Below are 56,647 nucleotides of genomic sequence, written 5' to 3'. Positions count from 1 at the left end.
GAGATCGGTGGGGTCGATGTTCGACACGAACCGGGCCTCGATGCCGGCGGTCGCGTACGGCTCGAGCGCGGCCGAGACCATGACGGGGCCGAGGTCCGAGCCGCCGATGCCGATGTTGACGATGTGCGTGACCTTCTTGCCGGTCACGCCGGTCCACTCGCCGCTGCGCACGCGGTCGGCGAAAGCGGCCATCGCGTCGAGCACCGAGTGCACGTCCGCGTCGATGTCCTGCCCGTCGACGACGAGGGCGGGGGATGCCCCGGCCGGGCGACGCAGCGCCGTATGCAGCACGGCGCGGTCCTCGGTGGTGTTGATGTGCTCGCCGGCGAGCATCGCGGCATAGCGCTCCGCCACGCCGGTCTGCTCCGCGAGGCGCACCAGCGCGGCGAGGATCTCGTCGGTCACGAGGTTCTTGGACAGATCCACATGGAGGTCGGCGAGGTCGAGCATCCAGCGCTCGGCGCGCTCCGGATCGGCGGCGAACCAGCCCCGCAGATCGGGCGAGAACGAGTCGCGGATGCTGCTGAGCTCAGCCCAGGCGGAAGTGGCGGTGGCATCGACGGGCGCAGTCACGTCCCTTACGGTACCCGGAGCAGGGCGCGCGCTGGTTTCACGATGCTCACGGCGGGGGTGCGCTCGCTGTGAGGGGGCCGGCCCGAGCCGCGGTCTCGGCCGGTGTCACAGAACCGGTGACGTCGAGCGGGCGTGCCGGCGCGTGCGGTGACACCGTCCCCGCCGGTGTCACAGAAGACGTGACCATCCGCGACCGGAGCCGCCGACTCCGTGACACGGGATCCCGCGCGGCATCGCGAGTCGTGCCGCCCAGGTCGCCTAGGGTGAGCCCATGGCCGTGAGTCAGACCCGTCGCGCGCGCGCCTCGCGCCGTCGTGCGCGCCGCGTCGCGGCGGCCGACAACGACCTCACGCTCGACGAGTGGGTGGCCATCGTCGAGGCATGGGGATCGTGCGCGTACTGCGGGCTCGCCGACGGCCCGTTCCAAAAGGACTGCGTGCTGCCGATCTCTCGTGGCGGGCGCTACACGTTCGAGAACGTCGTCCCGGCGTGCCGCTCGTGCAATGCGAGCAAGAGCAACGACGAGGTCACCGGGTGGCTGCGGCGCAAGCGCCTCGATGAGCGGGCGTTCCTGCTGCGCCACGTCGAGATCCTCGCCGCGTGGCGCGGTTCCACGCGTACGCCCGCGCCCTGATCACGGTGCGATGCCTCGGGGGCGTGCGAGCAGCGCGATGCCGTCGAGCACGGCGCGGTGGGTCGCCGGCGAAGCCAATACCCGGAAGTGGCCACGGCCGGTCACGGCGATGTTGGTCGCTCCGTCCAGTGCGCTTCCCTCCGGGATGTGCGGATCGTACGGCCCGAACACCGACACGATCCGGCCGTTGATCGACGTCTCGCGCCCGAGCATCACGATCGTCTCGTCGTCGGGCAGGAACGCGCGGATGCTCGGGTCGGCGAACAGCAGCCGGGCGCGGCGCGCGCCGCCGAAGGGCGTCGCGACGGCGACGAGTCCGAGCAGCCCGAGGGCGGCGCCTCCGGCCGGCGGCGTCGCGGTGGCCGCGGCATTCGCGGGGTCGCCGCCCGCGGCCGCTTCGGCCGCGGCGTCCATCGCCGCCCCCGACCGCACGAGCACGTGCTTGCCGATGAGTCCGCCCTTGCTGTGCGCCACGAGCACGCGTCCCGCGGCGGGCGGCGGTGATTCGGCGAGCACGCGCGTGAGCCGCTCGGCCGTCTCGGGAATGCTGCGCCGATTCACGCCGAGTCCGTGCACGACCCGTACGCGGTACCCCGCGGCGGCCAGCGCATCGCCGAGAGGTCGCAGGAAGGTCCAGTGCTCGTACACACCGGGGAGGAGGTACAGCTCGGGAAGCGCGGCGTCCCCGCGCCGCCATGCCTCGGGCGTCGGCCGCCGGCGCCCGACCGCCCATGGCAGCGACAGCACGGCGAGCTGTCGTCGCAGGGCGTAGGCGTAGTCGGCTGCCCACCACAGCGCCCGGCGCACCGGGCCGTCACGGTCGCCGGCGTCCGGCGGTGCGGGGGTCATGCGCGCAGTCTAGGAGGCGCCGGCGTCACGTGGCCGAAGAATCCGCCGCCTGCGGTGCGGTCACCGGAGCCGCTGTCGTGCCGCGCACGCCGGTGATGGCAGACTCCACGACGGCGGCGGCAAGCGCGTCGATGACAGGCGACGGCTGCCACTGCACCGGACCGTGGACGGCGATCTCGGCGAACCCGTGCACCGCCGACCAGCACGCCCACTCCGCGTATGGGCGACGGCCGGGATCGAGGGCTCCGGCATCCACCATCTCGTCGAGAGTGTCCAGCAGCAGCTGGAACGGTGCGACGACCGCATCGCCCAGCGTGACGATGCCGTCGTTGGGCTCGGTGTCCTGGGTCGCGAACGCCACCTCGAACCAGCCGCGTTCGGCGCGCGCGAAGTCGATGTAGGCCAGGCCCACGCGGCGGAGCCGTTCGACGGATGCCTCGGCCTCAGGCAGCTCGGACGGCGTGGCTGCCACGCGCTCGACGATGGCCGTGGCGAGGGCCAGCTGGGCCTCGGCCGCGACCGCGCGGACCAGATCCTCGCGGTCGGCGAAGTGGCGGTATGCGGCGTTCGGCGAGACGCCCACGGCGCGGGTCACCTCGCGCAGCGTCACAGCGCCCGGACCGCCGGTTCGGGCGAGCTGCAGCCCTTCGTCGATGAGGGCACGTCGGAGGTCCCCGTGATGATAGGTGCGCACCATAGGAGTCATTGCGCCGTCCCGCTCAAGTGTGTACGGTGTGAACATCGAATGTGCACGGTGTCCACATTCACCGTACCCCTCCCGCTTCCGGTTACCGAATCTCACACGCCCGAGGAACCTCATGAGTCAGTCCACGCCCGAGTCGCCGGCGTCTGCCGAACCCCTGCAGCCGGCACCCGGACCGGGAACCCTCCGCGCCTTCTATCAGGTGCTCGTCAACACCGCGGTGGCCAACGTCACATCGAGCTACCTCTGGTGGGCGCTGACGTTCTGGGCCTACCTCGAGACGAGGTCGGTGCTCGCGACGGCGATCATCGGCGGCTCGTACATGCTGCTGGTCGCGCTCCTGGGTGTGGTGTTCGGCGCGATCGTCGACCACATGAAGAAGAAGGCGGTCATGGTGCTCTCCAGCGTCGTGACGCTGTCGACGTACCTGCTGGCCGGAGCTCTGTACCTGTCGTTCCCCGAGAGCGTGCTCGTGAACTGGGGCGGGCCGTGGTTCTGGGTGTTCGCGGGCGTGATCCTCATCGGCGGGGTCGTCGAGAACATGCGCAACATCGCGCTGTCCACGACGGTGACGCTGCTGGTGCCCGGGGATCGCCGCGACAAGGCGAACGGCCTCGTCGGCACGGTGCACGGCATCGCCTTCATGGTGACCAGCGTCTTCTCCGGCCTGTCGGTCGGCCTGCTCGGAATGGGCTGGACCGTCGTGATCGCGATCGTCGCGACCGCCATCGCCCTCCTCCACCTGCTCTTCGTGCCGATCCCGGAGCGAGGCGTCGCCCACGTCGAGGGCGAGGCGCCCAAGGGCTTCGGCTTCCGCGAGGTGATTCCCGCAGTCATGATCGTGCCGGGGCTGCTCGCGCTGATCCTCTTCTCGACCTTCAACAATCTCGTCGGCGGCGTCTTCATGGCGCTCATGGACCCGTACGGGCTGACGCTCTTCTCGGTGGAGATGTGGGGCATCATCCTGGGCATCACCAGCTTCGGGTTCATCATCGGCGGCGGTCTGGTCGCGAAGTTCGGCCTCGGCAAGAACCCGGTGCGGACGATGCTGCTCGTGAACATCGGCATCGCGCTGCTGGGCATGACGTTCGCCATCCGCGAGGTGTGGTGGCTCTACGCGGTCGGGATCCTCGTCTTCATGTGCCTGATGCCGATCGCCGAGGCATCCGAGCAGACCATCGTGCAGCGCGTCGTGCCTTACGAGAAGCAGGGCCGTGTGTTCGGGTTCGCGGCGAGCGTCGAGTCGGCGGCGGCGCCGGTGTCGGCCTTCCTGGTCGGGCCTCTCGCGCAGTTCTGGCTCATCCCGTACATGGACTCGCAGGCCGGGCAGGACTCGCTCGGCTGGCTGCTCGGCGAGGGTGAAGCGCGGGGCATCGCCCTGGCGTTCGTCGGCGCGAGCCTGGTGCTGCTGGTGGTCGTGCTGCTCGCATTCGCCTCGAAGCCGTACCGTGAGCTCTCCGACGCGTACGCCGCCGCCCCTCCCTCGCTCCACACGGACGCGGATCCGGATGCTGTCGCCGCTGCCCCCGGCGACGGCGAGGCCGTCGACGCCGAGCCGGCGGAGGATCGCGTCACCGATGCTGTCGGCGACGCCGGAGATCACCTGCGCTCGAGCATGCGTTGAGTTGAGCTCACGGACCGCGGAGCACGCTCAGCGGCGGGGTGAGCTCCGAGAGAGATCCGGGTTCGGAGCGGACGCAGGCGTGGTGATGATCGGGACCCGAAAGCGCTTGCGGTACGCCGCCGGGCTCAGACCGGTGATGCGTCTGAACAGCCGCCGGAAGAAGGCGGAATCCTCATAGCCGACATGCCACCCGATCGCCTCGACCGAGTCCTCGGATCGTTCGAGACGACGCTTGGCTTCCTCGACGCGCAGCCTCTGTACGTACGCGAGAGGGCTCACACCGGTTGCTTCGGTGAAGCGGCGCTTGAACGTCCGCTCCGCGAGGCCCGAGCGCACCACCATCTGCTCGACAGGCGTCGCAAGAGAGAAGTGTGTGCGCAGCCACTCCTGGGAATCGGCGACGACCGCGTCACCGTGATCGCTGCGCCCCTCGAACACCATGTACGGCGCGAGCCCGTCCTGGTGCCACTGGAGCGCGAAAACGCGTGCGGTCTCCTGGGCGAGGACGGCACCGGCGAACCGCCCGGTCAGGTAGAGCACCAGGTCGTGCCACGTCGTCGAGGCCCCCGATGTCACGAGTTCGTCGCGTGACCCTGCCACCATGAGAGCTCGCTCCGGGTGCACCCGCACGCCGGGGTGGGCGGCGCGCAGCTGCGGAGCGTAGTCGTAGTGCACGGTGACGTCGCGGCCGTCGAACCGGCCGGTCTCGGCGAGGAGGAAGATCCCGGAGCACGCTGAGCACAGCAGCGCGCCCTGCTCGTGCATACGCGATGCCCAGGCGACGATGTCCGGGTAGCGGCCGGTCTCCCAGCCGTGGGGCCCGAGCACGATCGACGGAACGATCACGATGTCGGTCGCGGCCACGTCGCGGATGCTCCGCTCGACCGGCACCGGCACCCCGCTCACTCCCGGCAGCGGACCGGCTTCAGCTCCCACGATGCCGGCTCGAAACGGCGGGGCCGCGGACGGGTCGCCGATCCCCATGAGCCGGAACGAGTTCAGGACGTCGAGGACGCCGAACATCGTCGCAACCCCGGTGTCGGGGAGAGCGACGACACTCACGTCGAGGGTTCGGGTCATGGGCATGATGCTCGAGCACATCGTGGCACGAATGGACCGAACAAGGGTACGGATGCCACTGAACACGGGCCCGCGGCATCCGGAGCATGGAATCACACCGTCGATCGAATAAGAAAGGACCGACGAGATGACGACGAAAACCGTCGATGAAACCGCCCTGAATGCTTTCCTTCTCAAGGCCGTGGACGACCTCGGCGCCGGATACCTCGGCGTCATGGTGAGCCTGGGCGCACGCTTGGGGCTCTATCAGGCGCTCGCTGAAGCCGGACCCCTGACGTCGCAAGAGCTGGCGGATCGTGCCGACTGCTCAGAACGCTATGTGCGAGACTGGGCCGCTTCGCAGGCGGCAGCGGGCTACGTCGCCTACGACCCGGCCGCTCGCACGTTCTCGCTCAGTCCTGAGCAGGCGATGGTGCTGGCCGACGAGGACAGTCCCGTCTACCTCCCTGCGGCGTGGAACACGCCCGCCGCGATGTGGAGCGACGAGGCGAAGGCGCTGCATGCGTTCCGCACCGGCGCGGGGATCGCGTGGGGCGACCACGACCCCCGGCTGGCTCACGGGACGGCGGCGTTCTACCGCAACGGCTACCGGGCGAACCTCGTCTCGCAGTGGCTGCCGGCACTGGAGGGCGTGGTCGAGCGACTGGAACGGGGCACCTCCGTCGCGGATGTCGGAGTGGGGCATGGCCACACCACGGTGCTGATGGCGCAGGCGTTCCCGAACTCGCGCTTCTTCGGATACGACACTCACGCGCCGTCGATCTCGGAGTCCCGTCGCAACGCGCGGGAGGCTGGCGTGGAAGCGCGGACGATCTTCGAGCAGGTGAGCGCCACGGAGTACCAGGCGCTCGAATTCGGGTTGATCACGTTCTTCGACGCGCTGCATGACATGGGCGATCCGGTCGGCGCGCTGCGTCACGCGGAATCCGCGCTCGCGCCCGACGGGACGCTTCTGCTCGTGGAGCCGAACGCCGCCGATCGGCTCGAAGACAACCTCAACATCGTCGGGCAGACGTATTACGCAGCGTCGAGCATGATCTGCACCGCGCATGCGATCGCGGACGGCGGCGAGCTGGTCCTGGGAGCCCAGGCCGGCCCGGAGCGCCTCACGGCGGTTCTCGGTCAGGCCGGCTTCTCGCGGGTGCGCGTGGTCGCTGAGACCCCGTTCAACCTGATCATCGAGGCCCGGCGCTGAGACCTCGGCACAACCGGAACAATGCGCAGACCGACGCGGCGGCCCCACTCCCGGGGTCGCCGCGCTGCACCTTCTTGCGGGCGCGACGTCGTGCGTCGCCGCGTACGTCGGAGACTGCCGCGGGGCCGCCGGGTTCGGCGTGCGGGCTGCGGCTTGCCGGGCTCAGCCGCGCACGCCGGGCTCAGCCGAGCTCGGGGGTGCGCGGGGGAATCGCGCGACGCGGGCGCAGCGCCTCGAACGCGGCCGCCCAGCCCAGCAGGTCCGGGTCGGCGTACGCGGGTCCGGCGAAGGTCAGGCCCACCGGCATCCCGATGTCGGCCATCGCGCCCATCGGCACCGTGACCGTGGGAATGCCGAGGTGGCGGATCGCGAGGTTGCCGTTGGCGACCCAGACTCCGTTGCGCCACGCCACCGCGGCCGAGGCCTCATTCACGTCGGCATCCGCCGGTCCGACGTCGGCGACGGCGGGGAAGAGCACCGCATCGAGGCCGTGCCGCGACATCCAGTCCTCCAGATCGATCCGGCGCGTCTCCTCGAGCCCGCGGACTCCTGCCCCGAGCTCGGGGATGTCGGCGAACGACGCGTACGGGTGCTCCCGCACCTGCGCGGGATAGGTCGCGATGTCGTCCTCGAACCCCGTGTACCGGTCGGGGAGAGCGCCCTGCGGATGCGGGAAGATCGCAGCGCCGTCGACGAAATCCAGCCGATCCAGCGCGGGGTCCCCGTTGGCGCGGAGGAAGTCGTCCCACGCCCAGGCGGACAGGTCCACGATCTCGCGGCGGAGGAACTCGGGACTCACGAGTCCCCGGGTCGCGATCGTCGGCGCGCCGGGCCGGTCGCCCTCGTAGTTGGTGACGACCGGGAAGTCGACCTCCACCACCTCGGCCCCCGCAGCCTCCAGATCGCGCCGCGCGGCCCGCCACAGCTCCAGGACCGACGCGCGGGTCTCGATGCGCGTTCCGGTGGGGCCGCCGATTCCGCCGTCCGGGTTCGTGCCGGCCTCGGGGTCCGCGTTGACATACATGCGCGGCACCCCGAAACGCCGTCCCGTGAGCGCGACCCGGGCTGCGTCGGCGTCGGAAGGCACGAGCGCCGGGTACGACGCCGGGCGGGTGGCCGCGGCATCCGGAATCCGCACCCACGGCTGCGCGCGCCAGAAGTCGCCGCGCGTCTCGGGATCGTCGGCGACGAGCACGTCGAGCACCTCGAGCAGATCCGCCATGGTGCGGGTGTGCGGCACCACGACGTCCATCGTGGGGACGAGCGGCCAGTTTCCACGCACCGAGATGACGCCTCGCGACGGGGTGTAGGCGCAGAGCGCGTTGTTCGACGCGGGTGCGCGCCCGCTCGACCACGTCTCTTCTCCGAGGCCGAACGCGGCGAAGGAAGCCGCGGTCGCGGTTCCCGAGCCGTTGGAGGACCCTGACCCGAACGCGGAGGTGAGGTAGTCGGCGTTGTAGGGGCTCTCGGCGCGGCCGTAGAGCCCGCGCTGCATTCCGCCGTTGGCCATCGGCGGCATGTTCGTGAGACCGACGAGGATGCAGCCCGCCTCGCGCAGCCGCTCGATCGAGAACGCGTCCCGCTGCGCGACGAGATCGGCGAAGGCCGGCGAGCCGGCGGCGACCGTGAGCCCGCGCGCCAGGAACGAATCCTTGGCCGTGTAGGGGATGCCGTCGAGTGGGCCGAGCGTGCGCCCCTCGGCGCGACGGCGGTCGGATGCCTCGGCTTCGGCCCGCGCCTCCGGGTTGCGCACGATCACCGAGTTGAGGGCGGTGGCGGTACCGGGTTCGTCGAAGGCGGCCAAGCGCGCGAGATACGCGTCGACCAGGTCGGCGGCGGTCACGGCACCGGACTCGAGCGCTGCCCGCAGCTCGGCGATCGACTTCTCCACGACCGGGAACGGGGTGGTCATCGTGCCACCGCCGGCTGCTGCTGGGTGATGCAGTGGATGCCCCCGCCGCCCGCGAAGATCTGCCGGGCGTCGAGGGTGACGGCGCGGCGGCCGGGGTACGCCGCCTCGAGGATCTCGCGCGCCCTGGCATCGGCCCGCTCCTCGCCGAACCCGCACGCGATGATCCCACCGTTCACGAGCAGGTGGTTGACGTAGCTGTAGTCCACGAATCCCTCGCGGTCGCGGAGGGCGTCGGGTGCCGGGAGGTCGATGATCTCGAAACGACGGCCGGCGGCATCCGTCTGCTGTCCGAGGAGTCCGCGCAGTGCCCGTGACACTTCGAAGTCCGGGTGGTCGGGGTTCTGCTGCGTGTGGAGCAGGACGCGGCCGGGCGTCGCGATCGTCGCGACGATGTCGACGTGTCCGTTCGTGCCGAACTCGTCGTAGTCCCGGGTGAGGCCGCGGGGGAGCCACACTGCTCTCGTCGCGCCGATCGTGCGGGCGAGCTCCGCCTCGACGCGAGCCCGATCGGCGAAGCGGTTGCGCCGCGGGTCGAGCTGCACGGTCTCGGTGAGCAGCACCGTGCCCTCGCCGTCGACATGGATGCCGCCGCCTTCGTTGACGAGCAGAGAGCTGATCAGCTCGGCGCCGGTGAGTTCGGCGGTGAAGCGGGCATGCGCGGCCGCCTTGTCCCACTGGGCCCACTCCGGAGCGCCCCACCCGTTGAAGACCCAGTCCACCGCGCCGAGCACGCCCGGTCGTTCGTCGTCGACCACGAACGTCGGACCATGATCGCGGAACCAGAACTCGTCGACCGGCGTGTGCACGATCTCGATCGCGGAGGAGAGCAGGCGCCGCGCGTCGTCCGTCCGAGAGGGGTCGACGAGCATGGTGACGGGTTCGAACTCTGCGACGGCGTTCGCGACGGCGCTCCAGGCCTCGTAGAAGCGCTCGTGCTCGGCCGGGTCGTCGCCGAGCGTCGGGCCCTCGGCGGGGAAGGCCATCCAGGTCCGCTCGTGCGGATCGCCTTCGTGCGGCATCCTCCAGGCCATCGCGCGTCCCTTCGCATCGTGTCGTCGACATCGTACCGACTTAATTGATCTGGTGATCAATAGAGAACCTATCTACACTGGCGAGACGATGTCAACCACGCAGCCCCGCTCCCGCACCCGCAAGGCTCCCGCGGAGCGGGCGGCCGAGATCCTCGGCGCGGCCAGGGCGATCGCACGTGAGAGCGGTCTGAGCGCTCTGACGCTGCGCGCCGTCGCCGACCGCGTCGGCGTCGCGTCCGGACTGATCGCCCACTACCAGCCGTCGATGGACGACCTCGTCGCGACGGTCTACACCGACCTCGTCGACGACGAGGTGCGCGACGTCGAGCTGCTGCTCGATGCGCACGAAGATCCGGCTCGGCGACTCGCCGCATTGCTGGCGACGCTGATGGACGACGGCCGCGAGGATCTCACCGTGGTCTGGGTCGAGGGCTGGGCGATGGCGCGGCGCAATCCGTCGCTCGCCGAAGCCGTGCGTAGGCAGATGCAGCGCTGGCAGGCGCTCGTCGAGGGCATCATTGCGGACGGATGTCGTCAGGGCCGCTTCACCACCAGCGACCCGGGCGCCGTGGCGTGGCAGCTCATCGGCATGATCGACGGGCTCAACGCCCAATCGCTCGCACGAGGCACCGACACCGCGCGCTTCGCCGCCCGCACCGCGCGAGCAGCCGAAGTGCTCGTGGGCGCGGCATCGGGAAGCCTCGCAGCGGAGACCACGGCGAGGCCGCGATGACCGCGGGCGGCGCCAGGATGCGGGAGCCATGAGTTCGTCGGTGACCTCTCGCGAACTCGACGCGCCGATCGTCGTGGATTTCCCGCTCCGCGGCGAGGGCTGGATGGCGGTCACGACGCCGGCCGCGCGCATCCCGAGCCACGGCGTCGACCTGCTGGGCCAGCGGTTCGCGTACGACTTCGTGAAGGTCGACGACCGGCCCGGCGTGCATGTGCACCCCGCGTCCACGTTCATCGCGTCGACGATCGGCGGCCGTACCAACGAGTGCTACGCGTGGGGGGCCGAGGTCCACGCCCCGCTCGACGGCGTCGTCGTGGCCGCGGTCGACGGCGTGCCGGAGCGTCGCTGGATCAACCCCTTCCGCGAGGCGGCGCGCCAGATCTGGAACGGGATCACCTTCCGGCCGGAGAAGATCCCCGCGATCCTCGGCAACCACGTGATCCTCAAGGCCAGAGGCCCGCGCGACGTCTTCGCGGGATTCGCGCACCTCGTGCCCGACAGTGTGGCGGTGCGCGTCGGCGACGAGATCACCGCCGGCACGGTCATCGGCCGGGTCGGCCACACCGGCAACTCGACCTCGCCGCACCTTCACTTCCAGCTCATGGACTCGGCCGACCTCATGTCGGCAGCCGGCATCGCGTGCGCTTTCGCGGGTTACGACGTGCGCGCCGGCGACGGAGCGTGGACGCGCGTCGAGCGCGGCATCCCCGGTCGCCGGGACAGGATCCGCTCGATCGACTGACGGCTACCGCGGCGGTGCCCCGCACGCAACCCCCGTGTCCGTCACACGGTCCGGTCCTACGTTCGCATGGAGGCATCATCCGAGCGAATGGAGGACCCCATGTCCAACCAGCCGATTCCCCCTTTCGTCCCGCCGGCGGGCGACGACGACGATCTCGCAGCAGACGAGAACGTCCTCGCCGACGACGACCAGCCGCTCGACCCCGATCTCGACGACGACCGGCTCGACAGCGCCGCCGCCGACGAGCGCGCGGCCACCGAGGGCACGCTCGACGCCGACGACCGCCCGTGACGGTTCGGTCGGCGAATGGGGCCGGCCGCCCGGCGCAGGGCATCACGACGCCCCGCCGGGCGGCGAACCGGGCCAGGATGGAAGTATGAGCGCGATCCCCTCCGTGACACTGAACGACGGCACCTGGTTTCCCGCACTGGGGCTCGGAACCTACAACCTGCGCGGCGAGGAGGGCATCGAGGCGATGGTCGACGCCATCGCCTCGGGCTACCGGCTGCTGGACACCGCGGTGAACTACGAGAACGAGCGCGAAGTCGGCGAGGCCGTGCGGCGCAGTGGTGTCGACCGTGACGACCTGCTCGTGACGACCAAGATCCCCGGCCGCCATCACGGCAGGCAGGAGGCGCTCGACAGCGTCAAGGGGTCGCTCGGGATGCTGGGCCTCGACCGCGTCGACCTGCACCTGATCCACTGGCCGAACCCGAGCGTAGGCCGGTACGTCGACACCTGGCGCGGGCTCATCGAGGCGCGGGACCAGGGGCTCGTCCGCTCGATCGGGGTCTCGAACTTCACCGAGGCGATGCTCACCGAGCTGATCGAAGAGACCGGCGTCGCGCCCACGGTGAACCAGGTGGAGCTGCACCCGTACTTCCCGCAGGGGCCCCTTCGCGCGTTCCACGCCCAGCACGCCATCCGCACGGAGAGCTGGAGTCCGCTGGCGCGGCGCACCGAGCTGCTGAACGAGCAGCTCCTGCAGGAGCTTGCGGCCGTACACGACGTGACCCCGACGCAGATCGTGCTGCGGTGGCACACGCAACTCGGCAGCACGCCGATCCCGAAGTCGGCCGACGCCGACCGTCAGCGCGAGAACGCCGACGTGTTCGGCTTCGAGCTCACCGAGGATCAGGTCGCGGCGATCAGCGCCCTCGAGCGAGGCCGCCTGTGGGGCGGCGACCCGAACACGCACGAGGAGATGTAGGTCAGGGCCCCAGGGGGCCTGCGCCAGCGCGTCACGATTCGGTGTGGCCGAGGTCGGGTCGCGCCACGAACTCGACTCCGGTCCGGGCAGCCTGCAGTTCGAGCACGATGATCTCGTTGCGCCCGGCGCGCACCAGGGGCGCGGGAACGTAGAGCGTGTGCTGGGGCCCCCGTGACCAGTAGCGGCCGATGTTGACGCCGTTGATCCACACCGAGCCCTTGCCCCAGCCGCGAGTGGAGAGGAACAGGTCTGCGGGCTCGTCCCGTACGAACTCGCCCACGCCGAACGCCGGGCCGGCGAGCACTTCGGTCTCGGTCGCGGCGGCGGACGCGGCATCCCGCACCGCCGACAGGTCGCTCAGATCCAGCGCCATCGCCTGCCATTGCGCCGGCGGGCGGCCGTTCAGCCGGGCGGGCCCGATCAGACCCTTGGCTTCGCCGATGCGCGGACCGTAGTTCACGCGACCCTGGTCTTCGAGGAGGATCTCGAGCGTCCCCCGGGCGCCGGCAGGGAGGGCGAGCGAGCGATCATGGTGATCCCGGGCGAGGACGCCGACCGGCGCGCCGTTGAGGCTCACGAGCGCCCGGTCGCGCACCTCGGCGAACTCCAGCACGCTCGGCCCTGCCTCATCCACCTCGGTGCGGTACAGCGCGAAGCCCTCGAAGCGGCCGAGCTCCTCCATCGTCGGGACGGCGTCGAACGACGCCCACGTTCCGAGCGACTCGACGACGTCGGCGAGCGGGACGATCGAGGTGAGGCGGGCGTCGAAGACGGGGGCATCGGATGCCTCGGCCGGCACGTCCTCGTCGGCCAGAGCGGTATAGCGGCTGAGCACTTCGCGGAACGCCCAGTACTTGGCGGTCGGGTTGCCGGCCTCGTCGAGCGGGGCGTCGTAGTCGTAGCTGGTCACGAGCGGCTGATACACGCCCTTGTCGTTCGCCCCGTTGGTGAATCCGGCGTTCGTGCCGCCGTGGAACATGTAGATGTTGACGGACGCGCCGGCACCCAGCAGATCGTCGAGATCACGTGCGGACTCCGCGACCGACGTGGTGTGGTGATGCGCGCCCCAGTGATCGAACCAGCCGTCCCAGAACTCGGAGCACATGAGCGGGCCGTCGGGCTGGTGCTGTCGCAGCGTCGCGAGACGCTCGAGCGACCGCGAGCCGAACGAGGCGGTCTTGTGCAGTCCGGGAATGCTGCCGTTGCGGAGCATGTCGGGCGTCGGCTGGTCGACGGACGTGAACGGAACGGTGAGACCGATGTCGCGATTGAGCTCGACCAGCTTCCGGAGGTAGACGGGGTCGTCGCCGTAGGCGCCGTACTCGTTCTCGATCTGCACCAGGATGACCGGGCCGCCGCGATCGACCTGGCGGGGGACGAGCACCGGCGCCAGCTGCCTCATGTACGCATCCACCGCGGCGAGGTACTGCGGCTCGTCGCGGCGCACGCCGACCGTCCCCGAGGTGAACAGCCAGGCAGGCAGTCCGCCGTTGGTCCACTCGGCGCAGATGTACGGTCCAGGGCGCACGATCGCGTGCATGCCTTCGGCGGCGACATCGTCGAGGAACCGGCCCAGGTCGAGCCCGCCGCTGAGATCGAACTCGCCCTCGCGCGGGGCGTGCGCGTTCCAGGCGACGTACGTCTCGATGGTGTTGAGACCCATCTGGCGTGCCTTGCGGATGCGGTCGCGCCACTGGTCGGGATGGACGCGGAAGTAGTGCAGCGCCCCCGACAGGATGCGGAACGGCTGCCCGTCGAGCAGGAAGTCGTCATCGCCGATGCGGAAGTCGCTCATTCGTTCTCTGTGTCCTGTCGTGCCGGTGCCATCGTGCCGAGCTCGCGCGCGGCGGAGCGAGCCTCGCGGAGCCTAGCATCGCGCGCTGCTCGCCGACGCGCGGCTCACGCGTCGGGAAGGGCGTCGAGCCATTCAGCGAACGTCTGCCGACCCAGGGTCGCTCCGGGCGCCGGGAGCAGAGCGCCGCTGCGCAGCGCGTGCCCGTACGCGCCGGGTGGGTCGACGGCCGCGATGAGGCCCCGGAACCCGATCGCGTGCGCATAGGCCCGGACGATCTCGAGGAGGTCCTCCTCTCGCGGGCCGGCCAGGTCGGCGGCTCTGCCGGCGGGCTGCCCCTCGGCAAGATCGAGCAGGTGCTCGGCGACTTCCTGCGCCGCGATCGGCTGCACGCGACCGTGCGGCGCCACGTGGACGCCGGCGCGTCCCCGGTGGAACAGTATGGCCGCATATTCGTGGAACTGCGTCGCGCGCAGCACGGTCCAGGGCGTCGGCCCGTTCGCGATCAGTCGTTCCTGCACGAGCTTGCCCGCGTAGTAGCCATCGGGCGCAGCATCCGCTCCCACGATCGTCAGGGCGAGATGGTGCGGCACGCGCGCGCGGCGTTCGGCGGCGAGGAGGCTCTTTGTCGCCCCCGCGAAGAACGACACCGACACGTCCGGCTTCGATGTGGTGACGTTCGTCACGTCGAGCACGGCGTCGACACCGTCCAGCGCCCCGGCAAGCCCGGCACCGCTCAGCAGCTCGACTCCCGTGCGCCGTGAGAGGACGACCACCTCGTGCCCCCGTGCGCGGGCGGCCGTCGTCAGATGCGCGCCGGTGAGTCCGGTGCCGCCGGCGATCGCGAACTTCACGTCGTCCTCTCGGTCGGCGTTGCGTTGACCTCCATGGTCGCTGACGGGCGCCGCCCGCGGAAGCGTCAGCCGAGGCCCTCCAGCCATCCGGCGAACGTCTCGGTGCCGAATTCCGCGCCCGGACCCGGCAACGCGAGCCCTGCCCGCATGCCCTTCATCTGGGCGCCGGGCAGGCTGACCGATGGCACCCAGCCGCGGTGTCCGATGCGGCCGGCGTAGGCCTTGACCATGTCGTCCAGGCGTTCCTCACGAGGCCCCGCGAGATCTGCCACCCGCCCGCGAGCCGTACCGGCGGCCAGCTCCGCGAGGCGAGCGCCGACCTCGCGTGCCGCGATCGGCTGCACGCGGGCTCGCGGTGCGAGATGGAACGGTCCGACCTGGCCGCGCTGGAACAGCTGTGCCGAGAACTCGTGGAACTGGGTGGCGCGCAGGATGGACCAGGGGACAGACGACGCCTCCACCACCGCTTCCTGTGCGAGCTTGCCGGCGTAGTACTCGTGGGGCATCCGATCGATGCCGACGATCGACGGCACCACGATGTGCCGGACGCCTGCCCGCGCGGCCGCGGCGACGAGGTTGCCGGTGGCGGTCTGGAAGAAGCGCGTCGCCTTGCGCGCCGACAGCGTGGTCACGTTGGATGCATCGACGACGGCATCGACCCCGGCGAGGGCGGCGTCCAGTCCGGTGCCGGTGAGGAGGTCCACGCCGGAGCTGCGACTGAGCGCGATCGCGCGGTGGCCGGCTGCGCGCACGGCTTCGACGGTGGGACGGCCCACGACGCCGGCGCCTCCGACCACGGCGATGGTGAGCGGAAGCGGCGAGTTCGGGGAATCGGTCATGTCCCCTCGACGATGGCCGAGCGCGGCGGTGCCCGTCAACTCCGTGCCCAGGAGGTGCCGCGGATGCCGCAGGCCCTCGGTTAGCGTGGAGCCATGGCGACCCCTTCCGACTCCACTCCGTTCCACGCGCTCACCGAATACATCGCGCTTCCGCGAGTGGAGGCGCTGGCGCTGTCGCCGGATGGCCGGTCCGCCGTTCTCACCGTCGCCGCCTTGAAGAAGGACGCGACCGGCTACGAGCGGTCACTGTGGGCGGTGCCCGCCGACGGCAGCGGCGCACCGCGGCGTCTCACCCGCTCCGCGAAGGGCGAGAGCGGCGCGGCCTTCACCGCCGACGGCGACCTGCTGTTCGTCTCCGCCCGCGCCGACGGAGACGGCGACGAGGAGTCCGGGCAGCTGTGGGTGCTTCCGGCCGCCGGTGGCGAGGCGCGCCCCGCGACCCGCTTGGCCGGGGGCGTCGACGGCATCGCCGCCACCGCCGAAGCCAGCGAGCGGGTCGTGATCGCGGCATCCCTCCTTCCCGCTTCCGACTCCCTCGAGGCCGACGCCGCCCTGCGCGCACGGCGCAAGGAGAAGAAGGTGTCGGCCATCCTGCACGACGCCTACCCCGTGCGGTACTGGGACCACGACCTCGGCCCCTCCCAGCCGCACCTGCTCGCACTGGACCTCGACGACCTCGCCGACACGATCGCGGCGGTGGTCGCAGAGACTGCGGAGGAGGATGCGGCGGATGCCGATGCCGCTCCGGCATCGGAGGCTGCGGCGTCCCATCACGAGCCCTATCCCGCGACGCTGCCTCGCCCGCGCGACCTGACGCCGCAGCCGGGCCGCTCGGCCGACCATGCCGAGGCGGCGCTGACGCCGGACGGTGCGACGCTCGTGGTGTCACTCGAACGACACGAGCAGCGCAGCGGCCGGCGCGTGATCGTGCGCATCGACACCGCGACCGGCGAGCAGCAGACGCTCTTCGACGAGGGAGGCGTCGACTACGAGATGCCGGCGATCAGCCACGACGGAACGCGTCTGGCGTATCTGCGCACCGAGAAGAGCACGCCGCAGGGCCCGACCGACTACGAGCTGTGGGTCGCCGACCTCGACGGCGCGGCGGCGCGCCGGATCGCCGAGGGCTGGGACCGCTGGCCGAGCTCGTTCGTCTTCGACGCGGATGACTCGGCGCTGATCGCGACGGCGGATTCGGACGGGCGCGGGCCGGTCTTCCGCATCCCACTGGACGGATCGACGCCCGCGCAGCTCACCCACGACGACTTCGCGTACTCGCACGTCGCGGTCGACCGCACGAGCGGGGCACTCGTGGCTCTGCGTTCGTCGTGGGTCGTGCCGCCGCATCCGGTGCGCATCGCACGCGACGGTGCCGTCACCCCGCTGGTCACTCCGGCGCCTGCGCCCACCGCGCCCGGCACGATCACCGAGGTCGAGACGACCGCCGAAGACGGCGCGCGCGTACGCGGGTGGCTGCTGCTTCCCGATGGCGCGTCGGCGGATGCCCCGGCCCCGCTCCTGCTCTGGATCCACGGCGGTCCGCTGAACAGCTGGAACGCCTGGAGCTGGCGATGGGCGCCGCTGCTGGCGGTCGCGCAGGGCTACGCGGTGCTGCTGCCGGACCCGGCGCTGTCGACCGGATACGGGCTGGACTTCATCGCCCGAGGCTGGAACAGCTGGGGAGACAAGCCCTACACCGACCTGCTGTCGATCACCGACGCGGTGACCGAGCGCGACGACATCGACCAGACGCGGACCGCGGCGATGGGCGGATCGTTCGGCGGCTACATGGCCAACTGGGTCGCCGGTCACACCGATCGGTTCCGCGCGATCGTCACGCACGCGAGCCTGTGGGCGCTCGACCAGTTCGCCGGCACGACCGATGGATCGGACTACTGGCAGCGGATCTTCACGCCCGAGGCGATGCTCGAGCACTCACCGCACCGGTTCGTGCGCGACATCCGCACGCCGCTTCTCGTGGTCCACGGCGACAAGGACTACCGCGTGCCGATCGGCGAGGGCCTCCGGCTGTGGTCCGAGCTCGCCGAGCACCACGCCGACGAGGACGGGCGGATGCCGCACCGTTTCCTGTACTTCCCCGACGAGAACCACTGGGTGCTCAAGCCCCAGCACGCGGTCGTCTGGTACGAGACCGTCTTCGCCTTCCTCGCCGAGCACGTCCGCGGCGAGGAGTTCGTGCGGCCCGAGCTGCTCGGCTGAGCCGGTCGGTCCGGGCGCCGGCGCCGGCTCGGTGCCGGACGTACCGCGGACTCGACGCCGGCCTCAGGGAGCGTGCCGGATCTCGCAGTCGCTCCCGGGTGACAGGATCGCCTCATGGCCGTCGTCGTAACGTACGACCAGCAGCGGATTCGCCTCGCTTCCGCGGACCTCGACGACCTCGCCGGCGCGTTCGGCCGCACCGACGACTCGCCCGTGGATGATCACGCGGTCGCCCACACGTGTCTGCATGCGGACCACCTCCTGGCGGCCACGATACGACGCTCCGGGCGTGTTGTGTAGGGTCGCCCGCGTCAGATCTGGGCGCCGTCGTCGTCGCGGTTCTCGAGGCCGACGTTGCGCCCTCGCCACGACTCGTACGCCATGAGCCACCCGATCGATACCGCAGCCGCCAGCACCACCCCGAGCAGCACGTTCCCCCAGATCAGTCCGAAGACGATCCCGAGCGTGAACATGAGCGCTGTTCCGGCTGCCCAGCCGGAGTGCCCCCGGGTCCAGCCTCTGCCCCTCGATGCCATGGCCACAGCCTACGGGGCCCCGGGGCGATCGGTAGGTTGGAGGCACCGACCGCGCGATACGAAACGGATGTCATGGCCCTCAACGTCAGCCCGCTCACCCTCGGAACCTCCGGCCTCGGCCGCAACACCGAACCCGGTTCGCCCGAAGAAGAGGCCGCGGTGGCGATCGCCATCGACCTCCTCAGCAGCAGCCACGGTTTCGCCGACACCTCGAACAACTACTCCGGGGGCCGCTCTGAGGCGGTCCTGGGTCTCGCGATCGCCCGCATCGGACCGGATGCCGCGACCCGGGTCATCTCGAAGGTCGACGCCGACCCCGAGACCGGGGCCTTCGGCCGCGAGCGCGTGATGCGCTCGTTCGAGGAGACGATCACGCGGCTGGGCGTGGACCGCCTCCCGCTGCTGCACCTGCACGACCCCTACACGGTGACCTTCGAAGAGGCGATGGGCCCGGGCGGCGCAGTGGAGGCGCTGGTCGAGCTTCGAGAATCGGGTCGCGTCGACGGCATCGGCGTGGCTGCCGCGCCCGTGCCGCTGATGGCCCGCTACGTCGGCACCGGAGTGTTCGACGCGGTGCTGATCCACAACCGCTTCACGGTGGTGGACCAGTCCGCCGGGGTGGTGTTCGCCGACGCGCAGGAGCGCGGGATGACGGTCTTCAACGCGGCACCCTTCGGCTCGGGCATCCTCGTCACGGGGCCCCGCGAGGGCGCGATCTACGACTACCGTCCCGCGACGCCGGAGCTCATCGCGTGGGTGGAGCGACTCGAGAAGATCTGCGTCGCTCACGGCGTCTCGCTGCCGGCAGTCGCGCTGCACTACTCACTGCGGTCGCCGCTGGTCGATTCGACCGTCGTCGGGGTCGCGTCTCCCGGTCGCCGCGCACAGCTGGACGAGCTCGCGGCGACTCCGATCCCGGAGGAGCTGTGGGCAGAGCTGGAGGCACTCGGCCCGGCACCCTCACCGATCGACGACAGCCGCTACGCCTGAGCCGCGGCTGCGTCCGGTGCGACAGGCTCGCCCATCGCACCGGACAGGCCGCGTCAGTCCTGCGCCGGGTCGATCGAGATCATCCAGTCGATGCCGAACTTGTCGGTCAGCATCCCGAACTTTCCACCCCACGGCGGGGTGTCCAGCGGCATGACGATCGTCCCGCCGTCGGCGAGCTTGTCCCAGTAGCCCTGCAGCGACGTCTCGTCGTCGCCGCTGACGGACACCGAGATGCCGGCGGGCTTCTGATACTCCATCCCCGAGGGCGTGTCCGCCCCCATCAGCACGAAGCCGTCGGGACTGGTGAGCTGGGCGTGCATGATGAGGTCGTTCTCGGCGGGGTCCTGCACCATGCCCTCGTACTCGCCGAACGTGTTGACGTCGAGGTCGCCCCCGAACACGCTCTGGTAGAAGGTCATGGCCTCGCGGGCCTCGTTCTTGAAGGACAGGTACGGGTTGAGGCTGGGCATAGTGAACTCCTGGACGTAGAAGATGGATGCCGCGCCCGGCCGCGTGGCCCGACCCAGTGTTCTCCGGGCCTCCGACATCCGCAACGCTCCCCGCATGACCGGCGAAGGAACGCCGGTCGACGGCGAAGATCAGCGCGTGCGGTGGTCTTCCGGGTGCAGGCGCGGACCGCGCCGTGGCTCATGGATGCCGCTCGCGCCGATCAGCCGGATCACCCGCTGACGGTGACCCGCCCACGGTGCCAGGAGCTGCAGCATCCCGTCGTCGTCCACGCGGCGACCCGTCAGCGCATAGCCGACCTCGTGGGCGAGGTGGTAGTCGCCGACGCTGACCGCATCGGGATCTCCGAACGCCCGGATGCGCGTCTCGGCCGAGGTCCAGGGGCCGATCCCCGGCTGGCTGATCAGCACGCGGTCCACGGCCTCGCCGTCTTCGGCGGCGTGCAGCGCGCGAACGAGCGAGTCACCCCGTCGCGCCGCGCGCACCACGGTCTGGGACTGCGGGGGCTCGAGTCCTGCCCGATGCCAGGCCCACGACGGCACGTGCTGCCAGCCCTCGATCGTCGGCGGTGCGAACATCGGCGTGGGCGTCGGGCCGGGGGCGCGCTCGCCGCACCACGTCACGATGCGACGCCACGCACCGAACGCCTGCATGCCCGTGACCTTCTGCTCGAAGATCGCGCTGACGAGCGCGTCGAACACCAGATCGGTGCGTGAGAGCCGGATCCCCGGGTTGCGGCGGTGCGCGTCGGCGATGAGCGGATGCCGCGAAGCGTCGAAGTCGCCAGGCTCGTCGTCGGCTCCGCACAGGGCCGGGAGCATGCTCAGCGCCCATTCACGCCCGGGACCCCACGCCGCTCCGCGGATGACGCCGGGGTGGGTCTCGCGGATCGCGAGGGTCGCGATGCCCATCGGCGTCCGGCTCGCCCACCAGATCACCGACCCCGAGACGGACATCGTGGGGTCGCCGGCGCCGTGGCGCTGATACAGCACCGTGCGTCGAAGATCCAGCGGATGCCGCGGCCGGTACTCGGTCTCGAGCGGTCGGCCGTGGTCGGGTCTCGGGTCGCGCGCACCCCTGCGTGAGCGTTCGGCGTACGCCGCGGCATCCCTCGTCCGAGGAATGCGCGAGAGCGACGTCGTCATGCCCTCACCCTACGCGCCGCCTCCCGACATCTCCGTCTCGGGGCGCCTGGATGCGCGCGGATCAGAAGCGGTCGGGCGACGGGGTGCCGTGGCCGTAGCGGATCACGACGTCGGCGTGGCGGTCGAAGCGGTAGCCGACGCCGCGCACGGTGCGCACGATGTCCTCGTAGCGGCCGAGCTTGGCCCGCAGTCGCCGCACGTGCACATCGATCGTGCGCTCGCCCGGTGCCTCCTCCTCGGTCGCGCCCTGCCACAGCGACGTGACGAGTTCGGTGCGCTCGATGGTGCGGCCCTCGCGCAGCACGAGGTACTGCAGCAGCTCGAACTCCTTGAAGGTGAACGCGGCGGACTCGCCGTCGATCAGCACGCGCTTGCGCGAGATGTCGACGACGACCCCGCCGGCATTGCGGTCCTCGTCCTCGGGCTCGTCCTGCTTGGTGCGGGCGATCGCCGACGGCTCGTGCAGCGCGAGCCGGACGACGTCGACATCGCGGCCGCCGGCGCCCACCGGAGCGAGGGCCACGGTGGCGTAGGTCTCGGCAGCGGGCGCGAGCTCTGCGATGGTGCGGCGGAGTGCGTCGACGAGCACGCCGAGGTTGACGCCCGCGGCCGCGGCCTTGGCCTCGTCGAGGCCGACGTAGAGCGCGAAGCCGCGAGGGGCGGTGCCGGCGGGAAGGTTGCGGCCGGCAGGCTGGGCCGGCTCGGGCGTCGGCGCCGCGGGTGCTTCGACGCGGGCGGGGTGGTTGACGGCGCGCAGGTGGCGGGCGGTATCGGCGGGGCGGTCGAGGAGGGCGGTGGTCGACATGATGATGGTCCTTGCGGGAGGAACCCGGTGTGCGAGTGCGGGTTCGGATGTGCTGCGGCCAGGATCGGCCGGGGCCCGAGGAAGGCCGGTGCCCGACGGTGGGCTTATGTGCGAAGCGACAGCGGGCGTGCGTGATCGACGCGCGGTCCCGGTGCTTCGGGGGACAGCCTCGACCGTGTTCAGAAACGGGGGAGGCGTCCGGCGGGGGTCACCGTGCTAGTGGCACATTCGACAACACATGACGACGCCACCGGCCATCATCATGCCGGCAGTCCCGTTCGCCTCCCAGGCGGACAGAGAGCGTGCGTTGTCAGTCATGTGGCCGATTATGACGGAATGGGTCTGAATGCGTCAAATCGCACGGATGCTGCGGCCCGATGATGACGCAATGTGACAGATTGCTCGCTCGCCGCGACGCCCCAGCGGTGGCCCCAGGTGTCAACCGGCCTCCGCCGGCGTGATCTGCCACTCCGAGCGGATCTCGCGGATGACTGCGACCTCTCCCGCGGCGAGCGTGAACGCGTCCGCGGCGCCGCTGATGAGATCGGTGCCGCGTCCTTGGACACGCACAGGCGCATCGCCATGGTGGAGGAGGAAGAGGTAGTCCGACGCCGCACCGCGCCGACGGACCGCCTCGACCCCGAGCGCGATCGCTCCGGGCACGGTGGGACGGATGCCGCGCGCCGAGGCGAGTTCTGCGAGGAGGGCATCGCGCGCCGGCTGCGTCAGCCGCGTGGAGATGTAGGTGGCGGTCCCCGCGCCGTGACTGCGACGGGTGATCGCGGGAGACCCTGCGAGCGGACCGGAGGCGTAGGTCGCCACGGCGTCTGCGCCCTCCAGATGGACTCGCTCGCTCCACAGCTCGCCTTCCACGCCGCCCGACAGTGCGATCCGCTCGTCGTCGGCGAGGGGGCGGATCTCTTCCACCCGGATGCCGAGGAGATCGCGCAGCATGCCTGGATAACCGCCGCGCACCACCTGCTGCGACGGGTCGGCGACCCCGGTGAAGAAGGAGATGACGACGTGCCCGCCGGAGGCGGCGTACTCGGCGAGCCAGGCCGCGGTGTCGGGATGCATCGCGTACAGCGCGGGCACGACCAGGAGTCGATACCGGCCTGCGTCGGCGCCCGGGCGGACGAAGTCGACCGGGAGGCCTGCCCGCCAGAAGGAGCGATGCGTCGCGCGCACCTCGTCGGCGTAGTCGAGCGCATCGGTGGGCAGGTGGGGGGTCTCGAGCGACCACCACCCCTCCGCGTGCCACACGATCCCGATCTCGGCCTCCAGGACACGCCCGTCAGCGGGGGGCTCCGCGACTTCGCCGATCTGCTCGAGCATCTCACCCAGGCGGACGATCGCCTCAAAGCTGCGGGAATCCCCGCCGGCGTGCGGCACCATGGCGCCGTGCCAGACCTCGGACCCCGCCGCGCCCGCGCGCCACTGGAAGAAGAGTGAGCTCTGCGAGCCGCGCGCGATGTAACCGATCGAGTTGCGGATCATGCGGTCCGTCTCTTTGACGAACGTGCGATCACCCACGCGGATGCCGGTCGCGTTCTGCTCCATCAGCACCCACGGTCCGCCCGCCCACGAGCGGGTCAGGTCCGAGCCATAGGCCACGTGGGTCTCACCGTCCGGTCCGGGAGTGTCGAGGTAGTGGTCGACCGAGACGAAATCCTGGGCGTCGCTCCACGCCCACTGCTCGAGGTGGTTCCACGTCGGCAACATGAAGTTCGTGGTCATCGGCGCGGGCGAGCCGGTCGATCGGATCTCGTCCACCTGCTCACGGAAGGCCGCGAGCATCTCGTCGGAGCAGAAGCGCTTGAAGTCGACCAGCTGTGCGGGGTTGTGCAGGTACTGCGTCTGCTGCGGCGGAAGGATCTCGTCCCAGCTCCCGTACCGCTGCGACCAGAACGCGGTGTACCAGGCGGCGTTCAGCTCATCGAGCGTGCCGTACTTCTCCTGGAGCCACACGCGGAATGCCCGCGCAGCATGCGGGCCGTGGTCGATCGTCCCGTACTCGTTGTGGATGTGCCAGCCGCGCAGGCCTGTGTGGCGGCCATAGCGGTCCGCCAGGAACCGGGCGACGCGTCGAGCCGCGCTGCGGTACGCGGGCGCGCTGATCGCGTAGGTGTCTCGCGATCCGTGAAGCACAGGGGTGCCGTCCGCCCGGAGCGGAAGCGCGTCAGGGTGCGCGACGGTGAACCACGGCGGCGGAGATGCTGTGGGCGTCGCCAGGAAGAATCCGATTCCGGCATCCGTGAGCATCGCGATGATGTCGTCGAGCCAGGACGCATCGAACTCACCTTCGCGCGGCTCCAGGGCGGCCCATGAGAAGACGCCGATCGTGACGGTGTTGACCTTCGCCCGCTTCATCAGCGCGATGTCCTCGGCCCACACCTCGCGCGGCCACTGCTCAGGGTTGTAGTCGCCGCCGAAGAGCAGACGGCCAGGGCTGAAAGGCGGGTTCGACATGGTGCGGGAGTCTCCTGGGTGGCTCGGAATCGGCATCGGGGACGGTCTGGCCGGCGTCATCCTTTCAGGCCGCCGCTGACGAGGTCGAGTCGCCAGTAGCGCTGAAGGACCAGCATCATGATGATCAGGGGGATGATCGACACCGCGGCGCCGATGATCGCCAGGCTGTAGAGCGACGGCGTGCCGGACCCCTTCGACAGCAGGGTGTAGAGCCCGACTGTCAACGGATACATCTGCTCGTCCGAGAGCATGATGAACGGCAGCAGGAAGTTGTTCCAGATCCCGACGAATTGCAGCAGGAAGATCGTGACCATGCCGGGCACCATCATCGGGAGCACGATCGACCGGAAGATGCGCCAGTCGCCCGCACCGTCGATGCGCGCGGCCTCCATCGTCTCGGAAGGCACCGCGGAAGCGGCGTAGACGCGGGCCAGGAAGATGCCGAACGGGGAGATCAGCACGGGCAGCAGCACCGACCAGTACGTTCCCGCGAGTCCGACCTGAGACATCAGCAGGTACTGCGGGATGGCGAGTGTGATGCCCGGCAGCAGCACGCCGGCGAGGATCGCGTAGAACCACACCTGCCGCCCCGGGAACTCGTACTTTGCGAGCGCGAACCCGGCCATCGTGGAGATGAGGGTGGAGAGCGCGGCGCCCACCCCCGCGAAGATCAGGCTGTTCATCGCCCACAGGCCGAACAGGCCGCCGCCGTAGCTGAACAGGTCCGACAGGTTGTCGAGCAGACCGGTACCCGGTACGAAGGTGAACGTCGTGAAGAGCTCGGTGTTCGACTTCGTCGACGCGGTGAGCACCCACAGCACGGGGATGAGGCAGTAGACGGCGCCGAGGATCAGCACCGCCGTGGCGATGAACGCCCGGGGCCGGCGCCGCTTCGGAGCGATGCTCGACTCGACCGAGACGCGGCTGGTGCGCACGGGGGCGACGGCGGTGGTCATTCGTTTCCTCCGAACGCGCTCTTCTGCGTCGCACGCAGCAGAAGAACGGACAGCAGCAGCGTGCCCAGCGCCAGCACGACCGACGAGGCCGCGGCGAGGGACAGGTCATCGCGGGTGAAGGCGTCGCGGTAGATCTTCATGAGCGGCACCCAGGTCTGCGAGATCTCGTTGGTCATCGGGCGGAGCGTCTGCGGCTCGCCGTAGACCTGCAGGGTGCCGATGAGTGCGAACAGGCCGGTCAGCACCAGGGCCGGCGCGACCAGCGGGATCTTGATGCGCCACGCGATGTTCCACTCGCTCGCGCCGTCGATCCGCGCGGCCTCGTAGATCTCGCTCGGAATGCCGCGGAGCGACGTGTAGATGATGATCATGTTGAAGCCGATCCCGCCCCAGATCGCGATGTTCGCCACCGACGGATAGAGCGAGGCGCCACTGAGGACGACCAGATCGGGAAGGCCGAACTGATTCAGGATCCAGTTGAGCGGACTCGTCGAGGGCAGGTAGAGGAAGCCCCACAGCAGCGAGGCGATGACCCCCGGCACCGCATAGGGGATGAAGATCGTCGTGCGCGAGAACCGCGCCGCGCGCACTCCGGGCAGATCCAGGAGCAGCGCGAAGAGCAGGGCGAGACCGAGCGTGAGCGGGATCGCGATCAGGCCGTAGATGGCCAGCCGGCCGAATCCCGCGAGGAACTCGGGGTCGGTGAAGGTCCGGATGTAGTTGTCCAGGCCGACCCATGTCTCTTCGCGCACGCCGAAGGGTCCGCTGCCGGTGACGCGCAAGCCGCGGAAGCTCAGGTAGATCGCGTAAGCGATCGGAATCGCGAGGAACGCGATGAACAGCACGCCCGCGGGCATGAGGAACGCGTACGGGGCGGCCCAGCGCGGCAGGCGACGAGCCGCGGGACGGATGCCGGGTTCGGCGGTCACGGCGATGCTCTCCTTAGGGATCGGTGGAAGACGCGGATGCCGGCGGCCGGTGCCGCCGGCATCCGCACAGGTCAGCGGGTTTCGACCGTGAAGCCCGACGTCTCCATGTCTTCCACGACGACCTCTTCGGTCTCGGTGAGGGCATCACGCAGCGGCGTGCCGTTCGTCACCGCGGCCGACATCGCGTCCTGGAACGCGCTGGAGGCCACGTTGACGTTCGGGCCCCACGTGATCTCGGGGATGGTGTCGGCGGCGATCTGCGCTGCGATCTCCCAGTAGTCGGTCTGGCTGGACATCAGCGCGGGCGGCTCGCTGTCGAGCGTGAGCTGCTGGCCGGCGAGCGACGCGGGGTACTGGCCCTCTTCGATCTGGATGGCGGATGCCTCTTCGGACGCGCCGATCCATGCGGCGAACTCCGCCGCTGCCTCCGGATGCTCCGTCGAGGTGGTGACGACCGCGGCCGAACCGCCCTGGAAGGCCACGGCCGAGTCGCCCTCGGTCCACTGGGGAAGGGGCGCCATGGCCCACTGGCCCGCCATGTCGGCGGCGACGCCGTTGATCACGCCGGCCGCCCACAGGCCCGCCGGCCACGAGAGGATGTTCCCCTCGTTGAGCTGAGCGTTCCACTCCGGCGTGAGCAAGGGCTCGGCCTTCACGAGATCGCGATCGATCAGGTCCTGCCAGTAGACCGCGACGGCGACCGAAGCCTCGTCATCGAATCCCACGGTCCACGCGTCGCCGTCGACCGTCCACCACTCGGCGCCGGCCTGCTGCGCGAGACCGGCGAAGCCGCCGAACTCGGCCGGCGCGAACGTCGTGATGTAGGCGTCGGGGTCTGCGGCGCGCACCGCCGCCGCGGCGTCCGCGAACTCGGCCCACGTCGTCGGAACGGCGATGCCGAGCTCGTCGAACCGGGCCTTGTTGTACGTCAGGGCCTGGGGGCCGGCATCCTGCGGCACGCCGTAGCTTGCGCCGTCGAACGTCGCCTGGCTCCACACGCCCGGGGCGTACTCCTCCTCGAGGTCGCCCACCGCGTCGCTGATGTCGGCGGCCACGCCGGCGACGATCATCGCCGGCAGGGTGTTGTACTCGACCAGAGCGACATCGGGTGCGTTGCCGGCCCGCGTCGCGGTGACGAGTTTCGCCGACGAGTCCGTGCCGCCGCCGGCATCGGTGTGCTTCACCTGGATGTCGGGGTGCGACGCGTTCCACGCGTCGACGAGAGGCTTCTGCGACGTGCCCCATGCCCAGTATTCGAGCGTGATGGGACCGTCGCCTTCCGACCCGCTCCCACCGCCCGCGCAGCCCGAAATCGCCAGCGCGGCGATCGCGATCGTCGTTCCCAGAAGGGCCCGTCGCTTCATATGCACATCTCCCTCGACATGTGATTGCTGTGTGGAAACCGACACCGGTTTCAGTATCGAAGCGCTTCCGCGAAGCGTTTCGATAAGTACATTAGACAGAGGGGAACGAAATGTGCAACCCTTCATCGAACGCGGATTTCTGCAGCAGAGGACGTCCGCAGACAGCGAAGTCGCGTGAAATCGAAGCGCTTACGCTGATTTCCGCCCCTTGACGATGACGATGGAACTCGAATGGCAAAGATTCACGAAGTGGCGCAGGCCGCGGGAGTGTCGATCAGCACGGTGTCGTACGCGCTGAGCGGCAAGCGCCCGGTCTCGGCGGCCACGCGCGCGCGCATCGAGGCGGCGGCTCAAGCGCTGGACTACGCACCCAATGCGGGCGCCCGCATGCTCGCGGGTCGCCGGACCCACATCCTCGCGCTGACAGAACCGCTGCGTCCCGATACGCACGCTCCCACGCATATGGCCTTCGTCCTGGCCAGTTCCATTGCCGCGCGCCGGAACGACTACGACGTGCTGCTGCTCACCGACGAGCAGGCGTCCGCCGGCATGCGACGTGTGGCGACGAGCGGGCTCGCCGACGGCATCATCGTGCTGGACGTCGCGCCCGACGACGAGCGCGTCGAACTGGCCCGCCGCATCGATCTTCCGACGGCTTTCGTCGGAGTGCCCGACGACAGCGAAGGCCTGATGTGCGTCGACCTCGACTTCGAGCGCGCAGCCGGCGACGCCGTCGACAAGCTGGTCACCGCGGGGCATCAGGTGATCGGACTCGTCGGACATGCGCCCAGCGCGTATCAGCTCTCCAACTTCCCGCCCCGGGTGCGCGACGGGTACTCCGCTGCCGCGCAGGCCGCGGGCGTGCGGGCGGAGTTCCGCATGCTCGAGGGTGAGGGCGATGTTCAGACGCTGGCGCGGCGGGCGGCAGGCGAGCTCCTCGACGCCGGCGCCACCGGCATCCTGCTGCACTGCCACGACACCGCGCATGCCGCCGTCCTGAGCGAGGTGCACGACCGCGGACTGGAGGTGCCGCAGGACGTCTCGATCATCTCGGTCGGATCGACGTTCGACACCGGCGCGTTCGCCACGCCCCTGAGCGCCTACCCGCTCGTTCCGAAGCTGTCGTGCGACCTCGCCGTCGAGCTGCTGGTGCAGAGCCTGTCGGGTGAGCCGCCCGAGCCGGGAGTGCGACTCATCGCCCCCACCTATCTCGACAACGGGTCGGTCGCCACACCGCGCGCCGCCCGCTGACACGCTTTCGCGATCGCGACACACACCCGGCCGCTCGAGGCCGAAGAGGGAGACATACGTGAAGTTCACCGACGGGTTCTGGCAGCTTCGGCCCGGCGTCGAGGCCCTGTACGCCCAGGAGGCGTACGACATCTGGCACGCGGACACCTCGGCCGACGGTGAAGCGCTGGTCGTGACCGCGCCGACGGCGGTCATCGCCAAGCGCGGTGACACGCTCAACCGTCCGGTGCTGTCCGTGACGCTCTCGTCTCCGCTGGAAGGAGTGGTGCGGGTGCGCATCGCCCACCACGAGGGCGGTGCTTGGCACGGCGGCTTCGAGCTGACCGGTGCCGCTCAGGGCGGAGCGGGCGTGGGGACCATCACCGACCAAGGCGGGGTGCTCACCACCGGCGGTCTCACCGCACGAGTGACCCCCGGGGCGCCGTGGAATCTGTCGTTCGAAGTCGACGGGCGCCGCGTGACCGGCAGCGGCCACAAGGCCCAGGGCTACATCCGCCTGTCTCCCGATGCGCAGGTCGACCCGGGGATCGTGCGCAATGCGCGGGCGGGCGTCGAGGTGCCGCGGGCCGACACGTTCGTGCACGAGCAGCTCGACCTCGGCGTCGGCGAGCTCATCTACGGTCTCGGCGAGCGCTTCGGTCCGCTCGTGAAGAACGGTCAGACGGTCGACGTGTGGAACGCGGACGGCGGCACGTCCAGCGAGCAGGCGTACAAGAACGTGCCCTTCTACATCTCGAACCGCGGGTACGGCGTGCTCGTCAACGACCCGGGACACGTCTCGTACGAGATCGGCTCCGAGGCCGTCGAGCGCGTGCAGTTCTCGGTGCCGGGCGAGGTGCTCGAGTACTTCGTCATCGCCGGGCCGACCCCGAAGGACGTGCTGTCGCGCTACACCGCACTCACCGGCCGCCCACCGGTCGTGCCGGCCTGGTCGTACGGGCTGTGGCTGTCGACGAGCTTCACCACCGACTACGACGAGGCGACCGTGACGTCGTTCATCGACGAGATGGCGGCGCGCGAGCTGCCGGTGTCGGTCTTCCACTTCGACTGCTTCTGGATGCGCGAGTTCAACTGGTGCGACTTCGAGTGGGATCCGCGCACCTTCCCCGATCCGGACGGCATGCTCGCTCGCCTGCACGAGAAGGACCTGCGGGTGTCGGTCTGGATCAACCCGTACATCGGCCAGCGCTCACCGCTGTTCGCCGAGGCGGCCGCGCAGGGCTTCCTCGTCACGCGGCCGGATGGCTCGGTGTGGCAATGGGATCTGTGGCAGGCCGGCATGGGACTCGTCGACTTCACGAACCCCGACGCGACGGCGTGGTACCAGGGTCACCTGCGCCGCCTGATCGACCAAGGCGTCGACTGCTTCAAGACCGACTTCGGCGAGCGGATCCCGCTCGAGGTCGACTACTTCGACGGTTCGGATCCGTCCCGCATGCACAACCTCTACACGCACCTCTACAACCGGGCCGTCTACGACGTGCTCGTCGAGGCGCGCGGCGAGGGCGAGGCGGTGCTGTTCGCCCGCTCGGCGACGGCCGGCGGGCAGTCCATGCCCGTCCACTGGGGCGGCGACTCGACGTCGACCTTCCCGTCGATGGCCGAGACCCTGCGTGGCGGGCTGTCGCTCGCGATGAGCGGCTTCGCCTTCTGGAGTCACGACATCGGGGGATTCGAAGGGATGCCGGATGCCGCGGTCTTCAAGCGCTGGACCGCCTTCGGGCTCCTCGGCAGCCACTCGCGCTTCCACGGATCGAGCTCGTACCGTGTGCCGTGGGACTTCGACGACGAGGCCGTCGAGGTCACGCGGTTCTTCACGCACCTGAAGATGCGGCTGATGCCGTACCTGTATCAGCTCGGCGTCGACGCATCGCGGACGGGGGTGCCGCTGATGCGGCCGATGCAGCTCGAGTTCCCCGACGACCCCGCGGCGGCCTACCTCGACCGGCAGTACATGCTCGGCGGAGACATCCTCGTCGCGCCGGTGTTCTCCGATTCCGGTGAGGTGGAGTTCTACCTCCCAGCGGGCACGTGGACGAGCCTGCTGACGGGCGAGAAGGTCGAGGGCGGGCGCTGGCTGCGCGAGACCCACGGCTTCCTGAGCCTCCCGCTGTACGTCCGGCCGGGCGCCGTGCTGCCATGGGGGGCGCGCACCGACCGGCCGGACTACGACTACCTCGACGGTCTCGCGCTCCGGGTCTTCCCCGGCGGGACGGGCGCGGCCGAGGTGGCCGTCACGACGCCCGACGGGCGCTCGCAGACGTTCACGGTCGATCGTGCGGAGGTGACAGAGTGAATCCCGTGACTTCGACTTCCACGCCCGTCCAGGGCAGCCCCGACTACCGCGACTCGGGTCTCGTGTTCCCGCCCGGCTTCACCTTCGGTTCGGCGACCGCCGCGTACCAGGTCGAGGGGGCCGCCGCCGAGGACGGTCGTGGACCTTCCATCTGGGACACCTTCAGCAAGACGCCGGGCAAGGTCTGGAACGGCGACACCGGCGACGTGGCGTGCGACCACTATCACCGGTGGGAGAGCGACCTCGACCTCATGAAGGACCTGGGGCTCGGTGCGTATCGCTTCTCCATCGCGTGGCCGCGTATCGTTCCGAACGGCACCGGCGAGCCGAACCAGGCGGGCATCGACTTCTACTCGCGCCTGGTCGACGGCCTGCTCGAGCGCGGCATCCGCCCCGTCGCGACGCTCTACCACTGGGATCTGCCGCAGGCGCTGGAGGATGGCGGCGGCTGGACCGCGCGCGGCACCGCCGACGCCTTCGAGCGGTACGCCGAGATCATGGGCGCGGCTCTCGGCGACCGCGTGCACACCTGGACGACCCTGAACGAGCCGTGGTGCTCGGCCTACCTCGGGTACGGCCAGGGCGGCCACGCTCCCGGTCGCCACGAGCCGGCCGCCGCGCTCGCGGCGGTCCACCACCTCAACCTCGCGCACGGCCGCGCCGTCCAGGCGCTGCGGGCGACCTCGACGGGCGATCCGGACTATTCGATCACGCTCAACTTCCACGTGCTCCGTGGCCTGGGCGACGACGCGGCCGAGGCGGTCCGCCGTGCGGATGCCCTCGCCAACCGCGCATTCACGCACCCGCTGCTGAAGGGCGAGTACCCGGCGGATCTGCTCGAAGACACAGCATCCGTCACCGACTGGTCCTTCGTGCACGACGGGGACCTGCAGACGATCAACCAGCCGATCGACGTGCTGGGCGTCAACTACTACTCGACCGCGACGGTGCAGCTGTGGGACGGCGTCTCGCCGAAGCAGATGAACGACGGCCATAAGGGGGTCGCCGGAGGCACCGCGTGGCCCGGCAGCGACCACGTGCTCGAATTCGTCGAGCAGCCCGGGCCGTACACCGCGATGGGCTGGAACATCGCACCCGAGGGCCTCGAGGAGCTGCTGCTCTCGCTGCGCGCGCAGTTCCCCGACCAGCCGCTGATGGTCACCGAGAACGGTGCGGCGTTCGACGACGTCGTCGCCGAGGACGGCTCGGTGCCCGACCCGCTGCGGCTCGACTACCTGCGGCGCCACTTCACGGCGGCGCACCGGGCCATTCAGCGCGGCGTCGACCTGCGCGGGTACTTCGTCTGGTCGCTGCTGGACAACTTCGAGTGGGGCTACGGCTATGCGAAGCGATTCGGTATCGTCCGCGTGGACTTCGACACGCTCGAGCGCACGGTGAAGGACAGCGGGCACTGGTACTCCCGGCTGGCCAAGACGGGTGTCCTACCCGAGTGATTTGGTGGCTCCCGGCGACGGCCCTGGGAGTCAGCCGGGATCTCGCCGGGCGATCGCCGCGACATCCCGCCCGCTTCGCCCCGATGGGGGAGGGCGGGCGTAGCCTGTCGGCGTGACTGAGATGCGTTTCACGAAAGAAGCGGATGCCTCGCGCTACACGCTGCATCGCGGTGACGATCTGGTGAGCGTGCTGGACTACCGCGACGACGGCCGGACGGTCGCCATGACGCGGGCGTACACCATCCCGACGTTCCGCGGTCACGGTTATGCGGGGCAGGTGGTGGATCATGCGGTCGCCGAGCTCGAGCGCAGCGGCGACCGCACCGTGATCCCGGTGTGCTGGTACGTCGCGGACTGGTTCGACGAGAATCCCGCTCGGCGCGGCATCCTGGCCGATCGCTCCCGTTAGCCCGGAAGCTGCTGAAGCTCGGCGAGCAGACCGAAGATCTGCTCGTCCATCTCGACCTGCGTCATGACGATGCAGATGGTCCCGTCGGGATCGACGTAGTAGTCCGTTCCGAACCCGCCCGACCACCCGAACCGGCCGCGGTGCGGACCATCCGTGACCACCGAGGCGCCGAAGCCCCAGCCCGTTCCATCCCAGAAGCCGGGGAAGAAGCTGTCCGGCGTCTTGACCTCGGCATCCACCTGGTCGGTGCGCAGCTGTTGGAGCAGCTCAGGGCCGATCAGGCGGCCGTCGAGCAGTGCGCGAAGGAACGCGTGGTAGTCGGCGACGGTCGAGACCAGCTCCGAGTGACTCTCGTCGAAGGGTGCGGGGCCGCTATGGAAACCGCCACCGGCCGGCTCCACCTCGTCCAGGCCCGACCCGCTGCGCCGATATGCCGGCAGCAGCCGGTGGGCCTGATCGGCGGGCACGCGGAATCCGGTGTCGCGCATGCCGGCCGGCTCGAAGACAGACGTCCTCAGCAGCTCCGTTGCCGGAACGCCTGCGATGCGGCCGAGGAGGATGCCGAGGATGCCGAACGACAGGTGGTAGCGCCAGCCGCGACCGGGCTGGTGGGCGAGCGGAAGCGTCGCCAGGGCCTCGAGCCACTCCTGCGCGCCGCGATCCGCGGGCAGGTTCGTCGGCTCCAACCCGGCGGCGGCGATCGCCCGCTGCAACGGGGAGTCGATGGGGATCACCCCGTATCCGGACTGGTTCGTGAGCAGGTCGCGCAGCGTGATCGCCCGGTCGGCCGGTACGGTGTCGTCGAGGCCGGCTGACGGATGCCGCAGCACGCGGCGCTCGGCGAGCTCGGGCAGCCACGGCTCGACGGAATCGTCGAGACCGATCCCGCCCCTCTCGACGAGCTGCAGAGCAGCCACGGCCGTGACCGTCTTGGTCATCGATTGGATGCGGAAGATGGCATCGGCACGCAACGGCATCCCGTCCGGCCCGGCGACGCCGACCACGACGGGGGACACGTCTGCGCCGATGGTCGCGACGGCTCCCGGCATGGTGCCCGCATCGACGTGACGAGCGAGCAGGCGGCGGAGTTCGTCGGTGGCATCAGCAGAGGCAGAAGTCGACACGACACCAGCGTGGCATCTCGCGCGGCATCCCGCTCGTGAGAAAGCGCCCCTATGCTGGCGGCGTGCACATGGAGGACGTCTTCACCGCGATCGCGGTGGGCTTCGAGGCGCTCGGCGCCACCGCGATGATGGCCGGATTCGTCATCGCGCTGGTCCTCGGAGTGCGCTCGCTCGCACGCGGCGAGGGTGGCCGAGCGGCTTTCCAGGTGCTGCGCACGACGCTCGGCTCGGCGATCCTGCTCGGCCTGGAGATCCTCGTCGCCGCCGATCTCATCCGCACCATCACCTCCAAGCCGTCCCTCGAGGACGCGCTGATCCTCGGCCTCATCGTGCTCATCCGCACCATCCTGTCGATCTCCATCCAGATCGAGATCGAGGGCACCTTGCCGTGGCGGCGGGCGCTGCTGCGCAGCGGGGGCCAGATGATCGGCGACGCCGTGGCCCGCGACAAGGCCGCACAGGACGCACGGGCCTCCTCGGGCCCCGCGCGTCCCACTTCCCAGCACTGACGGGCGTTGTCAACCCCATGCCGCGTGTCGCGCAGGTGGGGGAGTCTGGTGGCCGACGAGAGGAGTGCGCCATGGACCGTGACCTGCCCGATGGCGTCATCGACGCCGACCCAGCCGGCGGCTGGGACGAAGTCGGCGACGAAGAGACACGCGAGCGCAACGCCGAAGCGGCCGACGCCGACACGCTGCTGACCGACGCAGCGCTGCAGCCGGACGATCCCGCCGAAGGCGAGGCCGCCCGGCAGGGCGCCGACCCCGACCTGGCTGTCGAGGCCGACCGAGGAGAGGAGCCCTGATGAGCACGACGGGCAACGAGTACGAGCGACCGGGCGTCAACTACCCGGACCGCGAAGACGCCGACGGCGCCACGGGCACTCCGGGACCGGGTGACCCGACCCGCGACGACGCGACGACCGCGACGACTGCCGGGGCGGAGGCCGCCGACGGTACGGCTGAGCCGGGCGTCGCTCAGACCGACGATGCCGCGGGCGTGGCGGGCGGAGACGCCGGGATGCCGGACGAGACCAGTCACACCGCCGTCGGGATCGGCGTCATCGACGGCGCCGATCATCACGGCAACGACGATGGCCGCGACACGCTGACGGCGAGTTCGGCGCAGCACACGCCGGGTGCGCTGGGATCGGAGCAGGAGCAGCGGCTCCCGGCGATGGACCAGAACAACGCGCCCGACATCGACAAGGTGGCCGGGATCGTCGCGCAGACGCGCGCCGATGTCGGAATCGAGCCTGTGGAGCGCATCGCCGAGGTGCTGCGTCAGCGGCTCGATCAGGCAGGCGTGTCACTGCCCGATGCCGATGTCGAAGAGCTCGCACGTCAGGTGTCGACCGGCGACGCCGCGAGCCCGTCCCGTTCCTGACAACCGAGGGGAGAAATCATGTTGTGGACAATCCTGGGCCTGATCATCATCGGCCTGATCGCGGGGCTCATCGCCCGGGCGATCATTCCCGGCAAGCAGAGCATGGGGATCCTGCTGACCATCGTCCTCGGAATCGTCGGCTCGTTCGTCGGCGGATTCCTCGGATTCCTCATCTTCGGGGCCGACCCGAACGGCGGCTTCCTGCAGCCGGCCGGGATCATCGGCTCCATCATCGGCTCGATCATCGTGCTCGGCCTCTACGTGTTCTTCGCACGCCGGCGCGGGGTCACGCGGACCTGACACGAACGGATGCCGCGACGGCGAGCAGAATGAGAAGAGCTGTCGATCGCGGACGAGGTCGTTCGTCATCACTGTGGGCGGCGCATCAGCGCCGCCCACAGTCCGCGTCCTGAAGGGAACCGACATGAACGACACGGCCCAGCCGCTCGACATCCGCTTCACCGCCGTCCTCGGCAAAGTCCGAGAGGGAGACACCTGGACCTGCGTTCAGCTTCCGGGTTCGGCTGAGATCTTCGGCACGCGCGGACTGGTGAAAGTCGCCGGAACCGTGGACGGGTACCCCTTCGAGGGATCGTTCATGGCACTCGGCGACGGCACCCACAAGCTTCCCGTGAGCGGCGCCGTGCGCTCCGCGATCGGCAAGTCCGACGGCGACAGCGTCGACGTCCATGTGACGCGACGCCGGTCATGACGAGTCGGGTGATGCCCGACGGGCGTCGATCGCCCGGCGAAGCGATCCCGGGCTGATGCGCAGCACCCACTCGGCGACATCCGCCACGAAGTGGCGGTACACCGGGCGGGTGTAGTCGCCGGGACTGTTCACGTACGACCCGCTGCCGTCGATCGCGATCAGTATCCGGATGCCGGCGGCCTCGGCATCCGTCTCTCCGAAGTCTCCCGACGCGATGCCGTCGCGGATGAGTGAGACCAGCCGCGCCCGGTCGAGCGCGTCCTGCTTCTCGAGTTCGTCGTTCAATGCCGGCCGGAACCGCGCGAGATGCCGCGCGTTCAGCCACAGGCGCGCGAGCGGCTGCGACGCACCGGTCTCGATGTGGTGGAGAAAGTGCGCCAGCCGGTCGAGCGGGCCGCCGCCCGATGGGAAGAATCTCTCGCGCTCGGCTTCGGCGGCTCGCGCGAAGGCCCTCACGACGAGGTCGTCGGCGGCCGGGAAGTAGTGCGTGATCAGCCCCGGTCGCACGCCGAGTCGCTCGGCGACCGCTCGCAGCGTGATGCGCTCCAGCCCCTCGTCGATGGCGATCGTCGCGGCCGCGGCGAGGATCTCGTCGCGCCGTTCCTCCGGCCGCTTCCGCAGTCGCGTCGAAATCGCCCTTGACGTCATGATCGCCATGCTATTGAATGTGTGACCAATAGTCCATTGGGCGCGTGACCAATAGCGAATGCTGACCCGCAACGATGCGTGGTCCGGAGAGGAACCTCATGTCCCAGACGCAAGCCCTCGACGACGAGTTCGTCGATGCCCCCAGCCGCCCCGAGACGCGAGAAATCGAACTGATCGCGGATTCGGAGCGCCACGGCCGGGCACGCGACCTGTTCTTCATCTGGGCGGCTCCGAACGTCAGCATCCTGAATTTCACGGTCGGTGCCACGCTGATCCTGCTCGGACTGCAGGTGTGGCAGGCCATCGCCGTCATCCTGGCGGCGTCGGTGCTCTGGATCCTGCCGGGTGTCATCGCGGCGAGCGGGCCGGCCGCCGGCACATCCGGGTCGGTCGTGACCCGCGCGATGTACGGCATCCTCGGCAACAAGCTGTTCGTGGCGTTCGTCGGCTGGTTCATCGGCGCGGTGTTCCTGTCGCTGACGTGGCTCGCGTCCTCGTTCATGGGCGCCGACCTCCTCCGCCGGCTCGGCCTCGAGGATCCGGTATGGGTTCCGATCGGCGTCACGCTGGTCATCTCGGCGGTCACGATCCTCGTCGCGATCTTCGGCCACGGGCTCATCCTGCGCATCTATCCCGCGATGGCTGCGGCCCTGTTCGTCATCTTCCTCGTGGTGGCGGCGTTCATCCTGCCGACCGCGGACTGGGGCTACACGGCGCCGGTGGCGCTGAGCGGCGCCGAGACCTGGTCGGCGATGTCCATCGGGTTCACGATCCTCGCATCCACCCCGCTGTCGTTCATCAACAGCCCTGACATCGCGCGCTATCTTCCGCGATCCACGAAGCCGTCGCACATCGCCGCAGCGACCGCCCTCGGTGGCGCGGTGCCGTTCATCGTGTTCACGAGCATCGGCGCGCTGCTGGCCACCGGCATGAGCGCCGCTGCGTTCGATGCCGGCATCGACGTCGCTCTGTTCGACCTGCTGCCGACCTGGCTCGGCCCGGTGCTCGTCGTCGGCGTGATCCTCAACACGATCGCCCTCAACGCCATGACGGCCTACACGTCCAGCATGGCGCTGCAGGCGATCGGCTTCCGGTTGCGCCGCATCCCGGCCGCCATCATCGTCGGCGTCGTCGGGACCGCGCTGACCATCTATCTCGTGCTGTCGTCGAGCCTCATCGAGGCCGCCAACCTCATGCTGCAGTTCCTCGTGATCGTGTCGGGACCGGCCATGGCCATCTTCGTCGTCGATGTCGCGCTGCGGCGCTACGCGTACGACGGCGTCGACCTGTTCGACGCCCGCCCGGGCGGTCGCTACTGGTACACGGCCGGGTGGAGCATCCCGGGACTGGCCGCGCTGTTCGCGGGAGGCATCACGACGGCGCTGTGCCTGGCGACCGCGGTGTGGGCGGGCCCCATCGCCCAGGCCACCGGATTCATCGATCTCTCCGTCCCGCTCGGGATGCTCGTCGCCGGAGGGGCGTACGCGATCCTGGTGCGGACGCCGCTCGCGAAGGAAGGACGCCCATGACCACGCTCTACCGCAACGGCCGCATCTTCACGGCCGACCCCCGCCCCGAGAACACGTGGGCAGATGCCTTCGTGGTCGACGACGACACGATCGTGTTCGCCGGCTCCGCGTCCGACGCGCCCGCGACGGGCGACACCGTCGACCTGCAGGGACGACTCGTCCTGCCCGGATTCACCGACGCCCACACCCATCTGCTCGGCATGGGAACCGCGCTCGGGCAGCTTCACCTCACCGATGCCCGCAGCCTCGACGAGATCCAGGCGAGGCTCCGCGATGCCCGTGCCGATGCCCCCGACGTGCCGGCGCTCTGGGGACGCGGCTGGCTGTTCGACTCGGTTCCGGATGGCAGACCCACCGCCGAGATGCTCGACGCTGCTGTGTCGGATGTTCCCGTCTTCCTCGACGCCAACGACTACCACTCGTGCTGGGTCAACAGCGCGGCGCTCGCCGAGCTCGGCATCACCCGCGACACCCCGGATCCACTGGGCGGATCGATCGGCCGCACCGCGGACGGCGAACCCGACGGGATGCTGTACGAGACCGCCGCCACGCAGTTCGCGTGGGCGCACCGCGATGCCACGATGACGGATGCCGATCGGGATGTGGCCGTGGAGCGCGTGCTCCACGCCTACCCGGCCGCGGGTGTCACCGGAGTGGTCGACATGGCGTTCGACGACCTCGCGCTCCAGGCCTTCCAGCGCGCGCTGTCTCGCCGTGACGGCGAGCTGCCGATCCGCGTGGCGGCGCACTGGTTCGTCGCGAACACCGGGGACCCGGCCGAGAACCTCCGTCAGGTCGCGCGTGCCGCTGAGCTGGCCGTGAGCCCGGAGGCGCCGTGGCTGCGGATCGTCGGGATCAAGCTGGTGCTGGACGGCGTCATCGACGCGTGCACGGCCGCGATGCGGCATCCGTATGCCGACGGTTCGAACGCCGAGCCGATCTGGCCGCTCGAACAGCTGGCGCCCGTGGTGGCGGCCGCCGACGCCGCCGGCCTCCAGGTGGCGCTGCACGCGATCGGCGACTACGCCAGCGAGATCGCCCTCGACGCGATCGAGCAGGCGGCGGCCGCCAACGGCGACCGGCCGCGGCGGCACCGCATCGAGCATCTCGAGTACGCGGCGCCGGGCACGGCCGAGCGGATGGCGCGACTCGGGGTGACGGCATCCATGCAGCCGGTTCACTCCGATCCCGCCATCTTCGCCAACTGGGCCGCGATGCTCGGAGACGACCGCGTCGACCGCGCCTTCGCGTGGCCCGAATACGAGGACGCCGGGACGCTGCTCGCATTCTCGACCGACGCCCCGACGGCACCGCATGAAGCGCTCGCCAACATGTACGTCGCGACCACGAGAGCGTCGGCGTTGGACCGCGCGGTGCCGCCGACGCACCCGCAGTACGCGCTTCCGCTGGACCGCGCGATCGGGCACGCGACGCGTGACGCGGCGGCCTCGGTGGGGGACGGCGACTGGCGCGGTCGGATCGCGGCGGGATGCGCGGCCGACTTCGTGGTGCTCGACGCGGATCCCTTCGCGACCGGCGCGGATGCTCTGCTGACCGCAAGGGTCGAGCAGACCGTGGTGGCGGGGCGCCGGCGTCACCCGGACTGATCGCGGCCGAGGCCGCTTCGGGGCGTGGGGCCCGGGCCCCGTGCGTCAGGCGGTCGCGCAGACGGTCGTGCAGGCCTCGGCGCCGCGGTGGGCGCCGATCGGCCGTGGCCACGCGGCGCGCTTGGCGCGGGGTGCAGCGGTGACCGGCGACGGCACGACGGGTGCCGCCGCGGCTTCGGCGGCGCGATGCTCGCGGATCGAGGCGAGCAGGGCGTTGTCGCGATCACGGGTCCAGACGTCGTGACGGTACTGGTGTTCGGCGGCGGTGACGAGCGAGAGCATGATTCCTCCGTGGTTTCCGACAGTGGAAACCTACGCGGGGGGTCCGACATTGCCGGCCGGCGCGGGGTTGGCAGGAATCGGATGCTGGACGGCAGGTGGCCGTCACCCGTCGTGGACGAACCGGAGGATCTCACGGGCCGAGGCCGCGGCATCCCGGATCATCGTCTCGTGGCCGTGCCCCGGCACCTCGACCAGCCGGCCGTCGGGCAGCGCCGCCACGACGTCGCCGCACCATTCCGGGGGCGCCACGACGTCGTCCTCTCCGCGCAGCACGAGGGCCGGTGCGGTCACCCGGGGGAAGGTGCGTTCAGGCCGATGGACGAGCATCGCGCGGAACTTCGCTCGCAGGCGCGGCCCCGCGCGCACGTATTCGCGCGCGCCGACGGCGATCACCCGGGGACTCTCGACGGCGATGTCGCGCAGCAGGCGCCACAGCTGCCGCGGCGCCGTCCGGGCGGAAGGATCCACCGTCGGCCCGATCAGCACGACGCGGTCGGCCACCTCGGGGTGGCGCGCGGCGATCTCGGCCACCACCTGCGCGCCCATGGAGTGCCCGATCAGCACCGCCGGCCGGCCGACGCGACGCCGGAGGAACTGGGCCACGAGGTCGGCATTGCGCTCCATGGTGAGCACGCGCGGCGGCTCGGGCGCCTCGCCGTAGCCGGGAAGGTCGACCGCGATCACCTCGCCGTCGTCGAGGTGATCGGCGAGTTCGGCGAACACGCTCCGGCCCATCCCGATGCCGTGCACGAGCACGAACACGGGATCTCCGGCGCCGCGCCGCTCCGCGATCAGCGTCGCGCCGGCGTGCTCGAAGGCCTCGACGACCGCCACGGATCAGGCCACGCCGGGCTGGTCGTGCAGACCGACGCGATCGGGGATGTCGAACTGCACGCGGGGGAGCCACGTCTGCGGGTCGGGCCACGGGCGAGAGGCCGGCAGCGCGCGCAGCCGCGCCCGCAGTGCGGACCCGGATGCCTCGACCGGCAGCACGCGCGACGGCGCGTGGTGGGCGAGGGCTCCGAGCCACCAGTGCCGCCACGTGCCCTCGATCGCCTCGGGACCGGCCACGACGTAGTAGTCGGGCATCACGGCCTCGCCCGAGGAGAACAACGACAGGAGTGCCTCGACCTCGGCCTCGAGTGAGCCGAGCGTCGCGCGCTCCTCGTACAGCTCGACCCATGCCGCCGCCACATGCTCCAGCGGGTCGGCGTCGTGAACGACATAGGGGAGCGACACCGACGCCACCAGGTGCGCGGCGACGGCCGGCTCGGCCTCGCGCAGCGACAGTGCGACCAGTGCAGGGACGTCGGCCAGGCCCGTGAGCAGGTCGTCGCTGTCGGCGCCGACGAGCGCCACGACCGTGGAGCGAGGGGCGGAATCTGCGTTGTGCGCCATATTCCACGATACGTCGGGGAGTGCGCCGCGGGCCCGACACCCCGCCGGTCACGGGGCATCCGTCCGGGGCACGCCCCATCGCCCGGGTCGGTTCGCGCACGCCGCGGCCTGCCTCGCCTTGGATGTCGCAGGGCGAACGTACGGTGTCTGCATGCGGATCCTGCACACCTCGGACTGGCACATCGGGAGGTCCTTCCACGGGCACTCCACGCTCGATGCGCTCCGCGGCGTGCTCGAGACGCTCGTGGCGCAGGTGCGCGAGCACGCGGTCGACGTCGTGCTCGTCGCGGGCGACGTGTTCGACTCGGCGACACCCGCCGCGGGCGCGTACACGCTGCTGTCGGATGTGCTCCGCGGACTCGCGGACGCCGGAGCGACCGTCGTCGTCACCAGCGGCAACCACGACTCCGCCGCACGCCTGGGCTTCCAGTCCTCGCTCCTGCGCGCCGGCGTGCACGTGATCACCGATCCCGCGGCAGTCGGAACGCCCGTGGTCGTCGAGGACGAGCACGGCCCGGTCAGCATCTACGGCATCCCCTACCTCGAGCCGGTTCTGCTGCGCGCGCAATGGCCGGGAGTGCGGTCGCAGGCTGACGTGCTCGCCCATGCGATGGGCCTGGTGCGCTCCGACCTCGCCGAGCGCGGCGGACGTGCCGTCGCGATGGCGCACTGCTTCGCCGCGGGTGTCGAGCCGACGCCGCAGCTGGAGCGCGACATCCAGCAGGGCGGTCTCGACATCGTGCCGCTGTCGGTCTTCGACGGCGTCGACTACATGGCCCTCGGACACATCCACGGTCAGCAGCAGCTGAGCCCGCGGGTGCGTTACTCGGGCGCGCCGCTGCACTACAGCTTCGGCGAACGCTTCAAGCCGCGCGGTTCATGGCTGATCGACCTGGACGCGGACGGTATGCACGACGCGCAGTGGCTCGACCTCCCCGTGCCGCGGACGCTGACCACACTCACCGGGCCGCTCGAGGAGCTCCTGACCGACGAGCGCCATGCCGCGCACGAGTCGGACTGGATCAACGTGGAGTACACCGACCCGCTGCCGCAGCGAGACCCGATGCGCCGCCTGCTGGCACGCTTCCCCTACTGCGCGGCCGTGGCGCACACGCCGGTCGCGGCCCGCACCGACGACGCGCGCACCTACGTCGAACGCGTGCGGGCGACGCGCAACGAGGCGGAGCTGGTCGACGCGTTCCTCGCCCACGTGCGCGAGGGCGACGGTGCGAGCGAACGCGAAGCCCGCCTCATCGCCGAGGTCGTCGAGCAGCGTGCACACGCAGAGGTGACCGCGTGAAGCTCCACCACCTGGAGCTCACCGGCTTCGGGCCGTTCCGCGAGCGCCAGGTCGTCGACTTCGACGCGTTCGATCGCGACGGGATCTTCCTCATCGCCGGTCGTACCGGCGCGGGCAAGTCCAGCATCCTGGACGGCGTGTGCTTCGCGCTGTACGGAACGGTGCCGCGCTATGACTCCGGCGAGAAGCGGCTGCGCAGCGATCACTGCGAGCCCGAAGATCCCACCGAGGTGCGGCTGGAGTTCACGGTCGGCGAGCGGCGATGGCGCATCACCCGCGCCCCCGAGTACCAGCGTCCCGCGCGACGGGGCGGCGGGCTGACGACGGAGCCGACCCGGGCTGAGCTGGAGGAGCTCGTCGGTGGCACGTGGATCGGCCGCGCCGCGAAGCCGCGCGAGGTCGGCCTGCTGCTCGACGAGGTGCTCGGCCTCAACGCCCAGCAGTTCCAGCAGGTCATCCTGCTGGCGCAGAACAAGTTCTCGCGGTTCCTGCTCGCATCGGGCTCGGAGCGACAGGGACTGTTGCGCGCCCTGTTCGGCAGCCGCCGCTACGAGGAGTACGCCCGGGAACTGGGCGAGCGCAGCAAGGCGGCGCAGCGCGAGCTCGACGCCCGCGCGGAACGGGCGCGCACGCTGCTGGACCAGGCCGAGCGGCTCATCGCGGCGAACGATCTCGGCGGCGCCGAGGCGGCCGGCGATCTGACGGCACGTCGCGCCGCCGTGGTGCTCGGGACAGAGCGCGCCGCATACCGGCTCGAGACGCTCGCGCACGCGCGCGAACAGGCCGACATGGCGCGGGCGGCAGCGGATGCCGACCATCGCGCGGTCGTCACCGTGGCCAAGGCGCAGTCCGAACTGCGCCAGGCCCGCGAACGGCTCGCGGCCCTCGAAGCCGCCTCGCCGCGCATCGCCGACGACCGCGCCGAGCTCGACCGCGCCCGTGCCGCCGAGGCCCTGCGTGCCACGCTCGACGCCGTCCGTCGCACGGCCGCCGCCGCCGCCGCGGCCGCGACAGCCGCCGCCGCGGCCGAGCAGACATGGGATGCCGCCGCTGTCGCCGCAGGGATCGACCGTGCCGACGACCTCGACGCGGTCATCGAACGCCTCACCGGCGAACTCGCGAAGTGGGCGGCCGCCGCCGCCCAGGAGGCAGAACTCGCCGCGGGCGAGGAAGAGCTGCGCGCCGGCGCCGCGCGCGTGACCGCCATGGAGGCCGACCTCGCGGCGATGGACGCTCAGCGCGCGCTCGTGCCGGGCGAGCTGGAGCGACTCGACCGCGAGCTGGCCGCTGCCCGCCAGGATGCGACACAGCTCGACCCCGCGCGTACGCGACGCGACGAGCTGACAGGACGCTTGGACGCAGCCCGCGAGGCGGAGAGGCTGGCACGTGAGCTCCGCATCGCCGAGGTCGCGCACCGCGACGCCGCTGCCGGGTCTGCCGCCGCGGGCTCCGCCGTGGCGAGCCTGCTGCAGCGTCGCCTCGACGGCTACGCGGGTGAGCTCGCCGCGACGCTCGTGGACGGCGAGGCGTGCGCGGTCTGCGGCTCGACCGCCCACCCGCATCCGGCTCCGGTGTCGGACGATCCCGTCACCGACGACGATCTGGCCGCCGCCGAGGCCGAACGCGAGACCGCTGCGGCTCGCGAGCGCAGCGCGTCCGACGTGGCGCGTGCCGCACGCGAACGCCACGCCGCTGCCGCAGCGCGGGCCGCGGGCGAGGCGCCGGCAGTGCTCCAGGAGCAGCTGGAGGCAGCCATCGCCCTCGTGGCCGCGGCCGAGAGCGCGGCCGCTCGGTGCATCGCCCTGGAGGCGGAGCGTGCGGCCCTGGTGGCGCTCGACGCCGAAGCCGAGACCGCACGGGCTTCCCTCGCGGACGAGCTGACGCAGGCCCGCACGCACCTGGCCGCCCTGTCGGCGAGCGTGGACGCCGTCCGGGCCGTCGTCGCGGAGGCTCGCGGCGAATACGCCTCCGTCGCCGAGCGGGTCGCCGCCGTCACCGGTGTCCGCGACGCGGCGCGCGCGTTCAGTCGCGCGCGGGCGACCGCAGGCCAGGCCGAGACCGTCCACGCAGACGCCCGCGCCGACGCCGAAGCGCTGGTTGCGGCATCCGTCTTCGCCGACGCCGACGATGCCGCCGCGGCGATGCGCGAACCTGCTGCGGTCACCGCCCTCTCGACCCGGGTCGCGGAGCACGACGCGCAACTCACCGCGACCCGCAGCCGCCTGCTCGAGCTCGAACTCGAGCTCGCGGGCACGCCCGACCGGCCGGTCGACCTCGCGGCTTCGCAGGCCGCGCTGGATGCGACCGACGTGGCCCGCACGGCCGCGCTGGCGGCCGAGAGCGAGGCGCGCAGCCTCGGCGCCGCACTCCGCGACCTCGTGCAGCAGCTCGACGAGGCGTACGCCGGTGTCGCCGAGCGAGCCGCGGATGCTGCCGCGATCACTCGTCTGGCCGACACCGTGGCCGGCCGGGCACCCAACTCGATGAAGATGGACCTCGAGACGTTCGTGCTCGCCGCCGAGCTCGAAGACATCGTGGCGGCCGCCAACCTGCGGCTGGGCGACATGTCGTCGGGACGCTACCGGCTGCAGCACAGCGACGCCCGCGCGGCGCGCGGAGCGGCGTCAGGCCTCGGGCTCGAGATCGTCGACGCGTTCACCGGCCAGGCGCGTCCCGCGCAGTCGCTCTCGGGAGGCGAGACGTTCCTCGCCTCCCTCGCCCTCGCGCTGGGCCTCGCCGAGGTCGTGACCGCGCGCGCCGGCGGTGTGCGGCTGGACACGCTCTTCATCGACGAGGGATTCGGATCGCTCGACGAAGAGACGCTCGAGCTCGCGATGCGCACGCTCGACGAGCTGCGTCAGGGCGGGCGCACGGTCGGGGTCATCAGCCACGTCGCGGCGATGAAGGAGCAGCTGCCGGCGCAGCTGATCGTCCAGGCGAGCCCGCACGGTCCGAGTGCGATCGTCCAGGACAGCGCGCTGGCCGACGTGGTCTGACGCCGGCGTCTCTGGTCACACGCCGTAGTCGGCGCGGACCCGGTTCCACAGCTGGTGGCTGCAGGCCGTCACCGCGGCATGCCAGTCGGTGATCGCGCCGTCCTGTGCCCGATCCGACACCGCCTTGAGCACGCGGATCGGGACGCCGAAGCGCTGTGCGACCCAGACGTACGCGTACGTCTCCATGTCGATCAATCCCGCACCGAGCGGCCGGATCAGCGCCACCGCCTCGGCGTCGTCCACGAAGTGGTCGCCCGTCGCGATGGTCACGCCTTCGCGGCCCAGCTCGAGGAGCGCCGGCAGCGACACGTGCTGGCCGACGATGCCGTCGATGTCGGTCACGTCGTGCTGCAGCGTCGCATCCACCTCGTACACCGCGGCGTCCAGGCGAGGGTCGATCGCGCCGGCCGTGCCCACCACGACCACCTCGTCGTACGATCCCGCGTCGAGTGCCCGCGTCAAGGCGTAGGTCGCCTGCAGCTTGCCCGGTCCCGTCACGAGCCGGTCGAATCCGGGAAGCTCCCGGGGGAAGGCGGCGAGCTCGGATTCCAGCGCGGCGACGAGAAGTCTCATGCCTCCATTCTCCTGGCTGCACCGGCAGCGGCGGACGAACCGCCTCCCGTGCACCGGGATCCGGCGCCGATCGGGGCGAACCCCCGCGCTAGCCTGGGCACGATGCCCACTCAAGAGCCGAGGCCGCAGACCACCGAGGGCGCACGCGCGGAGCGCCCGCTCGCGGCGCACGCGGCCGCGCACGCCGGGCCGCACACGGCGGCGATTCCGCTCACGTCGGGCGCTCGCTGGCGTGCGTTCTGGGTGTGCGTGTCGGTCGCGGCCATCACGATCCTCGACATGACCAAGGTCAACGTCGCGCTGCCCTCGATCGGCGACGTGCTCGACGCCGGCTCCACCGAGCTGCAGCTGATCGTGTCGGGCTTCGTGCTCACGTTCGGCCTGGTTCTGGTGCCCATGGGCCGCCTCGGCGACCAGCGCTCCCGCCGGACTCTGTTCGTGGTCGGCCTGTCGCTGTACACCGTCACCAGCGTGGCGTGCGCGCTGGCGCCTTCGGCGGAGTTCCTGCTCGTCGCACGGCTCCTGCAGGGCGTGGCGGCAGGCATCCAGATGCCGCAGGTCCTGGGCATGGCGCAGGAGCTCTTCCAGGGAAAGGAGCGCGGCCGGGCCTTCGGTCTGTTCGGTGCGACCATCGGTGTGGCGACGGCTTTCGGGCCCACGCTCGGCGGACTCCTGATCGCCGTCGGCGGCCCCACCGACGGCTGGCGCCTGATCTTCTGGATGAACGTGCCGCTGTGCCTCGCGGCGATCGGCCTCGCGCTGTGGCTGCTCCCCGACACCCGCACGCGGTCGCGACGGCCGGTGCAGCTGGACCCCGTCGGGGTGCTGCTCTTCGGCGCGAGCATCGTGTCGCTCATGTGGCCGTTCCTGTTCACCACCGGCGCCCCGACCGACAACCCCGCACGATGGTGGCTGCTGGTCGCGTTCGCGCTGTTCGTCTCGGCGTTCGTCGCGTGGGAACGCCGGTACGCCGCGCGGGGCGGCAGTCCGCTGGTTCCGCTCAAGCTGTTCCGCGTCACCTCGTATCGCAACGGCACACTGCTGCAGACGGCGTACTTCACCGCGATGCCCGCGCTGTTCCTGGTCTCGACGCTCTACCTGCAGCTCGGTCTCGGACTCGAGCCGGTGTACGCGGGGATGACGTCGATCGGGTTCGCGCTCGCCAGCGCCGTGACCTCGTGGATCGGGGGCAACCTGGTCTCGGACTACGGCCGCATCATCGTGGTGTGGGGCCTGGCCTGCATGCTCGCCTGCGTGGGCGGCCTCGTGCTCACCGCGATGTTCGTGGATCCCGCATGGGCACCGTACGTGTTCGCCGCGATCATGACGCTCGGCGGCGCCGGCGGCGGTCTGGTCATCGCGCCGAACCAGACGCTGACACTCGCCGACGTGCCCGTCAAGCAGGGCGGCCTCGCCGGCTCGGTCGGTCAGCTGGGACAGCGGATCGGGGCGGCCGTCGGCACCGCGGTCGGGTTGTCGCTCTTCTACGCGACGATCTACCGGGAGTCGGGCTCACGCGACGACCTCGTCGTCTACCACGACGCCTTCGCGTTCGGGATGCTGTCGGTCGGGCTGTTCCTCGCGCTCGCGTTCGTCGTGGCCATCGTGGATCTGTCGTCCCGGCGCAAGCGGCGCCCCGACGCCGCCGGCGACGCGCCCGTCCTCTGAGACGGGCGGCGCAGGTCAGCGGCGCAGCGACGCCGGGCCCATGACCGGGCGGCGGCGCTCGCGCACCCATCGGGCGCCGGTATCGCGGAACTCCGCGTGCGTGGTGAATCGGTAGCGGTACGACACCGCGCGCACCCATCGCGGTCGCCGGCCTTCGAAGGGATCGTCCGCGAGCAGTCGCAGTGTCGGAGCATCTGCTTCGAGCAGCTTCACCAGGAACGCCGTGAACCAGTCCTCGAGCGATCGCCCGAGCGGCAGGAACCACATCAGCCAGTCCAGCCGCAGATGGTAGGGCGCGTACTGCCGCGGGATGCGGCGCACATCGCCGGGCTTGCCCTTGAATCCGTACTCTCGCCAGGTGGCGGCATCCGGATTCTCGTCCATCGTGCCCTCGACGACGATCTCGATGCGCTCTTTCGTGACCGTTCCGAACGCGCCGTAGGCGTTGGCGAGCTGCCACCGGTTGAAGCTCGCGTTCATGAGCTGCCTCCGGGCGAACAGGTTGCGCAGCGGCGCCCAGCTGAGCACGACGAACAGCAGGCCGACCGCGGCGGTCACCACGACCCAGTACAGCGGCATCCCGTCGACCGTCCAAGGCGGGTCGCTCGCCGCCGGCTGCGATTCGGCGCCGATTCCGGGCACGCCCATGGCCGAGAACGCCAGCACGATGGTCATCCAGTTCAGCCACGCGAAGTTGCCGGTGAGGACGAGCCACACCTGGGTCGCGATGACGATGGCCGCCGCCACGGCACCGACGATCGCCGGCACGGGGCCGGGGACGAACAGTCCGAGGAGCGGAGCGAACAGGAACCACGGCACGATCAGCTGCGCGAAGTGGTTGCCGAGGACCTCTCCCTTGTGGAACCAGCGGGGGAGCAGATGCGCCTGCCGGCTGAGGGGGCCCGGCATCGGCTGAGTCTCGTGGTGGTACGTCAGCGCGGTGAGGTCGCGCCACTCGCGGCCGCCGCGGATCTTGATCATGCCGGCGCCGAACTCCAGCCGGAACACCAGCCACCAGAAGAGCACGATCACGACGGTCGAGGGTGGCTGCTCGTCCGATCCGAGGAACGCCGCGAGGAACCCCGCCTCGAGCAGCAGCATCTCCCACCCGAAGCCGTAGAACGTCTGGCCGATGCTCGTGATCGACATGTAGCCGAGCCACAGCCCGAGGAAGCACACCATCGGCACCCAGGGAGGGCCGAGCTGCGGGAGGCCCACGACGAGGGCAGCGGCGACGACGATGCCCGCGACGCACAGGGCCGCGAGGCGGCGATCGGTGTAGCGCACGCGCAGGAAGAGGGTGGGATGCAGCATCCGCCGTCGCTGCGGCGATGAGCGGGCCCACGCGAGAAGCTCCGGCGCGGGAAGCAGGCCGTGCTCGCCGAGGAGCGGGCGGAACTGGTTCAGCGATGAGGCGAACGCGACCACGAACAGCGCGGCGACACCCCGCTGGAGCACCTGCCGCGCGAACTCGAAGTCGACCGCCGCGAAGCCGTCCATCGGCTCATCCTGGCATCCACCTGCCGCGGTCGCGCAGGGGGTTGACGCACGGCGCCGCAGCCGACCGGCGCCCGCGTGGCGATCTTCCGTCGCCGCCGTGGGTTCGCCAGGATGGGAGGGCGGGGGTTCCGCGGGAAGAGGTGGACCATGCAATCGGTGCTTCTCGACACGCCGGACGGTGTCACGGCTCGACTCGGTTGGGATCCCAAGCTCGCCGAGCACGACCGCAAGCGACTCCTCGCGAAAGAGATCGTCGCCGACCTCATGCACGTCGAGCCGAAGGACGTGCGGGTGGAGCGCGAGGCTCCGGGAGTCTTCGGGTTCCACACACAGCTGATCGCCGAGGTCGGCGGGCAGGAGCTGCCGGTGAAGATCCGCAACGCCAATTTCCGCGCGGCGAGCGTGGTCGCCGTGTGCGACCCGGCGGTGCCGATCGGCCTGGACCTGCGCGACGCGCACCCCGACGATGCGGAGCTGCGCACCATGAAGCGGCACTCTCACCTCTTCGAAGAGGACGACCTCTCGAAGCTCCTCGCGCACTGGACGCGCGTGCAGGCGGTGCGCGACGCGGACGGCCGCGGGGCGCGCGTCGCCGCCGACCACGTACGCCTCGACAGCCCGCGCACCAAGGGCTGGATCCCGGACCGGCGTGTGCAGTACCACCTCGCCGACCTGTCGCGCGACGGCTGGATCATCACGCTCGCCTACGGCGCCGTGCCCGCCTGACGCCTGGCCGGCGACTGATCCCGCGCCCGCGACTGCGGGAGACGGATGCCTCGAACCGAGGCGTCCGCCGGGTCAGTCCTCGACGAGCTCCGGCAGTGCGGCCTTGAGCTCGGCGATCCACGCCCGGGCGTTGCCGTCCGAAGGGGCGCGCCAATCGCCCCGGGGTGAGAGCGACCCTGCGGGCGAGACCTTCGGGCCGTTCGGGATCGCCGAGCGCTTGAACTGCGCGAAGGCGAAGTAGCGCTGCAGGAAGACCTGCAGCCACTTGACCACCGTCGGCAGGTCGTACGCATAGCGGTCTTCGTCGGGGAAGCCGGGTGGCCACGCCCCGGCATCCGGATCCGCCCACGCGTGCGCGGCGAGGAAGGCGATCTTGGACGGCCGGAACCCGAAGCGCAGGACGTGGTACAGCGCGAAGTCGTGCAGTGCGTACGGGCCGATGCGGTCCTCGGTGGACTGCATCCTGCCGTCCTGCCCGGCGGGAACGAGCTCGGGGGAGATCTCGGTGTCGAGCACCGACTGGAGCACCGCGGCCTCGGCGTCATCCACGCCTTCGCCGTGCGCGATCACCCAGCGGATGACGTGCTGGATCAGCGTCTTGGGCACGCCGGCGTTGACGGCGTAGTGGCTCATGTGATCGCCGACGCCGTACGTCGCCCAGCCGAGCGCGAGCTCGGAGAGGTCGGACGTGCCGATCACCATGCCGCCGAGGTGGTTGGCCAGACGGAACAGGAAGTCGGTGCGCACACCCGCCTGCACGTTCTCGAACGTGACGTCGTGCACCGGCTCGCCCTCGGCGAACGGGTGCCCGATGCCCTCGAGGATCTCGGTCGCGGCCGGGCGGATGTCGATCGTCTCGATCGACGCGCCGACGGACTCGGCGAGGGCGATCGCATTGGACTTGGTGTGCTCGCTGGTCGCGAATCCCGGCATCGTGTACGCGAGGATGTCGCTGCGCGGGCGTCCCATGCGGTCCATGGCGCGTGCGACCACGAGCAGCGCGTGCGTCGAATCCAGCCCGCCGCTGACGCCGATCACCGGCTTGGGGTCGCCGATCGCGCGCATGCGCTGCACGAGGCCCGACACCTGGATGTTGAACGCCTCGTAGCAGTCCAGCGCGAGGCGCTCGGGGTCGTCGGGCACGAACGGGAAGCGGTCGAGGCTGCGGCGCAGGCCGATGCCGGTCGCCGGCGGGTCGAGCTGGAAGTGCACGGTGCGGAAGGCGGCATCCGCCTCGTGCGTCCTGCGGTTGTCGTCGAACGTGCCCTGGCGCAGGCGGTCCTGGCGCAGCCGGTCGAGGTCGACGTCGGCGACGGAGCGTCGCGGACCGTCGGGGAACCGCTCGGTCTCGGCGAGCAGGTTGCCGCCCTCGTAGATCATGGTCTGGCCGTCCCACGACACGTCGTTCGTCGACTCGCCGGTGCCCGCCGCGGCGTACGCGTAGGCGGCGAGGCAGCGCAGCGACTGGGACTGGCACAGGTCCTTGCGGTCCTCGGCGCGGGCGATCGTGATGGGACTGCCACTCAGGTTCAGCAGCACGGTCGCGCCGGCCAGCGCGGCCCGCGACGACGGCGGGATCGGCACCCACACGTCCTCGCACACCTCGGCGTGCACGATGAGGCCCGGCACGTCGAGAGCCTCGAAGATCAGATCGGGGCCGAACGGCGCTTCGAGCTCGCCGACCCGGATGTCCTGGTCGCCGCGGTCGTCGCCGGGCGCGTACCAGCGCCGCTCGTAGAACTCGCGATAGGTCGGCAGGTACGACTTGGGCGCGACGCCGAGCAGCTCGCCGCGGTGGATCACGACGGCGCAGTTGTAGAGCCGGTTGCGATGGCGCAGCGGTGCGCCGACGACGAGCACCGGGAAGAGATCGACGGATGCCTCGACCAGCCGCTCGATCGCGGTCGCGGTCGCGTCGAGCACAGCATCCTGCATCACGAGGTCTTCTATCGCGTACCCGGTCAGGCACAGCTCGGGGAAGACGGCCACGGCCACGGCCTCGGCATCGCACTCGCGCGCTGTCGCGAGCACGGCCTCGGCGTTCGCGGCCGGATCGGCGATCGCGACGGGGATCGTGCACGCGGCGACCCGTGCGAACCCGTGCCGGTAGGCGCTCTCGAACGGCAGGCTCATGCGCACCAGTCTGGCAGGTGCCTGCCGCGCCGTGCCCTCTCTGCGCTCCGGCCCCCGCAGTTTCGAATCGCGCACTCGGCTCGTTCCTGCGGTCGAAACGCGCAAAGTGCGCGATTCGAACGGCGGAACGGGAGTGTCGGCGGGCGCGGTTAGGGTCGTAGCGAAGGGCAGGGCATGCGATACATCGAAGACGAAGGCCGGATCGTCTGGAGCGCGAGCGACCTCAAAGCCGCGGCGGAGTGCGAGTTCGCGTGGCTGCGGGCGATCGACGCGCGGCTGGGCAGGGTCCCCGCCGTCGAAGAGCCCGAGGACCTCACTCTCGAGCGGGCCGGCCGGCTCGGGACGGTGCACGAGCGCCGGGTGCTCGCGGACTACGTCGCGCGGTACGGCGACGGTGTCGTCGAGATCCCGGAGGTGCGGTCGTCGGATGCTGTGGCACTGGCCGACGCGGTCGCTCGCACGAATGCGGCCCTGGCATCGGACGCCGAGGTCATCTACCAGGCGGCCTTCGCGACGAGCGACTTCGTCGGCTTCGCGGACTTCCTCGTGCGCGAGCCGTCCGACGGCGCGCAGACCGCCTCTCGGCCGTGGATCGTGCAGGACACGAAGCTCGCACGCCGTGCGCGCGTCACAGCGCTCATGCAGCTGGCGGCATACGTCGATCAGCTCGACCGGCTCGGTGTCGAGCGGTCGGGTCGCGTCGAACTGCTGCTCGGCGACGGCAGCGTGAGCGTGCACGAGGTCGACGACCTGCTCCCCGTCTTCCGCCTGCGCCGTGAGCGGCTGGCCGCGCTCATCAGCGACCGCCGTCTCGAGCTCGGCGCGGCGGGCGAGCCGATCGCATGGGGCGATGAACGGGGGGAGCTGGGCGTGATCGCGTGCGGACGCTGCGCGACGTGCGACGCCGAGGTCGTGGCATCCCGCGATCTTCTCCTCGTGGCCGGGATGCGGCCCGTGCAGCGGGACCGGCTGCGCGCGGCGGGCGTGACGACCATCGACCGGCTGGCGACGGTCGCGGCGGCGCCCGCCGGGATGAATCCCGACGTCTTCGCGTCCCTGCGGACGCAGGCGCGACTGCAGCTCGAGAGCCCTGCGGGCACACCGCCGCTCTTCCCGCCGAAGCCCGTCGCGGGCGCCGAGACCGCGGGTGCGCACGACGACGGTGGTGCGCCCACCGTGATCGTCGCGGAGGCCGCCGCCGTCTCGGCCGGGGGTATCGCCCATGCCGTCGCGACGGTCGTCGAACGTCCGCCGGCCGCCGCGACGGACGCGCCCCCGATGCCGGTCTTCGAGGTCGTCGCGCCGCAGGCGCTCGGCGCCCTCCCGCGGCCCGACCACGGCGACCTGTTCTTCGACTTCGAGGGCGATCCGCTGCATTCCGAGCCTCCGGCGCCCGGCGAGCCCACGCAGTGGGGCATCGACTACCTGTTCGGCTGGGTCGACTCGCGCGAGCAGTACACCGCCCTGTGGGCGCACAGCTTCGACGACGAGAAGCGCGCCCTCGAGAGCTTCCTCGACATCGTCGCCCTGCGGCGGCAGCAGTTCCCCGGCATGCACATCTACCACTACGCGCCGTACGAGCCGACGCACCTGCTCGCGATGGCGGCGCGGCACGGCGTGCGCGAGACGGACGTCGACCGGCTGCTGCGCGACGGCGTCTTCGTCGACCTGTATCCGATCGTGCGCCGCGCTCTGCGAGTGGGGTCGCGGTCGTACTCGATCAAGAAGCTCGAGCCGCTGTACATGGGCGACGAGGTGCGCACGAGCGACGTGCAGAAGGGCGACGACTCGATCGTGCGCTACGTCGAGGCGCGCGCTCTGGCCGACGACGGCGACGAGTCCTCGGCGCGCGAGATCCTCGACGATCTCGCCGACTACAACCGTTACGACTGCGTGTCGACGCGGCGCCTGCGCGACTGGCTGGTGGATCGCGCGCGCGAGGCGCAGCTGCGGCCCTCTCCCGATCCGGAGCCCGACGAGCGGGCGTACGAGCCGTCGCCCCGCGCGACCATGCTCGACGGGCTCGCGCTGCAGCATCCCGACGATTCCGTCGCTGCACGCACCCTGCACCTCGGTGCCGCCGCGATCGACTACTACCCGCGTGAGTCCAAGTCGTTCTGGGCCACGCACTTCCTGCGGCTGCGGGAGCCGGTCTCGCTGTGGGACGAGACGCGCGACGTGGTCACCATCGACGCGGCACGCAGCCGCGTGACCGAGGACTGGCACTTCGCCGAGAGCGGGCGCGGCGGAGAGCGTCGCATCATCGAGCTGCGCGGCGAGCTCGCGCCCGGCACGCGACTGAGCGAAGGCACGAACCCGTTCGCCCTGTACGAGCTGCCGGCGCCGTATCCGTTCGAGGCATCACCGCGCTGGATCCACTCGTACCGCTCGGTCAAGGTCCTCGAGGTGCTCGACGACGGCGCCGTGATCGAAGAGACCGCGGTCGACGGCAACACGTGGGACGAGCTGCCGCTCGCGCTCACCCCGCCCGCGCCGCCCGGAGCCGGGAACCAGCAGGCCGCCATCGACGCGTGGGCGGATGCCGTCATCGACGCCCATCCCCGGCTCCCGGAGGACCCGGCGACCGACATCCTGTGCCGTCGTCCCCCGCGCACCCTTCGTCAGGCTCAGGGCGGCGCCCTCGCCGGCGCGCTGCCGCCGGTCGGCGGCGATGTCGTGGACGCCATCGCCCGCGCCGTGCGCGACCTCGATCGCAGCTACCTGGCGGTGCAGGGCCCGCCGGGCACGGGAAAGACCTACGTCGGCTCCCACGTCATCGCGCGGCTCGTGCGCGACCACGGCTACAAGGTCGGCGTCGTCGCCCAGGGCCACGCGACGATCGAGCAGCTGCTCGATCGCGTGATCGCGGCCGGGGTGCCCGCCGTGCAGGTCGGCAAGGCGCCGAAGGACCCGGGCGCCGACCACACCTTCACGGTGCTGCCGAAGAACGGGATCGCGGCGTTCACGGCCGAGCACGAGGCCGAGGGCTACGTCATCGGCGGCACGGCGTGGGACTTCAGCCACGAGGGCCGCGTGCCGCGCGGCAGTCTCGACCTGCTCGTGGTCGACGAGGCCGGTCAGTTCTCGCTGGCCTCGACGATCGCGGTGTCGCTGGCAGCCCCGCGGCTGCTGCTGCTCGGCGACCCGCAGCAGCTTCCGCAGGTGAGTCAGGGCACCCACCCCGCCCCGGTCGACACCTCTGCGCTCGGCTGGGTGATGGACGGCGCCGACGTCATCCCGCAGGAGTACGGCTACTTCCTGGCGCAGACGCGACGCATGCGTCCCGAGGTCGCAGCGCCCGTCTCGGCGCTGTCGTATCGCGGTGAGCTCGAAGCCCACCCCTCGACCGCTCTGCGCCGGATCGAGGGCGTCGCGCCGGGCCTCGTCCCGGTCGCGCTGCGCCACCACGGCAACGCGACCCAGTCGCTCGAAGAGGCCGCCGAGGTGGCGCGATTGGTCGCGGACCTGGTCGGCCGCGAATGGACCGACGCGCATGTCGACGAGGCCGGAACCTCGTCGACGCTGCCGGCGCGGCCGCTGGCGGCGCGGGACATCATCGTGGTCACGCCCTACAACGCGCAGCAGGTCGCCGTGGAGGCGGCGCTCGCCGCCGCCGGATTCGCCGAGGTGCCCGTGGGCACCGTCGACAAGTTCCAGGGCAAGGAGGCCGCCGTCGCGATCCTGTCGCTGGCCGCGTCGAGCGGGCGCGATGCGCCGCGCGGGCTCGAGTTCCTGCTGCTGCGCAACCGGCTGAACGTCGCGATCTCGCGAGCGATGCACACCGCGTACGTCGTGTACTCGCCGGGACTGCTCGACGACCTTCCGTACACGCCCGAAGGCGTCGCCCGCTTGAGCGGATTCGCGCGCCTCGTCGGCCGCGGCTGACCCCGCGTAGACTCGCGCTCGCGACCTCGCCGTACCCGCGACCGATCCGTCAGGAGGCACCATGGCCGACGACGCCCCCCGCCAGTTCGAGATCGACCTGCCGCCCGAGCTGATCGG

General features: G+C 70.8%; 52 protein-coding genes (2 of these 52 cut by a window edge). 26 read left to right on the top strand and 26 right to left on the bottom strand.

Annotation, left to right across the window (positions count from 1 at the left end; genetic code table 11):
- Positions 1–573, bottom strand: the beginning of a protein-coding gene (pgi, locus tag HF576_RS04685; protein ID WP_168911574.1) for a glucose-6-phosphate isomerase. Its footprint begins 1,110 nt before the window's first position; only the first 573 of its 1,683 coding nucleotides appear in the window; its start codon is at positions 571–573; its stop codon lies beyond the left edge, outside the window.
- Between the two features lie 271 nt (positions 574–844).
- On the opposite strand from pgi, the gene HF576_RS04680 reads away from it, so the two are divergent.
- A complete protein-coding gene (locus HF576_RS04680) occupies positions 845–1,207 on the top strand; it encodes an HNH endonuclease (RefSeq protein WP_168911573.1) in 363 nt (120 codons plus the stop codon).
- On the opposite strand, the gene HF576_RS04675 is transcribed toward HF576_RS04680, so the two are convergent.
- Positions 1,208–2,056, bottom strand: a complete 849-nt coding sequence (locus HF576_RS04675; protein ID WP_168911572.1) for an esterase/lipase family protein — start codon at positions 2,054–2,056, stop codon at positions 1,208–1,210.
- A 25-nt stretch (positions 2,057–2,081) separates the two neighbouring features.
- Complete coding sequence (locus HF576_RS04670) at positions 2,082–2,753, bottom strand: TetR/AcrR family transcriptional regulator (protein ID WP_240948632.1); 672 nt, start codon at positions 2,751–2,753, stop codon at positions 2,082–2,084.
- Between the two features lie 121 nt (positions 2,754–2,874).
- Here HF576_RS04670 and HF576_RS04665 point away from each other — a divergent pair, with 121 nt between their 5' ends.
- Positions 2,875–4,383 carry an MFS transporter gene (locus HF576_RS04665; protein ID WP_168911570.1) on the top strand — a complete coding sequence of 503 codons (1,509 nt, stop codon included), beginning with the start codon at positions 2,875–2,877 and terminating at the stop codon, positions 4,381–4,383.
- 27 nt (positions 4,384–4,410) lie between these two features.
- On the opposite strand, the gene HF576_RS04660 is transcribed toward HF576_RS04665, so the two are convergent.
- Entirely contained in the window at positions 4,411–5,463 is a 1,053-nt protein-coding gene (locus HF576_RS04660) for a GlxA family transcriptional regulator (RefSeq protein ID WP_205834722.1), read from the bottom strand.
- Between the two features lie 127 nt (positions 5,464–5,590).
- On the opposite strand from HF576_RS04660, the gene HF576_RS04655 reads away from it, so the two are divergent.
- Entirely contained in the window at positions 5,591–6,658 is a 1,068-nt protein-coding gene (locus HF576_RS04655; protein WP_168911568.1) for a class I SAM-dependent methyltransferase, read from the top strand.
- A gap of 181 nt (positions 6,659–6,839) precedes the next feature.
- Here the strand turns inward: HF576_RS04655 and HF576_RS04650 are convergent, their stop codons facing one another.
- Entirely contained in the window at positions 6,840–8,570 is a 1,731-nt protein-coding gene (locus tag HF576_RS04650) for an amidase (protein ID WP_168911567.1), read from the bottom strand.
- Positions 8,567–9,601 (bottom strand): agmatine deiminase family protein, encoded by a 1,035-nt coding sequence (locus HF576_RS04645; RefSeq protein WP_168911566.1) that lies wholly within the window; start codon positions 9,599–9,601, stop codon positions 8,567–8,569. The genes HF576_RS04650 and HF576_RS04645 overlap by 4 nt, the downstream gene beginning before the upstream one ends.
- 88 nt (positions 9,602–9,689) lie before the next feature.
- On the opposite strand from HF576_RS04645, the gene HF576_RS04640 reads away from it, so the two are divergent.
- The 4 genes from HF576_RS04640 to HF576_RS04625 all read left to right on the top strand — a co-directional run bounded on the left by HF576_RS04640 (position 9,690) and on the right by HF576_RS04625 (position 12,286).
- Positions 9,690–10,334, top strand: coding sequence for a TetR/AcrR family transcriptional regulator (locus HF576_RS04640; RefSeq protein WP_168911565.1), 645 nt, complete (start codon positions 9,690–9,692; stop codon positions 10,332–10,334).
- Positions 10,335–10,362: 28 nt separating this feature from the next.
- Complete coding sequence (locus HF576_RS04635) at positions 10,363–11,076, top strand: peptidoglycan DD-metalloendopeptidase family protein (protein ID WP_168911564.1); 714 nt, start codon at positions 10,363–10,365, stop codon at positions 11,074–11,076.
- A gap of 99 nt (positions 11,077–11,175) precedes the next feature.
- Positions 11,176–11,367 (top strand): hypothetical protein, encoded by a 192-nt coding sequence (locus HF576_RS04630; protein WP_168911563.1) that lies wholly within the window; start codon positions 11,176–11,178, stop codon positions 11,365–11,367.
- Between the two features lie 85 nt (positions 11,368–11,452).
- Positions 11,453–12,286 carry an aldo/keto reductase gene (locus HF576_RS04625; protein ID WP_168911562.1) on the top strand — a complete coding sequence of 278 codons (834 nt, stop codon included), beginning with the start codon at positions 11,453–11,455 and terminating at the stop codon, positions 12,284–12,286.
- Positions 12,287–12,317: 31 nt separating this feature from the next.
- Here HF576_RS04625 and HF576_RS04620 read toward each other — a convergent pair whose 3' ends face one another.
- The 3 genes from HF576_RS04620 to HF576_RS04610 form a co-directional block, all read right to left on the bottom strand.
- Positions 12,318–14,081: a glycoside hydrolase family 35 protein gene (locus HF576_RS04620; protein ID WP_168911561.1), complete on the bottom strand. Its 1,764-nt coding sequence runs from the start codon at positions 14,079–14,081 to the stop codon at positions 12,318–12,320.
- A 104-nt stretch (positions 14,082–14,185) separates the two neighbouring features.
- Positions 14,186–14,932, bottom strand: coding sequence for an NAD-dependent epimerase/dehydratase family protein (locus tag HF576_RS04615; protein ID WP_168911560.1), 747 nt, complete (start codon positions 14,930–14,932; stop codon positions 14,186–14,188).
- Between the two features lie 65 nt (positions 14,933–14,997).
- On the bottom strand, positions 14,998–15,771 hold the full coding sequence (locus tag HF576_RS04610; RefSeq protein WP_168911559.1) for an SDR family oxidoreductase: 774 nt from the start codon (positions 15,769–15,771) through the stop codon (positions 14,998–15,000).
- Positions 15,772–15,864: 93 nt separating this feature from the next.
- Here HF576_RS04610 and HF576_RS04605 point away from each other — a divergent pair, with 93 nt between their 5' ends.
- Positions 15,865–17,991, top strand: coding sequence for a S9 family peptidase (locus HF576_RS04605; RefSeq protein WP_168911558.1), 2,127 nt, complete (start codon positions 15,865–15,867; stop codon positions 17,989–17,991).
- Positions 17,992–18,054: 63 nt separating this feature from the next.
- On the opposite strand, the gene HF576_RS04600 is transcribed toward HF576_RS04605, so the two are convergent.
- Together HF576_RS04600 and HF576_RS04595 are read right to left on the bottom strand one after the other, a co-directional pair.
- Positions 18,055–18,240 carry a DUF1918 domain-containing protein gene (locus tag HF576_RS04600; protein WP_168911557.1) on the bottom strand — a complete coding sequence of 62 codons (186 nt, stop codon included), beginning with the start codon at positions 18,238–18,240 and terminating at the stop codon, positions 18,055–18,057.
- A 62-nt stretch (positions 18,241–18,302) separates the two neighbouring features.
- Positions 18,303–18,527 carry a hypothetical protein gene (locus HF576_RS04595; RefSeq protein ID WP_168911556.1) on the bottom strand — a complete coding sequence of 75 codons (225 nt, stop codon included), beginning with the start codon at positions 18,525–18,527 and terminating at the stop codon, positions 18,303–18,305.
- A 72-nt stretch (positions 18,528–18,599) separates the two neighbouring features.
- Between HF576_RS04595 and HF576_RS04590 the strand changes: the two genes are divergently transcribed.
- Positions 18,600–19,517, top strand: a complete 918-nt coding sequence (locus HF576_RS04590) for an aldo/keto reductase (RefSeq protein WP_168911555.1) — start codon at positions 18,600–18,602, stop codon at positions 19,515–19,517.
- A 53-nt stretch (positions 19,518–19,570) separates the two neighbouring features.
- Here the strand turns inward: HF576_RS04590 and HF576_RS04585 are convergent, their stop codons facing one another.
- From HF576_RS04585 to HF576_RS04555, 7 genes are all read right to left on the bottom strand, one after another.
- The gene (locus HF576_RS04585; RefSeq protein ID WP_168911554.1) at positions 19,571–19,987 is read right to left on the bottom strand and encodes a VOC family protein; all 417 of its coding nucleotides are present in this window, start codon (positions 19,985–19,987) and stop codon (positions 19,571–19,573) included.
- Between the two features lie 129 nt (positions 19,988–20,116).
- Positions 20,117–21,130, bottom strand: coding sequence for a DNA-3-methyladenine glycosylase family protein (locus tag HF576_RS04580; protein ID WP_205834720.1), 1,014 nt, complete (start codon positions 21,128–21,130; stop codon positions 20,117–20,119).
- 61 nt (positions 21,131–21,191) lie between these two features.
- Positions 21,192–21,935 carry a winged helix-turn-helix domain-containing protein gene (locus HF576_RS04575; RefSeq protein WP_168911553.1) on the bottom strand — a complete coding sequence of 248 codons (744 nt, stop codon included), beginning with the start codon at positions 21,933–21,935 and terminating at the stop codon, positions 21,192–21,194.
- 438 nt (positions 21,936–22,373) lie between these two features.
- A complete protein-coding gene (locus tag HF576_RS04570; protein ID WP_168911552.1) occupies positions 22,374–24,404 on the bottom strand; it encodes a beta-galactosidase in 2,031 nt (676 codons plus the stop codon).
- Positions 24,405–24,460: 56 nt separating this feature from the next.
- Positions 24,461–25,360, bottom strand: a complete 900-nt coding sequence (locus HF576_RS04565) for a carbohydrate ABC transporter permease (RefSeq protein ID WP_168911551.1) — start codon at positions 25,358–25,360, stop codon at positions 24,461–24,463.
- Positions 25,357–26,289 carry an ABC transporter permease subunit gene (locus tag HF576_RS04560; RefSeq protein ID WP_168911550.1) on the bottom strand — a complete coding sequence of 311 codons (933 nt, stop codon included), beginning with the start codon at positions 26,287–26,289 and terminating at the stop codon, positions 25,357–25,359. Before HF576_RS04560 ends, HF576_RS04565 begins: the two co-directional genes overlap by 4 nt.
- A gap of 71 nt (positions 26,290–26,360) precedes the next feature.
- Positions 26,361–27,653 (bottom strand): ABC transporter substrate-binding protein, encoded by a 1,293-nt coding sequence (locus tag HF576_RS04555; protein ID WP_205834718.1) that lies wholly within the window; start codon positions 27,651–27,653, stop codon positions 26,361–26,363.
- Positions 27,654–27,884: 231 nt separating this feature from the next.
- Between HF576_RS04555 and HF576_RS04550 the strand changes: the two genes are divergently transcribed.
- The 4 genes from HF576_RS04550 (at position 27,885) to HF576_RS04535 (ending at position 33,063) form a co-directional block, all read left to right on the top strand.
- Positions 27,885–28,904: a LacI family DNA-binding transcriptional regulator gene (locus tag HF576_RS04550; RefSeq protein WP_168911549.1), complete on the top strand. Its 1,020-nt coding sequence runs from the start codon at positions 27,885–27,887 to the stop codon at positions 28,902–28,904.
- A gap of 58 nt (positions 28,905–28,962) precedes the next feature.
- The gene (gene yicI / locus HF576_RS04545; RefSeq protein ID WP_168911548.1) at positions 28,963–31,200 is read left to right on the top strand and encodes an alpha-xylosidase; all 2,238 of its coding nucleotides are present in this window, start codon (positions 28,963–28,965) and stop codon (positions 31,198–31,200) included.
- A 5-nt stretch (positions 31,201–31,205) separates the two neighbouring features.
- The gene (locus HF576_RS04540; RefSeq protein WP_425522974.1) at positions 31,206–32,654 is read left to right on the top strand and encodes a GH1 family beta-glucosidase; all 1,449 of its coding nucleotides are present in this window, start codon (positions 31,206–31,208) and stop codon (positions 32,652–32,654) included.
- A gap of 121 nt (positions 32,655–32,775) precedes the next feature.
- Complete coding sequence (locus HF576_RS04535; protein ID WP_205834973.1) at positions 32,776–33,063, top strand: GNAT family N-acetyltransferase; 288 nt, start codon at positions 32,776–32,778, stop codon at positions 33,061–33,063.
- On the opposite strand, the gene HF576_RS04530 is transcribed toward HF576_RS04535, so the two are convergent.
- Positions 33,060–34,187, bottom strand: coding sequence for a serine hydrolase domain-containing protein (locus HF576_RS04530; RefSeq protein ID WP_343234163.1), 1,128 nt, complete (start codon positions 34,185–34,187; stop codon positions 33,060–33,062). The genes HF576_RS04535 and HF576_RS04530 overlap by 4 nt on opposite strands.
- A gap of 68 nt (positions 34,188–34,255) precedes the next feature.
- Between HF576_RS04530 and HF576_RS04525 the strand changes: the two genes are divergently transcribed.
- The 5 genes from HF576_RS04525 to HF576_RS04505 all read left to right on the top strand — a co-directional run bounded on the left by HF576_RS04525 (position 34,256) and on the right by HF576_RS04505 (position 36,285).
- Positions 34,256–34,696 (top strand): DUF1622 domain-containing protein, encoded by a 441-nt coding sequence (locus HF576_RS04525; RefSeq protein WP_205834972.1) that lies wholly within the window; start codon positions 34,256–34,258, stop codon positions 34,694–34,696.
- A 71-nt stretch (positions 34,697–34,767) separates the two neighbouring features.
- A complete protein-coding gene (locus tag HF576_RS04520) occupies positions 34,768–34,992 on the top strand; it encodes a hypothetical protein (RefSeq protein WP_168911544.1) in 225 nt (74 codons plus the stop codon).
- Positions 34,992–35,573 carry a hypothetical protein gene (locus HF576_RS04515; protein ID WP_168911543.1) on the top strand — a complete coding sequence of 194 codons (582 nt, stop codon included), beginning with the start codon at positions 34,992–34,994 and terminating at the stop codon, positions 35,571–35,573. The genes HF576_RS04520 and HF576_RS04515 overlap by 1 nt, the downstream gene beginning before the upstream one ends.
- An 18-nt stretch (positions 35,574–35,591) precedes the next feature.
- A complete protein-coding gene (locus HF576_RS04510) occupies positions 35,592–35,873 on the top strand; it encodes a GlsB/YeaQ/YmgE family stress response membrane protein (RefSeq protein ID WP_168911542.1) in 282 nt (93 codons plus the stop codon).
- A gap of 124 nt (positions 35,874–35,997) precedes the next feature.
- The gene (locus HF576_RS04505; RefSeq protein ID WP_168911541.1) at positions 35,998–36,285 is read left to right on the top strand and encodes a DUF1905 domain-containing protein; all 288 of its coding nucleotides are present in this window, start codon (positions 35,998–36,000) and stop codon (positions 36,283–36,285) included.
- On the opposite strand, the gene HF576_RS04500 is transcribed toward HF576_RS04505, so the two are convergent.
- Entirely contained in the window at positions 36,280–36,933 is a 654-nt protein-coding gene (locus HF576_RS04500; RefSeq protein ID WP_168911540.1) for a TetR family transcriptional regulator, read from the bottom strand. The genes HF576_RS04505 and HF576_RS04500 overlap by 6 nt on opposite strands.
- 98 nt (positions 36,934–37,031) lie before the next feature.
- Between HF576_RS04500 and HF576_RS04495 the strand changes: the two genes are divergently transcribed.
- Together HF576_RS04495 and HF576_RS04490 are read left to right on the top strand one after the other, a co-directional pair.
- Entirely contained in the window at positions 37,032–38,462 is a 1,431-nt protein-coding gene (locus HF576_RS04495) for a purine-cytosine permease family protein (RefSeq protein WP_168911539.1), read from the top strand.
- Positions 38,459–40,069, top strand: a complete 1,611-nt coding sequence (locus HF576_RS04490; protein WP_168911538.1) for an amidohydrolase — start codon at positions 38,459–38,461, stop codon at positions 40,067–40,069. Before HF576_RS04495 ends, HF576_RS04490 begins: the two co-directional genes overlap by 4 nt.
- A gap of 45 nt (positions 40,070–40,114) precedes the next feature.
- Here HF576_RS04490 and HF576_RS04485 read toward each other — a convergent pair whose 3' ends face one another.
- The 3 genes from HF576_RS04485 to HF576_RS04475 all read right to left on the bottom strand — a co-directional run bounded on the left by HF576_RS04485 (position 40,115) and on the right by HF576_RS04475 (position 41,749).
- A complete protein-coding gene (locus HF576_RS04485; protein WP_168911537.1) occupies positions 40,115–40,351 on the bottom strand; it encodes a hypothetical protein in 237 nt (78 codons plus the stop codon).
- 102 nt (positions 40,352–40,453) lie between these two features.
- On the bottom strand, positions 40,454–41,185 hold the full coding sequence (locus tag HF576_RS04480; protein WP_168911536.1) for an alpha/beta fold hydrolase: 732 nt from the start codon (positions 41,183–41,185) through the stop codon (positions 40,454–40,456).
- Between the two features lie 3 nt (positions 41,186–41,188).
- Positions 41,189–41,749 (bottom strand): hypothetical protein, encoded by a 561-nt coding sequence (locus HF576_RS04475; RefSeq protein WP_168911535.1) that lies wholly within the window; start codon positions 41,747–41,749, stop codon positions 41,189–41,191.
- A gap of 151 nt (positions 41,750–41,900) precedes the next feature.
- Between HF576_RS04475 and HF576_RS04470 the strand changes: the two genes are divergently transcribed.
- Entirely contained in the window at positions 41,901–43,049 is a 1,149-nt protein-coding gene (locus HF576_RS04470; RefSeq protein ID WP_168911534.1) for an exonuclease SbcCD subunit D, read from the top strand.
- On the top strand, positions 43,046–46,045 hold the full coding sequence (locus HF576_RS20560; protein ID WP_168911533.1) for an AAA family ATPase: 3,000 nt from the start codon (positions 43,046–43,048) through the stop codon (positions 46,043–46,045). Before HF576_RS04470 ends, HF576_RS20560 begins: the two co-directional genes overlap by 4 nt.
- 15 nt (positions 46,046–46,060) lie before the next feature.
- Here the strand turns inward: HF576_RS20560 and HF576_RS04460 are convergent, their stop codons facing one another.
- Positions 46,061–46,618, bottom strand: a complete 558-nt coding sequence (locus HF576_RS04460; RefSeq protein ID WP_168911532.1) for a phosphorylase family protein — start codon at positions 46,616–46,618, stop codon at positions 46,061–46,063.
- Between the two features lie 102 nt (positions 46,619–46,720).
- Between HF576_RS04460 and HF576_RS04455 the strand changes: the two genes are divergently transcribed.
- Positions 46,721–48,286, top strand: a complete 1,566-nt coding sequence (locus HF576_RS04455; protein ID WP_205834716.1) for an MFS transporter — start codon at positions 46,721–46,723, stop codon at positions 48,284–48,286.
- Positions 48,287–48,301: 15 nt separating this feature from the next.
- Here HF576_RS04455 and HF576_RS04450 read toward each other — a convergent pair whose 3' ends face one another.
- Entirely contained in the window at positions 48,302–49,786 is a 1,485-nt protein-coding gene (locus HF576_RS04450; RefSeq protein ID WP_168911531.1) for a lipase maturation factor family protein, read from the bottom strand.
- A gap of 147 nt (positions 49,787–49,933) precedes the next feature.
- Between HF576_RS04450 and HF576_RS04445 the strand changes: the two genes are divergently transcribed.
- Positions 49,934–50,512 carry a hypothetical protein gene (locus HF576_RS04445; RefSeq protein WP_205834715.1) on the top strand — a complete coding sequence of 193 codons (579 nt, stop codon included), beginning with the start codon at positions 49,934–49,936 and terminating at the stop codon, positions 50,510–50,512.
- Between the two features lie 72 nt (positions 50,513–50,584).
- Here HF576_RS04445 and HF576_RS04440 read toward each other — a convergent pair whose 3' ends face one another.
- Positions 50,585–52,645, bottom strand: coding sequence for an NAD(+) synthase (locus HF576_RS04440; protein ID WP_205834714.1), 2,061 nt, complete (start codon positions 52,643–52,645; stop codon positions 50,585–50,587).
- 174 nt (positions 52,646–52,819) lie between these two features.
- On the opposite strand from HF576_RS04440, the gene HF576_RS04435 reads away from it, so the two are divergent.
- On the top strand, positions 52,820–56,530 hold the full coding sequence (locus HF576_RS04435; RefSeq protein ID WP_168911529.1) for a TM0106 family RecB-like putative nuclease: 3,711 nt from the start codon (positions 52,820–52,822) through the stop codon (positions 56,528–56,530).
- A gap of 61 nt (positions 56,531–56,591) precedes the next feature.
- Positions 56,592–56,647, top strand: the beginning of a protein-coding gene (locus tag HF576_RS04430; RefSeq protein ID WP_168911528.1) for a DUF3467 domain-containing protein. 265 nt of this gene lie beyond the right edge of the window; the window shows 56 of its 321 coding nt (coding positions 1–56); the start codon lies at positions 56,592–56,594; its stop codon lies beyond the right edge, outside the window.

This window comes from Microbacterium salsuginis (assembly GCF_012524205.1).
In the GTDB taxonomy this organism is placed as follows: domain Bacteria; phylum Actinomycetota; class Actinomycetes; order Actinomycetales; family Microbacteriaceae; genus Microbacterium; species Microbacterium salsuginis.
This window is presented reverse-complemented; position numbering and strand designations above follow the sequence as displayed.

Coding starts and splice junctions, on each gene's coding strand:
- HF576_RS04520 (WP_168911544.1), top strand. CDS start 34,768: ATGGACCGTGACCTGCCCGATGGCGTCATCGACGCCGACCCAGCCGGC.
- HF576_RS04470 (WP_168911534.1), top strand. CDS start 41,901: ATGCGGATCCTGCACACCTCGGACTGGCACATCGGGAGGTCCTTCCAC.
- HF576_RS04435 (WP_168911529.1), top strand. CDS start 52,820: ATGCGATACATCGAAGACGAAGGCCGGATCGTCTGGAGCGCGAGCGAC.
- HF576_RS04565 (WP_168911551.1), bottom strand. CDS start 25,360: ATGACCACCGCCGTCGCCCCCGTGCGCACCAGCCGCGTCTCGGTCGAG.
- HF576_RS04590 (WP_168911555.1), top strand. CDS start 18,600: ATGGCCCTCAACGTCAGCCCGCTCACCCTCGGAACCTCCGGCCTCGGC.
- HF576_RS04660 (WP_205834722.1), bottom strand. CDS start 5,463: ATGACCCGAACCCTCGACGTGAGTGTCGTCGCTCTCCCCGACACCGGG.
- HF576_RS04630 (WP_168911563.1), top strand. CDS start 11,176: ATGTCCAACCAGCCGATTCCCCCTTTCGTCCCGCCGGCGGGCGACGAC.
- HF576_RS04525 (WP_205834972.1), top strand. CDS start 34,256: ATGGAGGACGTCTTCACCGCGATCGCGGTGGGCTTCGAGGCGCTCGGC.
- HF576_RS04640 (WP_168911565.1), top strand. CDS start 9,690: ATGTCAACCACGCAGCCCCGCTCCCGCACCCGCAAGGCTCCCGCGGAG.
- HF576_RS04600 (WP_168911557.1), bottom strand. CDS start 18,240: ATGCAGACACGTGTGGGCGACCGCGTGATCATCCACGGGCGAGTCGTC.
- HF576_RS04645 (WP_168911566.1), bottom strand. CDS start 9,601: ATGGCCTGGAGGATGCCGCACGAAGGCGATCCGCACGAGCGGACCTGG.
- HF576_RS04635 (WP_168911564.1), top strand. CDS start 10,363: ATGAGTTCGTCGGTGACCTCTCGCGAACTCGACGCGCCGATCGTCGTG.
- HF576_RS04570 (WP_168911552.1), bottom strand. CDS start 24,404: ATGTCGAACCCGCCTTTCAGCCCTGGCCGTCTGCTCTTCGGCGGCGAC.
- HF576_RS04500 (WP_168911540.1), bottom strand. CDS start 36,933: ATGACGTCAAGGGCGATTTCGACGCGACTGCGGAAGCGGCCGGAGGAA.
- HF576_RS04675 (WP_168911572.1), bottom strand. CDS start 2,056: ATGACCCCCGCACCGCCGGACGCCGGCGACCGTGACGGCCCGGTGCGC.
- HF576_RS04450 (WP_168911531.1), bottom strand. CDS start 49,786: ATGGACGGCTTCGCGGCGGTCGACTTCGAGTTCGCGCGGCAGGTGCTC.
- HF576_RS04445 (WP_205834715.1), top strand. CDS start 49,934: ATGCAATCGGTGCTTCTCGACACGCCGGACGGTGTCACGGCTCGACTC.
- HF576_RS04495 (WP_168911539.1), top strand. CDS start 37,032: ATGTCCCAGACGCAAGCCCTCGACGACGAGTTCGTCGATGCCCCCAGC.
- HF576_RS04535 (WP_205834973.1), top strand. CDS start 32,776: ATGCGTTTCACGAAAGAAGCGGATGCCTCGCGCTACACGCTGCATCGC.
- HF576_RS04575 (WP_168911553.1), bottom strand. CDS start 21,935: ATGTCGACCACCGCCCTCCTCGACCGCCCCGCCGATACCGCCCGCCAC.
- HF576_RS04620 (WP_168911561.1), bottom strand. CDS start 14,081: ATGAGCGACTTCCGCATCGGCGATGACGACTTCCTGCTCGACGGGCAG.
- HF576_RS04490 (WP_168911538.1), top strand. CDS start 38,459: ATGACCACGCTCTACCGCAACGGCCGCATCTTCACGGCCGACCCCCGC.
- HF576_RS04680 (WP_168911573.1), top strand. CDS start 845: ATGGCCGTGAGTCAGACCCGTCGCGCGCGCGCCTCGCGCCGTCGTGCG.
- HF576_RS04460 (WP_168911532.1), bottom strand. CDS start 46,618: ATGAGACTTCTCGTCGCCGCGCTGGAATCCGAGCTCGCCGCCTTCCCC.
- HF576_RS04505 (WP_168911541.1), top strand. CDS start 35,998: ATGAACGACACGGCCCAGCCGCTCGACATCCGCTTCACCGCCGTCCTC.
- HF576_RS04555 (WP_205834718.1), bottom strand. CDS start 27,653: ATGAAGCGACGGGCCCTTCTGGGAACGACGATCGCGATCGCCGCGCTG.
- HF576_RS04455 (WP_205834716.1), top strand. CDS start 46,721: ATGCCCACTCAAGAGCCGAGGCCGCAGACCACCGAGGGCGCACGCGCG.
- HF576_RS04625 (WP_168911562.1), top strand. CDS start 11,453: ATGAGCGCGATCCCCTCCGTGACACTGAACGACGGCACCTGGTTTCCC.
- HF576_RS04440 (WP_205834714.1), bottom strand. CDS start 52,645: ATGAGCCTGCCGTTCGAGAGCGCCTACCGGCACGGGTTCGCACGGGTC.
- HF576_RS04485 (WP_168911537.1), bottom strand. CDS start 40,351: ATGCTCTCGCTCGTCACCGCCGCCGAACACCAGTACCGTCACGACGTC.
- HF576_RS04670 (WP_240948632.1), bottom strand. CDS start 2,753: ATGGTGCGCACCTATCATCACGGGGACCTCCGACGTGCCCTCATCGAC.
- HF576_RS04550 (WP_168911549.1), top strand. CDS start 27,885: ATGGCAAAGATTCACGAAGTGGCGCAGGCCGCGGGAGTGTCGATCAGC.
- HF576_RS04515 (WP_168911543.1), top strand. CDS start 34,992: ATGAGCACGACGGGCAACGAGTACGAGCGACCGGGCGTCAACTACCCG.
- HF576_RS04605 (WP_168911558.1), top strand. CDS start 15,865: ATGGCGACCCCTTCCGACTCCACTCCGTTCCACGCGCTCACCGAATAC.
- HF576_RS04595 (WP_168911556.1), bottom strand. CDS start 18,527: ATGGCATCGAGGGGCAGAGGCTGGACCCGGGGGCACTCCGGCTGGGCA.
- HF576_RS04610 (WP_168911559.1), bottom strand. CDS start 15,771: ATGACCGATTCCCCGAACTCGCCGCTTCCGCTCACCATCGCCGTGGTC.
- HF576_RS04585 (WP_168911554.1), bottom strand. CDS start 19,987: ATGCCCAGCCTCAACCCGTACCTGTCCTTCAAGAACGAGGCCCGCGAG.
- HF576_RS04510 (WP_168911542.1), top strand. CDS start 35,592: ATGTTGTGGACAATCCTGGGCCTGATCATCATCGGCCTGATCGCGGGG.
- HF576_RS04580 (WP_205834720.1), bottom strand. CDS start 21,130: ATGACGACGTCGCTCTCGCGCATTCCTCGGACGAGGGATGCCGCGGCG.
- HF576_RS04650 (WP_168911567.1), bottom strand. CDS start 8,570: ATGACCACCCCGTTCCCGGTCGTGGAGAAGTCGATCGCCGAGCTGCGG.
- HF576_RS04665 (WP_168911570.1), top strand. CDS start 2,875: ATGAGTCAGTCCACGCCCGAGTCGCCGGCGTCTGCCGAACCCCTGCAG.
- HF576_RS04655 (WP_168911568.1), top strand. CDS start 5,591: ATGACGACGAAAACCGTCGATGAAACCGCCCTGAATGCTTTCCTTCTC.
- HF576_RS04475 (WP_168911535.1), bottom strand. CDS start 41,749: ATGGCGCACAACGCAGATTCCGCCCCTCGCTCCACGGTCGTGGCGCTC.